This is a genomic window from Mesorhizobium sp. M0496 (genome assembly GCF_040321205.1).
In the GTDB taxonomy this organism is placed as follows: Bacteria; Pseudomonadota; Alphaproteobacteria; order Rhizobiales; family Rhizobiaceae; genus Mesorhizobium.
Genome location: NZ_JAMYRC010000022.1, coordinates 56,105 through 99,947, shown reverse-complemented (window position 1 = coordinate 99,947; position 43,843 = coordinate 56,105). Strand labels below are relative to the sequence as shown.

Annotated in this window: 42 protein-coding genes and 3 pseudogenes (1 of these 45 only partly in view); 26 read left to right on the top strand and 19 right to left on the bottom strand. The window is 62.8% G+C overall.

Annotation, left to right across the window (positions count from 1 at the left end; all coding sequences use genetic code 11):
* Window positions 1–235 precede the first annotated feature (235 nt).
* The 3 genes from NKI73_RS19340 to NKI73_RS19330 form a co-directional block, all read right to left on the bottom strand.
* A complete protein-coding gene (locus NKI73_RS19340; RefSeq protein WP_352632412.1) occupies window positions 236–886 on the bottom strand; it encodes a dihydrofolate reductase family protein in 651 nt (216 codons plus the stop codon).
* Between the two features lie 108 nt (window positions 887–994).
* The gene (locus tag NKI73_RS19335) at window positions 995–1,849 is read right to left on the bottom strand and encodes a protein-L-isoaspartate O-methyltransferase family protein (RefSeq protein ID WP_352632410.1); all 855 of its coding nucleotides are present in this window, start codon (window positions 1,847–1,849) and stop codon (window positions 995–997) included.
* 85 nt (window positions 1,850–1,934) lie between these two features.
* A complete protein-coding gene (locus NKI73_RS19330) occupies window positions 1,935–3,299 on the bottom strand; it encodes an Nramp family divalent metal transporter (RefSeq protein WP_352632407.1) in 1,365 nt (454 codons plus the stop codon).
* A gap of 223 nt (window positions 3,300–3,522) precedes the next feature.
* Between NKI73_RS19330 and mntR the strand changes: the two genes are divergently transcribed.
* Both mntR and NKI73_RS19320 read left to right on the top strand, forming a co-directional pair.
* Window positions 3,523–3,975 (top strand): manganese-binding transcriptional regulator MntR, encoded by a 453-nt coding sequence (mntR, locus tag NKI73_RS19325; RefSeq protein ID WP_352632405.1) that lies wholly within the window; start codon window positions 3,523–3,525, stop codon window positions 3,973–3,975.
* A 99-nt stretch (window positions 3,976–4,074) separates the two neighbouring features.
* Window positions 4,075–4,263 carry a hypothetical protein gene (locus NKI73_RS19320; RefSeq protein ID WP_352632403.1) on the top strand — a complete coding sequence of 63 codons (189 nt, stop codon included), beginning with the start codon at window positions 4,075–4,077 and terminating at the stop codon, window positions 4,261–4,263.
* Window positions 4,264–4,368: 105 nt separating this feature from the next.
* Here the strand turns inward: NKI73_RS19320 and NKI73_RS19315 are convergent, their stop codons facing one another.
* A complete protein-coding gene (locus NKI73_RS19315) occupies window positions 4,369–6,468 on the bottom strand; it encodes a hypothetical protein (protein WP_352632401.1) in 2,100 nt (699 codons plus the stop codon).
* Between the two features lie 188 nt (window positions 6,469–6,656).
* On the opposite strand from NKI73_RS19315, the gene ypfJ reads away from it, so the two are divergent.
* From ypfJ to NKI73_RS19290, 5 genes and pseudogenes are all read left to right on the top strand, one after another.
* Complete coding sequence (gene ypfJ / locus NKI73_RS19310) at window positions 6,657–7,589, top strand: KPN_02809 family neutral zinc metallopeptidase (RefSeq protein WP_352632399.1); 933 nt, start codon at window positions 6,657–6,659, stop codon at window positions 7,587–7,589.
* A 238-nt stretch (window positions 7,590–7,827) separates the two neighbouring features.
* Window positions 7,828–9,092, top strand: a pseudogene (locus NKI73_RS19305) (TCR/Tet family MFS transporter).
* Window positions 9,089–9,998: pseudogene (locus NKI73_RS19300) on the top strand (aldo/keto reductase). Before NKI73_RS19305 ends, NKI73_RS19300 begins: the two co-directional pseudogenes overlap by 4 nt.
* A gap of 193 nt (window positions 9,999–10,191) precedes the next feature.
* Window positions 10,192–11,133: an alpha/beta fold hydrolase gene (locus NKI73_RS19295; protein ID WP_352632397.1), complete on the top strand. Its 942-nt coding sequence runs from the start codon at window positions 10,192–10,194 to the stop codon at window positions 11,131–11,133.
* 33 nt (window positions 11,134–11,166) lie between these two features.
* Window positions 11,167–11,907, top strand: a complete 741-nt coding sequence (locus NKI73_RS19290; RefSeq protein WP_352632395.1) for a DUF899 family protein — start codon at window positions 11,167–11,169, stop codon at window positions 11,905–11,907.
* 19 nt (window positions 11,908–11,926) lie between these two features.
* Here the strand turns inward: NKI73_RS19290 and carA are convergent, their stop codons facing one another.
* Window positions 11,927–13,132, bottom strand: a complete 1,206-nt coding sequence (carA, locus tag NKI73_RS19285; RefSeq protein ID WP_352632393.1) for a glutamine-hydrolyzing carbamoyl-phosphate synthase small subunit — start codon at window positions 13,130–13,132, stop codon at window positions 11,927–11,929.
* 277 nt (window positions 13,133–13,409) lie between these two features.
* On the opposite strand from carA, the gene NKI73_RS19280 reads away from it, so the two are divergent.
* The 4 genes from NKI73_RS19280 (at window position 13,410) to NKI73_RS19265 (ending at window position 14,998) form a co-directional block, all read left to right on the top strand.
* Window positions 13,410–13,859, top strand: coding sequence for a GatB/YqeY domain-containing protein (locus tag NKI73_RS19280; protein WP_352632391.1), 450 nt, complete (start codon window positions 13,410–13,412; stop codon window positions 13,857–13,859).
* 172 nt (window positions 13,860–14,031) lie between these two features.
* Window positions 14,032–14,331 carry a hypothetical protein gene (locus NKI73_RS19275; RefSeq protein ID WP_352632389.1) on the top strand — a complete coding sequence of 100 codons (300 nt, stop codon included), beginning with the start codon at window positions 14,032–14,034 and terminating at the stop codon, window positions 14,329–14,331.
* 163 nt (window positions 14,332–14,494) lie between these two features.
* Window positions 14,495–14,740: a hypothetical protein gene (locus tag NKI73_RS19270; RefSeq protein ID WP_352632387.1), complete on the top strand. Its 246-nt coding sequence runs from the start codon at window positions 14,495–14,497 to the stop codon at window positions 14,738–14,740.
* Window positions 14,741–14,782: 42 nt separating this feature from the next.
* Window positions 14,783–14,998 carry a hypothetical protein gene (locus tag NKI73_RS19265; RefSeq protein ID WP_352632386.1) on the top strand — a complete coding sequence of 72 codons (216 nt, stop codon included), beginning with the start codon at window positions 14,783–14,785 and terminating at the stop codon, window positions 14,996–14,998.
* 31 nt (window positions 14,999–15,029) lie between these two features.
* Here the strand turns inward: NKI73_RS19265 and NKI73_RS19260 are convergent, their stop codons facing one another.
* The 5 genes from NKI73_RS19260 to NKI73_RS19240 form a co-directional block, all read right to left on the bottom strand.
* Entirely contained in the window at window positions 15,030–15,470 is a 441-nt protein-coding gene (locus tag NKI73_RS19260) for a DUF2267 domain-containing protein (RefSeq protein ID WP_352632424.1), read from the bottom strand.
* Between the two features lie 290 nt (window positions 15,471–15,760).
* Window positions 15,761–16,678: an NADP-dependent oxidoreductase gene (locus tag NKI73_RS19255; RefSeq protein ID WP_352632384.1), complete on the bottom strand. Its 918-nt coding sequence runs from the start codon at window positions 16,676–16,678 to the stop codon at window positions 15,761–15,763.
* Window positions 16,679–16,832: 154 nt separating this feature from the next.
* Entirely contained in the window at window positions 16,833–17,189 is a 357-nt protein-coding gene (locus NKI73_RS19250; protein WP_352632382.1) for an SPW repeat protein, read from the bottom strand.
* Between the two features lie 202 nt (window positions 17,190–17,391).
* Entirely contained in the window at window positions 17,392–18,351 is a 960-nt protein-coding gene (locus NKI73_RS19245) for a hypothetical protein (protein WP_352632381.1), read from the bottom strand.
* A 65-nt stretch (window positions 18,352–18,416) separates the two neighbouring features.
* Complete coding sequence (locus NKI73_RS19240; protein ID WP_352632379.1) at window positions 18,417–18,851, bottom strand: CBS domain-containing protein; 435 nt, start codon at window positions 18,849–18,851, stop codon at window positions 18,417–18,419.
* A 226-nt stretch (window positions 18,852–19,077) separates the two neighbouring features.
* On the opposite strand from NKI73_RS19240, the pseudogene NKI73_RS19235 reads away from it, so the two are divergent.
* A pseudogene (locus tag NKI73_RS19235) lies at window positions 19,078–19,194 on the top strand (alpha/beta fold hydrolase); the annotation flags it as partial.
* A 57-nt stretch (window positions 19,195–19,251) separates the two neighbouring features.
* Here NKI73_RS19235 and NKI73_RS19230 read toward each other — a convergent pair.
* Window positions 19,252–20,229: a hypothetical protein gene (locus NKI73_RS19230; RefSeq protein WP_352632377.1), complete on the bottom strand. Its 978-nt coding sequence runs from the start codon at window positions 20,227–20,229 to the stop codon at window positions 19,252–19,254.
* Window positions 20,230–20,865: 636 nt separating this feature from the next.
* Between NKI73_RS19230 and NKI73_RS19225 the strand changes: the two genes are divergently transcribed.
* Window positions 20,866–21,597 (top strand): DNA helicase, encoded by a 732-nt coding sequence (locus NKI73_RS19225; protein WP_352632375.1) that lies wholly within the window; start codon window positions 20,866–20,868, stop codon window positions 21,595–21,597.
* A 22-nt stretch (window positions 21,598–21,619) separates the two neighbouring features.
* On the opposite strand, the gene NKI73_RS19220 is transcribed toward NKI73_RS19225, so the two are convergent.
* A complete protein-coding gene (locus NKI73_RS19220) occupies window positions 21,620–22,567 on the bottom strand; it encodes a hydrogen peroxide-inducible genes activator (RefSeq protein WP_352632373.1) in 948 nt (315 codons plus the stop codon).
* A 260-nt stretch (window positions 22,568–22,827) separates the two neighbouring features.
* Here NKI73_RS19220 and katG point away from each other — a divergent pair, with 260 nt between their 5' ends.
* Both katG and NKI73_RS19210 read left to right on the top strand, forming a co-directional pair.
* Complete coding sequence (gene katG, locus NKI73_RS19215; protein ID WP_352632372.1) at window positions 22,828–25,035, top strand: catalase/peroxidase HPI; 2,208 nt, start codon at window positions 22,828–22,830, stop codon at window positions 25,033–25,035.
* Between the two features lie 283 nt (window positions 25,036–25,318).
* Window positions 25,319–25,876, top strand: a complete 558-nt coding sequence (locus tag NKI73_RS19210; RefSeq protein ID WP_352632370.1) for a GNAT family N-acetyltransferase — start codon at window positions 25,319–25,321, stop codon at window positions 25,874–25,876.
* A gap of 190 nt (window positions 25,877–26,066) precedes the next feature.
* Here NKI73_RS19210 and NKI73_RS19205 read toward each other — a convergent pair whose 3' ends face one another.
* Window positions 26,067–26,483 (bottom strand): MerR family transcriptional regulator, encoded by a 417-nt coding sequence (locus NKI73_RS19205; protein ID WP_352632368.1) that lies wholly within the window; start codon window positions 26,481–26,483, stop codon window positions 26,067–26,069.
* A 107-nt stretch (window positions 26,484–26,590) separates the two neighbouring features.
* Between NKI73_RS19205 and NKI73_RS19200 the strand changes: the two genes are divergently transcribed.
* Window positions 26,591–28,810, top strand: a complete 2,220-nt coding sequence (locus NKI73_RS19200; protein WP_352632422.1) for a heavy metal translocating P-type ATPase — start codon at window positions 26,591–26,593, stop codon at window positions 28,808–28,810.
* Window positions 28,811–28,826: 16 nt separating this feature from the next.
* Here NKI73_RS19200 and NKI73_RS19195 read toward each other — a convergent pair whose 3' ends face one another.
* The 3 genes from NKI73_RS19195 to NKI73_RS19185 all read right to left on the bottom strand — a co-directional run bounded on the left by NKI73_RS19195 (window position 28,827) and on the right by NKI73_RS19185 (window position 32,187).
* On the bottom strand, window positions 28,827–30,011 hold the full coding sequence (locus NKI73_RS19195; RefSeq protein WP_352632366.1) for an MFS transporter: 1,185 nt from the start codon (window positions 30,009–30,011) through the stop codon (window positions 28,827–28,829).
* A 305-nt stretch (window positions 30,012–30,316) separates the two neighbouring features.
* Complete coding sequence (locus tag NKI73_RS19190; protein ID WP_352632364.1) at window positions 30,317–31,981, bottom strand: Na/Pi cotransporter family protein; 1,665 nt, start codon at window positions 31,979–31,981, stop codon at window positions 30,317–30,319.
* A complete protein-coding gene (locus NKI73_RS19185) occupies window positions 31,978–32,187 on the bottom strand; it encodes a hypothetical protein (RefSeq protein ID WP_352632362.1) in 210 nt (69 codons plus the stop codon). Before NKI73_RS19185 ends, NKI73_RS19190 begins: the two co-directional genes overlap by 4 nt.
* Window positions 32,188–32,371: 184 nt before the next feature.
* Between NKI73_RS19185 and NKI73_RS19180 the strand changes: the two genes are divergently transcribed.
* The 4 genes from NKI73_RS19180 to rpoD all read left to right on the top strand — a co-directional run bounded on the left by NKI73_RS19180 (window position 32,372) and on the right by rpoD (window position 38,012).
* Entirely contained in the window at window positions 32,372–32,740 is a 369-nt protein-coding gene (locus NKI73_RS19180; RefSeq protein WP_352632360.1) for an RcnB family protein, read from the top strand.
* Window positions 32,741–32,826: 86 nt separating this feature from the next.
* The gene (locus NKI73_RS19175; protein WP_352632359.1) at window positions 32,827–33,495 is read left to right on the top strand and encodes a helix-turn-helix domain-containing protein; all 669 of its coding nucleotides are present in this window, start codon (window positions 32,827–32,829) and stop codon (window positions 33,493–33,495) included.
* Window positions 33,496–33,606: 111 nt separating this feature from the next.
* Complete coding sequence (dnaG, locus tag NKI73_RS19170; protein WP_352632357.1) at window positions 33,607–35,568, top strand: DNA primase; 1,962 nt, start codon at window positions 33,607–33,609, stop codon at window positions 35,566–35,568.
* A gap of 422 nt (window positions 35,569–35,990) precedes the next feature.
* Window positions 35,991–38,012 carry an RNA polymerase sigma factor RpoD gene (gene rpoD / locus NKI73_RS19165; RefSeq protein ID WP_352632355.1) on the top strand — a complete coding sequence of 674 codons (2,022 nt, stop codon included), beginning with the start codon at window positions 35,991–35,993 and terminating at the stop codon, window positions 38,010–38,012.
* Between the two features lie 136 nt (window positions 38,013–38,148).
* On the opposite strand, the gene NKI73_RS19160 is transcribed toward rpoD, so the two are convergent.
* On the bottom strand, window positions 38,149–39,297 hold the full coding sequence (locus tag NKI73_RS19160; RefSeq protein WP_352632353.1) for an ISNCY family transposase: 1,149 nt from the start codon (window positions 39,295–39,297) through the stop codon (window positions 38,149–38,151).
* Window positions 39,298–39,543: 246 nt separating this feature from the next.
* Between NKI73_RS19160 and NKI73_RS19155 the strand changes: the two genes are divergently transcribed.
* The 6 genes from NKI73_RS19155 to NKI73_RS19130 all read left to right on the top strand — a co-directional run bounded on the left by NKI73_RS19155 (window position 39,544) and on the right by NKI73_RS19130 (window position 42,801).
* Window positions 39,544–39,837 (top strand): GYD domain-containing protein, encoded by a 294-nt coding sequence (locus NKI73_RS19155; protein WP_128288901.1) that lies wholly within the window; start codon window positions 39,544–39,546, stop codon window positions 39,835–39,837.
* Window positions 39,838–39,969: 132 nt separating this feature from the next.
* Entirely contained in the window at window positions 39,970–40,338 is a 369-nt protein-coding gene (locus NKI73_RS19150) for a thiol-disulfide oxidoreductase DCC family protein (RefSeq protein ID WP_352632420.1), read from the top strand.
* A 207-nt stretch (window positions 40,339–40,545) separates the two neighbouring features.
* Window positions 40,546–41,226, top strand: coding sequence for a PadR family transcriptional regulator (locus NKI73_RS19145; protein ID WP_352632352.1), 681 nt, complete (start codon window positions 40,546–40,548; stop codon window positions 41,224–41,226).
* Between the two features lie 113 nt (window positions 41,227–41,339).
* Complete coding sequence (locus NKI73_RS19140) at window positions 41,340–41,636, top strand: HlyU family transcriptional regulator (RefSeq protein WP_352632350.1); 297 nt, start codon at window positions 41,340–41,342, stop codon at window positions 41,634–41,636.
* 106 nt (window positions 41,637–41,742) lie between these two features.
* Window positions 41,743–42,225 (top strand): transcription elongation factor GreA, encoded by a 483-nt coding sequence (gene greA / locus NKI73_RS19135; RefSeq protein WP_352632348.1) that lies wholly within the window; start codon window positions 41,743–41,745, stop codon window positions 42,223–42,225.
* 135 nt (window positions 42,226–42,360) lie between these two features.
* The gene (locus tag NKI73_RS19130; RefSeq protein WP_352632346.1) at window positions 42,361–42,801 is read left to right on the top strand and encodes a lipid-binding SYLF domain-containing protein; all 441 of its coding nucleotides are present in this window, start codon (window positions 42,361–42,363) and stop codon (window positions 42,799–42,801) included.
* A 57-nt stretch (window positions 42,802–42,858) separates the two neighbouring features.
* On the opposite strand, the gene NKI73_RS19125 is transcribed toward NKI73_RS19130, so the two are convergent.
* Both NKI73_RS19125 and NKI73_RS19120 read right to left on the bottom strand, forming a co-directional pair.
* Window positions 42,859–43,380, bottom strand: coding sequence for a hypothetical protein (locus NKI73_RS19125; protein WP_352632344.1), 522 nt, complete (start codon window positions 43,378–43,380; stop codon window positions 42,859–42,861).
* Window positions 43,381–43,576: 196 nt separating this feature from the next.
* On the bottom strand, window positions 43,577–43,843 hold the end of the coding sequence (locus NKI73_RS19120; protein WP_352632342.1) for an MFS transporter. 936 nt of this gene lie beyond the right edge of the window; the window shows 267 of its 1,203 coding nt (coding positions 937–1,203); the start codon falls outside the window, past its right edge; its stop codon occupies window positions 43,577–43,579.

Below are 43,843 nucleotides of genomic sequence, written 5' to 3'. Positions count from 1 at the left end.
TGTTAATAATTTTGGGTCCCCTCCCCCGGTTTTGCGGGGTAGTGGTGCGTCGCGACGTGCTAGGGAGTGGGGGTCGATCCTTTCCGCCTGATTACCGCTGACCTGAGTCTTCTTGCCCGCTTCGTTCTGTCTTACGGCGGTGCATTTGGTGAATGGCTTCCCCCACTCCGTCGCTGCTTCGCAGCGCCACCTCTCCCCCCTCCGGAGGGAGAGGAAAGGTGCCAAGGTCGTCCTGCTACTTCCAGTTCTTGCGCCGCTCGAGTTCGGCTTCTGATGGCTCTCCCGTGACAAAGGAGCCGACCTTGATTTCGCCCGCGCGCTCGTAGGTCGCCATGATGACGCCGGTGCTGGAGGTCTGCGACTTGACAAGCCTGAAGGCGGCCGGCATCGCGCTATCGCCGAACAGCCGCTTGCCCTTGCCCAGCAACAGCGGGAAGATCATCAGCCGGATCTCATCGATCAGCCCGTTGGCGAGCAAGGTCTGGATCAGATTGCCCGATCCCTGGATGAGCAGGTCAGGCCCATCCTCCTGCTTGAGGCGGCGCAACGTCGCGACGATATCGGGCCCAAGCGACTGCGTGTTCTGCCAGGTGAGGGTGTCAGGCCGATGCGTCGCCACATATTTGGTCGCAGGGTTGAAGGCGTCCGCGATCGGATCTTTCTGATACGGCCAGTACGCGGCGAAGATGTCGTAGGTTCTGCGGCCGAGCAGCAGGGCGAAGGGTTTGGAGAAGAGTTCATCCATTGCCGCGCCCGCCACCTCGTCAAAGTAATGGAAGGTCCAGCCGCCGAACTTGAAGCCGCCGACTGGATCCTCTTCCGGACCGCCGGGCGCCTGCATGACGCCATCGAGGCTGACGAATGTCGCTGCGATGATCTTTCTCATTGTCTGCTCCCTTTAACTCAATCCACGCCGTCGCGGCGGGATTTCAGCCCAAGGACGGGCGAGTGCTCATCGGTCCGACAGGACATGTGAAATTTTGGCAAATCACCGTCATTTGCGCGGCCTGGTGCGCGGCCTGGCGTCGAGATTTTTCGACGAGAACCAGACATCGCCGAAGATTGCCGTGGCGGTGCGGTCCGGCGCCTTGTCCTGCATCAGCCAGATCGAGCGGCTGCGCGCGGCTTGCTCGCGTGTCGGGATTATCGCCGCGGGGCCCGCAACCGAGGCGCCGACACAGGGAATGAACCACGACCGCATGAACGGATCGCAAGCGAAGCCCTTTTCGGTGCGGGTCACCATCACCGCCAGAGGGACACGCTCGGCCGGACGCCAGGGAAAGATCATGCGGCCGCCTGAGCGCAACGCCTTCAGCCATCCGGCCGGTGGTGCGGCGACGCCGGCATTGACATAGATGATGTCGGATGGCGGCAAGGGCACCGTTACCGCATTGCCATGGACGACGGTCACATTGCCATAGGTTTCGAGATTTTTCCGCGCGAGATCGGCCAGGTTTTCGTCGAGTTCGAAAGCGGTGACGGTGCCGCCTGATGAAACCAGCCTGGCCAGCACGGCGGTGTAGTAGCCGGTGCCTGCGCCGATATGAGTAACGGCTTCGCCAGGTTTCGGTGCAAGCTTACCGATCCACATGGCGTGCAGGAAGGGCTCGCCATTGTTGATGCCCTTGTCGTCGTCGAGTGCCACTAGCACGTTCTGGTAGATGTGCGCCGGATCGGCGCTGGGCGTCGTGATCTTGCCGTTGCCGGCGATGATCGTCCACGGCCCGGGACCGAGAAACGCTTCGCGCGGCACCTGGGCGAAAACCGCCTCCAGGCGCGGATCGGGCGAGCCGGCATTGGCCGCCATCAGCCGCGCGTAGAATTTCCTGATGTCTTCGATCCGGGTCATGATGCCGGAGAACATAACGCGGATTGCCGATTTGTCGCGAGGGCTAGCTCCGCGCAGAGTAGCCGGTTTCCCGGCGAGGCGGAGTTCAGCCGACGCTGAACATGGTATCGTAGAGCAGCTTGAAGTTGAGCACCAGGATGATCGCGGCGACCACCCAGGCAAGGGCCGCGACGCCGCGCGGAATGGCGAGGTTGCCCATCTTCTTCTTGTCGGAGACGAACTGCACCAGCGGGATGACCGCGAAGGGCAGCTGCATCGACAGGATCACCTGGCTGAAGACCAGCAACTGGCCGGTGCCCTTTTCGCCGTAGAGCGCGGTGACGACCACCACCGGGATGATGGCGAGGCCGCGCGTCAGAAGCCGGCGCGCCCAGTTGGGGATGCGCAGGCGCAGGAAGCCTTCCATGACGATCTGGCCGGCCAGCGTCGCCGTCACCGTCGAGTTCAGGCCGGAAGCCAGCAGCGCCACCGCGAACAGGATCGAGGCGATGCCGAGGCCAAGCAGCGGCGACAAAAGCTCGAAGGCCTGGCCGATCTCGGCGACGTCCTGATGGCCGGTGTTGTGGAAGGCGACCGCCGACACGATCAGGATCGAGGCGTTGACGAACAAGGCCAGCATCAGGGCGATGGTCGAGTCCGTCGTTGCCCATTTGATGGCGTCGCGCTTGCCCTTGTCTGTGCGTTCATAGGCGCGGGTCTGTACGATCGAGGAGTGCAGATAGAGATTGTGCGGCATGACGGTGGCGCCGATGATACCGATGGCGATGTAGAGCATCGCCGGATTGGTGACGATTTCCGACGACGGCACGAACATCGCGTGCAGGATCGAGCCGGCCGGCGGGGCGGCGACGAATATCTGGATGGCGAAGCAGCTGAAGATGATGATCAAAAGCGCGATGACGAAGGCTTCGAGATAGCGGAAGCCCTTGTTCATCAGGAGCAGCACGAGGAAGGCATCGAGCGCCGTCAGCATGGCGCCGCCGATCAGCGGAATGCCGAACAGAAGCTGCAGCGCGATCGCGGTGCCGATGACCTCGGCCAGATCGCAGGCGATGATGGCCAGTTCGCAGGCGATCCACAGCACGAAGTTGACCGGACGGGGATAATAGGCGCGGCAGGCCTGGGCAAGGTCGCGGCCGGTGGCGATGCCGAGCCGTGCCGCCAACGCCTGCAGCAGGATCGCCATCAGGTTGGACAGCATGATGATGAACAGCAGCGTGTAGCCGAACTGCGCGCCGCCGGCGAGGTCGGTCGCCCAGTTGCCGGGATCCATGTAGCCGACCGAGACCATGTAGCCGGGGCCCATGAAGGCGAACAGGCGACGGAACCAGACGCCCGAATTCGGCACGGCGATGGAGGAATTGACTTCGCTCAGGCTGGGCAGTTCGTCTTCCTCGGGCCTGGCGAAGCGCCATGAGGAGCGGGGAATTGTGGCTTCGACGTCGGACATGAGGGAGGGCTTTCCGCGAAACTGGTCCATATTCCGTTAAGCTATGCCATGGCTCAACATTATTCAATATGCTATATTTCATTGTTCGTGCTTTTATCTGGCAGCCGCTGGGGCAATCGAAGACGCCGGTTGCACCTGTGGTGGAATGCAAATAAACGGCCTGAAGAATCAAAGCCCGTGCTATGAATGCAGCAACGGCTAAAACTCCGAGGAGGAGCGCGTATTGGCGCTGAAGAACAGACCGGTCCCGCGCGAGCCATTGCCTGACGCCGATGTTCATTCGGAGGGATTCCGGCAGACGCGCGAAGCGCGCCGCAGCGCGCTGGTCGAGGATTATGTCGAGCTGATCGCCGACCTGATCGAGGACGGCAACGAGGCCCGCCAGGTCGACATCGCCGCACGGCTCGGCGTCGCCCAACCGACCGTGGCCAAGATGCTGACCAGGCTGTGCGCCGACGGGCTGGTGTCGAGAAAGCCCTATCGCGGCGTGTTCCTGACCGACGCCGGCCGCAAGGTCGCGGAGGAAAGCCGCATCCGCCACCAGACGGTGGAAGCTTTTTTGCGCTCGCTCGGTGTCAGTGCGGAGACGGCGCGCATCGATGCCGAGGGCATCGAGCACCATGTCAGCGCCGAGACGCTGGAAGCGTTTCGAAAAGCGATGACGGCGGCGCGCTGAGCCGCACTCGCCGCCGCATTTCCCGAGCCGCCGGAACCCCCGCACGCTAAGGACGTTGCTTGTGACACTCGCGCAAGTCGCGCGGCAAGGGAGGAAGCGATGGGCGTTGAACAGGCACCGACCGCAAAGGGCAAGCAGGCGGCCAAGGGACTGAAACAGGCGGCGGCAAGCGATGAGCGCAAGACCGAGGCCGAAACCGGCCATCCGCTGAAAAAGGGCGCGGCGCGTTTCGAGGAACGTTCGAAGAGTTCCGACGGCAAGAGCGCCGGCGCCAAGCAGAAAGATTAGACTCGCTGAGGGCAGCACCGCTTGGCCCTCCGCTATGGCTCCGGGCGTTCGGATCCTTTGAAAGGTCCACTGGACCTTTCAATTTGCCTGCGGCAAACCGGTCCCTCACTCCCTGACATCCTGCACCCAGCTGCGCGGGTGGCCGTCGACGCGGAACTGGAAGATGAAATAGGGCGGAATGCAGGTGCCCTTGCCGGCTTTCGCTTCCGCCAGATCGTCGTAGCCTGATGTGCAGATATAGTCCTCGCGGCAGGGATGCGCCTTGTCGCAGGCGCGCAGGCCGGCGGTCTTGGTGAATTCCCTGGTGCAGAATTTGTGGTCCTTGCCCGACGCGACGCAGTCGTTGAAGCCGGTCTTGGCGAGACGGCCGCACGTCGCCTCGTCGGGAAGCTTGTCGCAGCTCGCCTTGCGCAGCATGCCGCCGGGAAAGCCGCCTGTTTTCTGTTCGGGATTGTCATAGCGCTGGCGCGCCGCGCCGTAGCCGGCGAGCTTGACCAGCGGTTTCTTGTCCCGCGCCGGGTCGATGGCACAGGTCTTGGCGGTGGCTGGCGACAGGCGGCAATACCGGTCGTTGCCCCAGGTCGACATTTTGATCTCGCCGAACTCGACGGGATCACCGACCGCCGTGCCGGCCTCGCTGACGCAGGTGCCGAAGCCCGGATGGATGGCGCTTTCATGGACGCCGGCGCAGCGCAGGCCTGCGCCGCAGCTCCAGTCCTTGAAGCTTAGGTCCTCGCCGCGATAGCAGATCGAGCCCCACCCATTGGAGAGGTCGGTGCCCTTCAGCGCCTCGGCATATTTCGCGTCCGGACGGGCGGCGAAGCCGCGTGTAAAGTCCGGGTGGCCGCCGGCGGCGAATTGTTCGACGATGGCGCGGCGACGCGGGAGGTCGGCGAAGAAGACGGCCGAGCCAGGCACGAAGACTGCGTTGCGGCGCGGCTCGCTGGCCGGATCTGCGCCGGTGTAGTGGAAGCCGGCAATACCATGCGTCTGGTGGCAGCCGGTGCAGCTCATTTCGTTGAGCCGCAATTCGAAGCCGGCCACCGACTTGATGGTGGCGAGCATGTTGCCTTTGGCGACATAGTCCTTCAGCGCCTTGTCGATGTCGGCGTCGTCGACCAGCCCATGGGCGATGTTGTTCTGCGACCGGCTGAGGCCGCCGGGCGCGACGGAAACGGCGCTCTTGGCCAGGAATTTTTCGTCGATGACCAGCCGGCCATGGTCGAGGTCGTAGATGTTGCGGTCGGTGAGCAGCCATTTGGCGAAAGACGGCTTGTCGGCCAGCACGGTGGCGCGGTCGATCTGGTTTTCCATCTTCGCTTCATAGAAGCTGGACGTGGCCGGATCCCATTTGAAGATCTTCAGGAGATATTCGGCATGGCCGCCGAAATCGCGCCGTGTCGAGGCAGACAGCCTGAGCACCTGCATGTTGAGCTCGAGCCGCATGATCTGGGAGGCGTTCAGCATGGCGCCGGACAACGGCCCTTCGTCGGAACGCAGCCAGGCGGCAAGCTGGTCGGGGGGCAGGTCCTGTTTCCCGGCAGCCAGCCAGCGCTGGGCGATTTCGGCGCAGGACACATCGGCGGCGCGCGGCAGGTCCTTCGAGGCGCGGGCTTGCGCTTGGCGGGGGTTGGCGTTGAAGACCAGGCTCATGGTCAGCGGCAGCCGCGAGGAGATGCGCTGGCTTGCCTTGCCCCTGGCGGGCTTTTCCGCGACTGAATAGTGGAAGCGGTAGATCAGCCGGATCTCGCCGCATTCGGTGTGGCCGAGATAGCCGCGGTCCATGCGGTTGACGACGCCGGTCAGGTCGAGCGTCGAGCCGTCGTCGTCGATGTATTTCGGATTGAATTTCTGGCTGGTGTCCTTCGACCTGGCCATATCAGCGACATAGGGGTCTGGACTGGTCTTCGGTTCGTCGGCGATCTGCTGTTTAACCGTGTCGCGCACCGTGGCCAGCGCCGGCACCGAAAACAGGCCGCGATTGTCGACCTCGCGGGTGAGGCCGAGTGCGGGTCCGAGCAGGCGGCTGATCGACAGTCCGCCGCGCTCCAGCGCCTGCAAGGTGGCGGGATCGGTGACGGCGACGCTGGAATCGAGCGTGACGGCACGGGCGGACCCGATACCGAAACAAGTCAATGCCATCAGCAACAGCAGGAATTGGCCGATCGTCCGCAAGCGCCCCTCGCTTCCCAGAGAAACGGACATTAACGGTCTTCGATAGTCTCGGCCATGGGGACGATTGCAACGCCCAGCCACTTGCCGCAACGAACTTGGCCGCAAGGCGACCCGTGTGGCCAAAAAGGCCACCGAAAAATGCTGTGACTTGACGCAACCATTGGGATAATTGTTGTTGCCCCGGAGCAACGGGGAGGTTTGCAGCGCGAGGAGTTGCCATGCTCTGGAAGGGTCGTCGTCAGAGTGACAATATCGAGGACGCCCGCAGCGACAGCGGCGGTGGCGGGCTCGGTGGCGGCAGCCCTGGCCAGTTCCGCATTCCGATCGGCGGCCGCACCGGTGGCGGCGGCAGCATCTTCCTGGTTATCCTGGTGGTGCTGGCCGGATGGTATTTCGGCTTCGATCCGTCGACGATCCTGGGTGGCGGCGACGGCGGCCTGCTGCCGGGCGGCGGCGGCCAGATCACCGACAACAGCGGCGGTGGCCAGGATAGCGGCGCGGGTACGCCCGCCAGTGACGAGATGAAGCAGTTCGTGGCGACGGTGCTGGCCGAGACCGAGGATACCTGGACCGGCATCTTCAAATCGCAGGGGCTGACCTATGAGGACCCGAAGCTGGTGCTATTTTCCGGCCAGGTCCGCTCGGCTTGCGGCTTTGCCTCCGCCGCGGCCGGACCGTTCTATTGTCCCGGCGACCACAAGGTCTATCTCGACATGACCTTCTTCCAGCAGCTCGATCAGCAATTCGGCGCCTCGGGTGAATTCGCCCGGGCCTATGTGGTCGCGCATGAGATCGGCCACCACGTGCAGAACCTGACCGGCATCATGTCCAAGTTCAACCAGATGCGGCAAAGCATGGGCGAGGTCGAGGCCAACCAGATGTCGGTGCGCATCGAGCTTCAGGCCGACTGCTTCGCCGGCGTGTGGGCGCACTACACTGCGCAGAAAGGCATATTGGAGCAGGGCGACTTCGAAAGTGCGCTGAACGCGGCCAAGCAGATCGGCGACGACACGCTGCAGAAGAAGATGCAGGGCTATGTCGTGCCGGAAAGCTTCAACCACGGCACCTCGCAGCAGCGACAGACCTGGCTGACGCGCGGTTACAAGAGCGGCAAGCTTTCGGATTGCAACACGCTGAGCGGACCAATCTGACGAGACCGTTTGGAAATTCTACTCTGGCCGCCATCTGATGGCGTTTTCTCGCCTGAGCGGATTTCGAAAAAGCGGTCTCGGGCACGCGCCTTTCCTCCACTGATCTGCCGGCGAAGGCGCCGTCAGGTGATGTCAGGATGAAAGAATCCGGCCTGTTCCCTTATTGTTCCTTGTAGCGGGCTTGCCTATAAGGTGCGTCCGCCTGCGCCCCAGGGCGAGCAGAGGAGCTTGACCCATCATGATCGACCCCAAAACCGCCAGACGGGGCCTTGCGCTCGTCTTCACCACGCTGCTGCTCGACATTATCGGCTTCGGCATGATCATGCCGGTGCTGCCGGCCTATCTCAGGGAATTGACCGGGGTCAGCATCAGCGGAGCGGCGATCGAAGGCGGCTGGCTGTTCTTCGTCTATGCGGCGATGCAGTTCTTCTTCGCGCCCATCATGGGCGGCTTGAGCGATCGATTCGGACGGCGGCCGATCCTGCTCGCTTCCGTGCTGACGTTTTCCATCGACAACCTGATCTGCGCCGTCGCCTGGTCCTATCCCATGCTGTTCATCGGGCGTGTGCTGGCCGGCATTTCGGGCGCCAGCTATTCGACGACATCCGCCTTCATCGCCGACATCTCGAACGATGAGAACCGGGCGAAGAATTTCGGCCTGCTCGGCATCGCTTTCGGCGTCGGCTTCGTCATCGGACCGGTCCTGGGCGGGCTGCTCGGCACATTCGGGCCGCGCGTGCCGTTCTATTTCGCGCCGGGCTCGCCTTCGTGAATTTCCTGATCGCGCTGTTCCTGTTGCCGGAAACGCTTGACGACAAGCACCGCCGCCGCTTCGAGTGGAAACGCGCCAACCCGGTCGGCACGCTCCTCCAGATGCGCCAATATCAGGGCATCGGCTGGATCGGGCTTGTCTTCTTCCTGATGACGCTCGGACACATGATGTATCCGGCGGTCTGGTCGTTCGTTTCCAATTATCGCTATGGCTGGAGCGAGCAGCAGATCGGCTTCTCGCTCGGCGCCTTCGGCCTGTGCGGCGCGATCGTCATGGCGACGGTGCTGCCGCGCGTGATCCCCCGGCTTGGCGAGTGGAGGACGGCGGTCATCGGTCTTGCCTTTACGGGACTCAGCGCCTTCGGCTACGCGTTCGCGTCGCAAGGCTGGATGATCTATGCGGTGATCGTCTTCGGCTGTCTCGAAGCGCTGGCCGATCCGCCGCTGAGGAGCCTCGCCGCCGCCAAGGTGCCGCCTTCCGCGCAAGGCGAACTGCAGGGCGCGATGACCTCGATCTTCTCGATCACCTCGATCATCACGCCGCTGCTCTATACGGCGATCTTTTCCTGGTTCACCGGGCCGAGCGCGCCCGTGACCTTCGGCGGCGCGCCCTATCTGGTTGGCGCATGTTTCCTGATGCTGGCGCTCATCGTCTTCGTCACCAAAGTGGCCAGGCCGGTCGCGCGCACGAATGTCACCACCGGCGTTGCCGAAGATGGCGCGCAGGTATGAGTCACGACAGCCGCATAGCGCTCACCAGGGACGGACTGTCGCTATCGCGCCTCGTCTTTGGCGCCTCGCGTCTGCTCGACAGCGCTGCCCGCCCTGATGCCGAGGCAGTTGCGCGGCTGATCGGAACCGCCATCGATCTCGGCCTGACCAGTTTCGATCATGCCGACATTTATGGACACTACGAGGTGGAAGCGGCCTTCGGCGCCGGGCTGGCACGCTGGAAAGGCAAGCGCGACAGCATCGAGCTGATCTCGAAATGCGACATCATGCTGAAATCGCCGAACCGGCCAAACCACCGCCTGAAGCACTACGACACCAGTGCCGCCCATATCGCGGCCTCGGTCGACCGCTCGCTCGCCAATCTCGGCACCGACTATCTCGACCTGTTGCTGCTGCACCGGCCGAATCCACTGATGGATGCCGACGCGATGGCGGCCGCGCTGGCCGGGTTGGTCACATCAGGCAAGGTGAGGGCGGTCGGCGTCTCCAATTTCGCGTCGTCGCAGTTCGATCTCCTGGCCTCGCGGCTGCCGTTTCCACCAGATCGAAATGTCGGTGCTGAAAACGACCGCATTGACCGACGGCAGTCTCGACCATGCGCAGCGCCTTTCCTATGCGCCGATGATCTGGTCGCCGCTCGGTGGTGGCTCGCTGTTCACCGGCAAGGAGGGGTGCGAGGCACGGGTGCGCGCAGCGCTTGCCGCGGTGGCCGCCGAGATCGGTGCCGACGATCTTGCCGCAGTCACCATCGCCTGGCTGTTGCGCCATCCGGCCCGACTGGTTCCGGTGCTGGGCTCGATGAAGCCGGAGCGGCTGGCCGCCATGGCCAAGGCGCTGGAAATCAGCCTCGACCGCCAGCAATGGTTCGCCATATTGGAGGCCAGCGAAGGCCGGCCGGTGGCGTAGGACGAGGTACGACGATCCGGGAATTGGCTGCTTTCAGGAGCCCGGATGACCGGTTTTGAATGCCGTCGACCGGTGAGCGGCGCCCAGGCCAGCAATCGCGCTGCATTTGTAACTCTGATCAATCAGGTCTCCCACCCTAAGTTAGATCGGGAGGAACAGCGCCGGGGCTGGATCGAAACGAGAGGAGATCATCATGTTGAACCGGATGCTTCATCGAGTGGCGCTCGTGCTCGTCGCTATTGGCGCAACGTTGGCAGCAACTCTCGCCGCGCCTGCCGGGCGCCCAGGCGAGGCACCGCCCGGCTTCACCTCGGCCAAGGCCGCTGTGAACGGCAGCAATATGCATTATCTGCGTGGCGGGCATGGGCCGGCCCTCATCCTCGTGCACGGATTTCCGGAGGATTGGACCGAATACCAGGCCGTCATGCCGCGACTGGCGCAACGCTTCACCGTCGTTGCCGTCGACTTGCCCGGCATAGGCCGCTCGGCGCCGCCGCAAGGCGGCTACGAAGCCGCCAATCTTGCTGCGCAAATCCATGGCCTGGCGGATGCCTTGCATCTGGAAAAGCCCTATGTGGTCGGGCACGACCTCGGCGGCATCGTCACCTACGCCTATGTCAGGCGCTTCCCCGGCGCGCTGCGCGGCGCACTGATCCTCGATGTTCCGATGCCCGGGATCGACGGCTGGGACAAGGCGATTTCCGGCACCTGGCACATCGGCTTCATCCAGGCGCCCGGCGGCCTCGCCGAAAAAGTGGTTCCCGGCCGACAGGCCGCCATGCTTGGCTGGTTCCTCGACATCGGCAAGTTCACGAGGCTGGAGCGCAAATACTATTTCCGCATCTACCGCGCACCGCAGTTGCACGCCGCCTTCGAGATTTATCGCGCATTCCCCGGGGATGCCGAGTGGAACGCTAGCCAGATGGCGCCGAACAGCGTCCCGCTGGTCATTGCCTTCGGCCAGAAGTCTCCTTTCGGCGCGCTGCTGCCCACCTTCCTCGACGGCTATCGCGCCAAAGGCATGAGCCATATCGAAGGCGCCCAGATTCCCGGCGCCGACCACTATGTGCTGGCCGACAATCCCGACGCGGTTGCCGACCTGATCGAGAAGCACGCCGCCGCCGGCACACCATGATTGGGTCCAGCAAGGATGCAAGGGAGAAGCAAGATGAAAGACCTGACAAAAACCGACTTTCCAACACCCGAAATCGTCGATCGCACGACGTTCCAGGCCGGGATCGATACGCTCAGGCTGCGCGAGAAGGCGCATACCCGCGAAGGCGACGCCATCGCCGCCAGCCGCAGGCGGTTGCCGATGGTCAAGGTGGATGGCACGGCAGAGCTGATAGGCAAGAACGGCAAGACGACACTGCTCGATGCCTTTGAAGGCCGCCGCATGCTGATAGCGTATTACTTCATGTGGTACACCGGCAAGCCGGCCCCGGAACAGTGCGAGGGCTGCACCTGGGTGACATCGATGGTGCGCGAGCTGTCCTACATGCATGCCCGCGACATTACCTACGCCACCTTCTGCCAGGGACCGTATGAAGAGAGTGCCCGCTACCGCGACTTCATGGGCTGGGAGATGCCGTGGTACTCGGCGCAAAAGTCGCTCGACACGCTGCTCGCCGGACGCCCGGCCGGTATCATGTACCTGATCTGCTATCTCAGGCAGGGATCGGACGTCTACGAGACCTACTGGACGACGATGCGCGGCGTCGAGGCGATGGACAACAGCTATCGCCTGATCGACCTGACCGTCTATGGGCGGCAGGAAAAGTGGGAGGATTCGCCCGCCGGCTGGCCGCAATGGTGGGAAGGCAAGCAACGCATCCGCACCGACGGCCGCCCGACAGCGCAATGGGCTCGGCTCAAGGCCGGCTATTCCGACGATCTGGGAACCAGCTAAGGCTGAGGCTAAGGAAGGATCAGGCCCGCTCGGCCAGCAATTCCTCGCCGCGCTTTTCGCGGATCAGGTTGACGAAGCGGCGGAACAGATAGTGCGAATCCTGCGGGCCGGGCGAAGCCTCGGGGTGATGCTGGACCGAGAACACCGGCCGGCCGGTGAGTGTTATGCCGCAATTCGAGCCGTCGAACAGCGAGACGTGGGTCTCCTCGACGCCTGACGGCAGCGAGTCGGCATCGACGGCAAAGCCGTGGTTCATCGAGACGATCTCGACCTTGCCGGTGGTGTGATCCTTGACCGGATGGTTGGCGCCGTGATGGCCCTGATGCATCTTGGCGGTCTTGCCGCCCAGCGCCAGCGCCAGCATCTGGTGGCCAAGGCAGATGCCGAACACCGGGATGTCGGTCTTCAACAGGTCCTGGATGACCGGCACGGCATAGTCGCCGGTGGCTTCCGGATCGCCGGGGCCGTTGGAGAGGAAGATGCCGTCCGGCTGCATGGCGAGGATCTCCTCGGCGCCGGTCTTGGCCGGCACCACGGTGACCTTGGCGCCGAGACCGGCGAGCAGGCGCAGGATGTTGCGCTTGACGCCATAGTCGATGGCAACGACATGCATTGTCGGGTCGGCCTGTTCGCCAAAACCTTCGTTCCATACCCAGGGTGTCTCGCGCCAGACCGATGACTGGCCCGACGTGACCTCCTTGGCGAGGTCGAGCCCGATCAGGCCCGACCATGCGGCGGCGCGCCGCTTCAGGTCGTCGAGGTCGAACACGCCATCGGGCGCATGCGCGATGACGGCGTTGGGCATGCCCTTTTCGCGGATCAGCGCGGTCAGCGCGCGGGTGTCGATGCCCGACAGGGCGACGATGCCGCGCTTCTTCAGCCACTGGTCGAGACCGGTGCCGGCACGGTAGTTGGACGGGTTAGTGACATCGGCCTTGAACACGGCGCCGACAGCGCCGGCACGGGCGACCGGGTTGAGGTCCTCGATGTCCTCGTCATTGGTGCCGATGTTGCCGATATGCGGGAAGGTGAAGGTGACGATCTGGCCGGCATAGGACGGGTCGGTGAGGATTTCCTGGTAGCCGGTAAGTGCCGTGTTGAAGCAGACTTCGGCGACGGCGGAGCCGGTGGCGCCCAAGCCGCGACCTTCGATGACGGTGCCGTCGGCCAGCACCAGAAGGGCGGTCGGCTTTTCAGTGGCCCAGGCGGGCGTCATCTCGGCCATGGCGGCACTCCTATCAGGCTACACGCTTCCATAGGCCCGGCGGGCCATCCGCGCAGCAAACGGCGCGAAGCGGCGAATTCGCGGCCTCCACGCACACAAGCTTCAGTTCATGCAAGGCCCAGTACATAGGGGAAGGGGGCAGGGCGGTCAATGATCATGCGAAATGCGGCTTCGATTTATTTCATCAAGCAATATCAGAGGCTTGCCTTGGCACATCAGGGTTTGCGTTGACTCTCACCCGGCGCTATTGTCCGCGCCGATCGAAGGAGAATGCACCATGCGCGGCAAAATCGCCGAATCCCTGAAGAGCGCGATGAAGGCGCAAGACAAGCACCGGCTGCCGACATTGCGGCTGATCCAGGCCGCCATCCACGACCGCGACATCGCCAATCGCGGTTCGGGCAAGGAGCCGGCCAGCGACGAGGAGATCCTGCAGATCCTGGCCAAGATGGTGAAGCAGCGCGAGGAATCGGCAAAGGCGTTCGAAGACGGCAAACGGCCGGAACTGGCCGCGCAAGAGCGCGGCGAGATGGAGATCATCCGAGATTTCCTGCCGGCGCAGCTTGACGATGCCGCCATCACCACGGCGGCGCGCGAGGCGATTGCGGCGACTGGCGCGGCCAGCCAGAAGGACATGGGCAAGGTGATCGCCGCGCTGAAGCAGAAATATTCCGGCCAGATGGATTTCGGCAAGGCGAGCGGCATCGTCAAGGGGTTGCTGCAGTAAGGGTTGCCGCCCCCATCTCGTCGCTGGGGTGGAAAAATCGGCTGTCCTGCGCCTGTCCGTCATACCGAAGGTGAAGAGCCTCATTCGGCCGGGCGCTTCCCGAATCCAAGTCCGGGAAGTGGAACTCGGATACCGCCGAGATGTTTATCCGTCATGCAACCGGAGAGATGTCATGGCTGAGAACGAAACCCACTACGAAACCGGTGCGACGAAGTATCCGGCAAAGACCGATGCCGACGCATCCGATAAATTCTCGCAGGATGCGGCCGGCAACAAGAAGCCTGCCGGCGGAGTGGGGCTCACCCGTCGGATGGGCGAAGTGGAAGACCGAACCCACCAGTCGGACGGGCAGAACCCGCCGAGGCAAGCCACGCCGGGTACCGCAACGGAAAAGGCGTCCGGCGCCAGTCCGGCGGTCGCCGGGCGTTTGAAGGGCACCAAGGCTCCGAAGATCAGGCGGCAGCAGCGCTAAGCCGAACCAAGCCACTTGGCGAGAAGACTATTCGACGCCTTTCGGAACGATCCCGTCGCTTTGCCATTATCAGCACGAGGGCAGGCCCGGACAGGCAACGCCGTGAGACAGCGACGCGCCACTTCCTCATCCGGGCGACAACACGAACATTCCGGAGGAAGCGATGACTGGACGCAGAACCCACGATCAACAAATTCGCATCATTGAAGAGGCGGAAAACAAAAAGAACGCCGGCAAGGATTTCGATGCGAAGGCGGATCTGAAACGGTCGGCGGCGGAACGCGAAGCGCTGCGCAAGGGATCGGACATAAGAACCGACGCACCTGATCTCGTCGATCCCGACGACCGCAACATCCTCCGGGGCAAGAACCAGGAGAGCGTCCATCACAAGAACCGTGCTGACGACTAGGCACCCATCGTGAGACGTTTTGGCATAGATTGGAGGCAGGCCATGGCACGCGGCAGCAAGAAACACATCGGAGCAGGTTCGCAGGGAAAGGGTTCTGGCGCAGGCGCCATGACCGTAACGCCAAAGGATAAGCTCGAAGAAAACAAGGTTCTATCCAATCGCGACAAGGCACAGCATTCCCGAGAACGCGGCTTGGATTCCAGACAGGTCGCGACTGAGCAGCGCCAGGATCACGCCGCCAACCGGTTGCGGGATTGACGGCTGGGAGTCGCCAGAATCGTTGCCCTCGCTATTTGACGCCGATGCTTTCGGGCCAGAGAGCCTGGATTTCCTTCGGCAGCGCATCGCGAACCTTTGCCGATTGGCCAAGATCAATATGCCGTGCAAGAACGCGGAAGACCGTGCGGGCTGCATCCTTGGGATCGACGGGGCGGATCGATTTTAATTCCTCGTCGATCTGCTGCGAGAAGTCTTCCAGCGAGCGCGTTTTGTCTGGCTCAGCTGCGGGCCGGGAGTGATCGTAGTAAGCGCCGCGCACAAGCAGCGGCAGTTCTGCCCCAAGCTTCGCCGCAAGTCCGATCTGCAGCCTGTCCCTTAAGGTCCGCAAGACCGCGCCCAATATGTGCCATGCAACCCGCCGATCCGGGCCGTGATCGTCCATGATCTCATCGAGCCAGATGTTCGTTGTCTGCAGCGTCCTGTCGAAAACCTCCAAACCGGTAGCGCTCATTATCGCCTCCTCGTTCATTCATGCATAGTCTCGAAACGATGCTCGGGGGCAATCGTTTCGCTATCCGTTGAGAAAATTTCTCCGGCAGTCGAGATCTGCTTGTCGGCGGAATCCGGGAACGCTCTCGATTGCGCCTGGACCCGCCCGACAGAATTCGTTCCTCAACTGGCGCCCAATGGTCGCGCAGCTGGGCAAGCGCGGAACACAACTGAAGCTGCTGTTTCCAAATGCGCGGAATGGCGGCGACCGCTATCCCGTCGGAGAGATCCGCAATCGCTGCCATCAGGTCGTTAGGCTGAGACCTCAAGTACGATCTTGCCGCGCACATGCTCGTTTTCCAGCCGTTCCTCCGCCCTGGCGACCTCTCCAAGAGGATAGATAGCTTGCACGAAGGGGATGACCTTGCCGGCGTCGATGAGATGGCCGATCTCCGCGAGATGTGCCGCATTCGGCTCGGCCAAATAGGAGACGCCACGCGCGCGACGCAAGTTTGCCTTTTCCTGTGAAGGTTGGGAAAGCGTGGAAACGAGCGTCCCGCCTGGCTTGAGCACATCCCAGGAGCGGTCCTGCGTGTCGCCCGCGATAAGGTCGAACACCAGATCGACCTTATCGACGACCTCTTCGAAACGCTGATCCTTGTAGTCGATCGTCTGATCCGCGCCAAGCTCGCGGACGAAAACGATGTCCTCGGCGGAAACCGTTGTCGCGACGAACGCGCCCGCGGCCTTGGCCAACTGGATCGCCAGATGACCGACGCCGCCGGCGCCGCCATGGATGAGAACCCTTTGCCCGGATTTGAGGCCGCCATGATCGAACAGGCCCTGCCAAGCAGTGATGCCCGCAAGCGGCACCGCTGCGGCTTCGATATGGCTTAGACGCTCCGGTTTCGCAGCCGCCTCCGTCGCCTTGACCACGACATATTCGGCATTGCCGCCGCGGTCATGACCAAGCATGGCAAATAGCGGGTCGCCCTTCTTCAGCGTATGCGCTCGCGTGCCGCATATTTCCACCGTGCCGGACACGTCACGCCCGAGCGTGACCGGCAGGGGCTGGCTCGTCGAACCTTCGCGGGTCTTGTAGTCGATCGGATTGACGCTCGCCGCGCGGACCCTGAGCACAACCTCGTCGTCAAGGGGCTGAGGAAAGGGGACTTGATCGATCGAAAGAACCTCCGGTCCGCCAAAAGCATGGATGCGGACTGCTTTCATGTCGACATACCTCCTCCTCGTTCGGCTGTCGGCGACGCTGTCTACGGGTCGACGTTAGCGGTTGTGCGGCCCGTCGCTGCGGCGCCTGCATGTTCATTTGCTCGTGCAGGCCACACCCGCTAGATCAATCGGCGCCGCAGCGACGCCAGTCCTGCTAGGCCGCAGACTGCGTTGGAGGGTTCTGGTACATCATCCACAGCTCGATCGCAGCAAGGACCGCGACCAGAACGCCGATTACCACATGCACGCTCATGGCCGTGGTTGCCTGGAATCCAAGGACCCAGGGAGACACGAGTACCCAAAGACCCACAACGAGGTTCAACCATTCCTCCCAAATAGCAAAGGCGGAGAGGGCGGCAACCGAAAGCAAGAAAATCACGATGCCGCTGCCCATGGCATTCTGGGACTGTGTCCCTGCCGCGAAGGCGAATATCCAGGGAGAGAAGAAGAGAGCTGCTCCGAGGATTAGATTTGCCACGTCACAAAGCTTGGCGTTTGACCACTGGTTCATGATTTTTCTCCATCAAGCGTGCTTTCCACGCTTCCGAAGCTTAGTCGGCTGGCCTTGAAACCGCCGGTCCACATGGCGGCAAGGCTACAACCGGACTTGCTGGCTCTCTAACTGTGTTGCAGGCCATTGGTTCCAATCAACAAATCTGGAGCACCGTCGGCTGTGCATGTTGCCGGGCATTTTTTCCTCGGCTGGGAGCATTTCAGCCACTCTTGATCGGTCCGCGAGCTACAAACGCAGCGGGAAGATGCGAGGTGCAGGCCATCACCCATGTTATCGCCTCTCGATCATATTCGTCACCGGAGCGCCAGTCCTCGAAGAAGGCGTTCAACGTGCCGACACGCTCGGGCCAGACGTCGCTGGCCTGCAGCCCGAGTGACACGCCGAAATTGGTGAAAGCGAACTTCGTGTCGCGCAGCCACGGCGCGCGGCTGAAATAACCTGGCGGGTCGACCCACATCGTTTCCAGGGTTCTAAGCGATCGTTTCGTCTGGGCCTCGGCCCATGGCTCCGCGGGGAAGAAGTGGGCGAGCCACAGCATCATGCCGAGACCGAGATCCTGTTCGATATCGAGCGTTTGCCAATCGCGCTCGATCAGGTCACGCATCTGCGCGATTTCGGGCGCCAGCTCGTCTTCATCGAGCATCCGGTAGGAGACATAGCCATCGTAGGCGTCCATGCTGCCGAGGCCATAGCCGGGATAAGGACTGTTCAAGTCCTCCTGCATCTTCCAGATCACACCGCGCCCGGGGATCACAAAAGCCGGGTGAATGTCACGCGCCAGCGCGATACCGCGCGCGCGGTATCGCGGCTTCAGATCGCCGAGACGCGCCAAGGCAAACAGCCACATCGCCAGGTAGTGGAAATACTGACCGTCACGATCGGCCGCTTCCCCGATCCTCAGTCCGCGCTGACGGCCGAGCACACGCTCTACATCGGCCACAAGCCGCTCAGCCTCGTCCAGCCAGCGGGCCTCGCCAGTTTCCGTATAGAGTGAGATGTAGAGCACGACCCCGAATGCATCGGTCCACAGATAACGCAGGCCGTTAGGCCAGATGCCTTCGGCCCGCATCCAATCGAGTTTTCGCAGCACATAGTCGACGTCACGCAACATTGGCACCAAACCCGAACGATAGACCATGCGGTTGCTACCAAGCGACATGCGCCTCTGTCTGGGCCGGCTATCGCAATCTGGTCGGCAGCGACGCCGCACTTGTTAAGCTGACCTCAATGCATCTGCGAATGCTGTCCGCCATGCTGCGAGATGCCGCTCAATGCCTCACCCGCTTCTGCCGATTCGCCATTCATGGCGAGGTCGCCCAGCGAAACAATGCCGATTAGTCGCTTGTCGTGGTTCAACACCGGCAGGCGCCTTACTTGAAGCTCACCCATTTTGCGAAGGACATCATCGGCGTCTTCGTCATCGAAACAATATTCGACGTCAGGGCTCATCACCTCGCGAATTTTGGCGTCGGGTCCTTTGCCCTGGGCGATGCCGCGGATCGCGATATCTCGGTCCGTTATCATGCCGACAAGCCGGTCGTTCTCGCCCACCGGCATGACGCCGGCGTCGAGACGGCCCATGGTTCGGGCGGCATCGCGTATGGTTTGCTCCGGACTGGCGATCTGAACGTCTCTCGTCATACAATCGGCAATCCTCATTGTAACCTCCTCTCGTTCCACGGCCCCGCGCCGCCTGATACTTGAATGAGCGCCCTTGGAAAACGTTCCATGGTTTCGGTCTGCACGAGCGCTATGAAGGCGCAGGACAGAGCGAGGAATCCGTCGAGGCTTTCAGCATCATGCTAATGCCGTAGCGACGGGTCGCTTGCTACCGGCCAGATTTCGGCGGTTCGAGCGCACGGCGCAATGCCGGCGCCTCATGCTGGATATGATCGCTGCGACGGTGCCCGGCGCGAAGCTTGTCGTCCTGCCCGCGGTTCACTTGTCGAATGTCGAGTATCCTGCCGAGTTCATGCAGGCCGTGCTCGACTTTCTGCGCTGAGCTGGAGCGCGACATGGATCGTGCTTGAAGTCCGCAGGCATTTAGGGGAAGCGGACCTCATGGCTCCTTGCAAATCGGCACCGGCTGCGGCGGCCGCGCCGGGTGATCCTTCCTGTATTGAGCGATGATCGGCTCGAGGGTCTTTCGCGGCCAGAATTTCGGAGCGCCGATTTCCTTCAGGCAGGATGCGTTCCAATAGGCGCCCGCCTGCGAACGGCCGGCTGCTACCGCGGCGACATCGCGTGATTCAGGATAGATGTAGAGCGTCGTCGGATTGTCCTTGACCATCGTGATGATCTGCCGCGCGTCTGACGGCGACCAACTGGTGCAGCCATTGCTGCGGCCGCCGGCATAGTCCACCAGCTTGCCGAAAGGCACGTAACCGTCATGGTCGGCGTGCGAGCTGTTCGGATTTTTGCGCAGGCACATGCCGTGCAGCACCTGGGCTGCGTGGCCGCCGATCACCCGCTGCCTGGCGTTCGCGGCTTCGCCCTCGCCGTCGAACTGTATGAAGGTGCGCTGGAAAACCGCATCCTGTTTCGCGCCAGTGCGGTAGAAGCCCTTGAACGAGGTCTTCGCCTCGCTAGTCATATAGGCGCCGCCGGCCGTCAAGGACGAATCCATCGCATTGCCGAAGTTCTTCGCGCAGCGTCTGCCGTTGGCGAAATCGACGACGCCTTTCAAATTCCGGCCGCTGCCGTGGCCCGACGAAATCGCGCGAAACGACTGGCTGCTTTCGCAAATGACATAATAGCGGTGTCCGGGCTTGCCATTGCCCAGATCGCTGGGGCGCGTCGCGTCCATGGCAAAGTAGCAGCGGTTCTTGACGGCGCCTTGGGCCACTTTTTTCAGGTAAAGCGCGCGGGCTCGCTTCAGCACCACTCGCGAGATCTGACCGTCGCTGTCGCCGACATGGGCCTGCAGCCAGGCGGGAACATCGGAAGGTGCGGCAAATGATCGGACCGACGCCGCCGCTGCGATGACCATGACAAGAAGGCTGGCGACGACACCCAGATAGACAGATCTTAGCCGCACCGGATCAATTCTCCTGTCGGAGCGCCTTGCGATTCTTTGCGCCGCCGAGAATCGATCATAAATGGTCCCGCATCAATCGGCGAAACACATCTTGTTTAGCGCATCGACTAGGAGGGCAGCATATTATGGGGCTGGCTGCTTCGACCCGACGCCGAACTTGGCGTGCCAACAGAGCGCGAATTTATGTCGCAACAAAAGAAACTGCGCCCACGAAGACGACGGCCGCCGCCGCAGCAAACCAATAAGATGAGCGTAGAATGCCGTGGTCTGTTTTCTCCCCTCGGCCCCTTATGAGCATAACCAATCCGACCGAGCCTAAAATAATGCCCGCAAGGGCCGAAAGAACAAATAGATACATACCGGCCTCCACGCCAAGTCGGGTACCCTAGCAAATGGTGGACATCTGTCGATAGTTATGGAGCGCACTGATCCATCGCCAATGTGCTTTTCACCATGCCAGGCATATGCGATTTTCGACCCGCACGGATTGAGCTATCATCTGATTCTGGCGCGCCCATGCCTCCTCCCTCCGACGGGAAAGCATCATTCATGCAGGGCTTTCCGATCACCGAACCGACTGTTCGAGCGCCAGGCATAAGGAGGGGTTGCGAAACGGCTCGCACCAGGAGGTTTGTCATGAAGCTGTCCGCACCCGTCTACCATTTGAAGCGTCAAGCCAGGCTGTTGTCCCGCGAGGGCAAGATTGCGCTCCACGAAGCGCTCGATCGTGTTGCGGCACGGGAAGGTTTCACCAGTTGGAGCCTGCTTGCAGCCAAGGCAGCCAAGGCAGCCGAGGCAGCCGAGGTGGCACCTGCCGGTATACTGTTTGCGCAACTTTCGCCCGGCGACCTGGTCCTGGTCGGCGCACGACCAGGCCACGGCAAGACGCTGATGAGCCTCGAACTCGCGATCGAAGCCATGAAATCAGGCCATCGCGGCGTGTTCTTCACGCTGGAGTATACGCAACGAGATGTGCTCGACCGGTTTCGCGCCATCGGGGCGGATCCGGCGCGGTTCAACGACCAGTTCGTGTTCGACAATTCCGATGCCATCAGCGCCAACTACATCGTCAGAACGCTGGCGGCGGCGGCGCGCGGTACGCTGGTGGTCATAGACTATCTGCAACTGCTCGATCAGAAGCGGGAAAACCCGGACCTGATGGCGCAAGTCCGCACGCTGAAGGCCTTTGCCCGCGACAGGGGGTTGATCCTCGTCTTCATCTCGCAGATCGACCGGTCATACGATCCGGCGAAGAAGCCGGTTCCCGATATCAGCGACGTGCGGTTGCCGAATCCGCTGGATCTGTCGCTGTTCGACAAGACCTGTTTTCTGAACAAGGGTGAAATCCGGTTCCAGGTGGCAAGCTGAGATCCGGTCACTTGAGCAGCCTTCATTGGGCGGCTGCCGCCAGGTTCAACTCGACCGATGCCGGATTGTGCTGCGCGCGCAGCACATCGGCCGCTTGGCGAACCACTTCGGAGATACGCAGCAGCTGTTTGGCGATCGGGCTTGTCTTGCGCCAGATCATGCCGATGGTTCGCGACGGCTGCGGGCTGGCGAAGTGGGCGATGGAGACCGACGCCGAGCGTGTCTCCACCGGCACGGCCATTTCCGGGATCAAGGTGACGCCGACGCCGGCGCCGACCATCTGCACCAGGGTCGACAGCGAGCTGCCGTCCAGCAACTCCCTTGGGCGTGCCGAATGCATGTTGCAAAACGACAGCGCCTGGTCGCGGAAACAATGGCCTTCCTCCAGCAGGAGCAGCCGCATCTCGCGCAGCATTTCGCGATTGGGCACCGGCTTTCCCGCGTCCTCGCCCGGCCGGACCAGCACGAAGTTCTCGGCAAACAGCACGATTTCGGTCAGTGACGGTTCCGACACCGGCAGCGCGACGATGGCCGCGTCGAGCCGGCCGTCGGCCAGTTCCTGGATCAGTTTCTGCGTCTGCGTCTCGCGCACGTGGATATCGAGGCCGTCATGCATGCGGGCGAGGTTGCCGATGATTGCAGGCAGAAGGTAGGGCGCAATCGTCGGGATCACGCCGATGCGCAGCCGCCCCACCAGCCGGTCGCGCGAGGCGCGGGCCAGATCCGGCAGCTCATCCACCGAGCGCAGGATGTCGCGGACGCGCATGGCAAACTCCTCGCCGAAATTGGTCAGCCGGACCTGTCGCGGACCTCTTTCGAAAAGCTCCGTGCCAAGCGTTTCCTCCAATTCCTTGATCTGCACCGAGATGGCGGGCTGGGAGATCGCGCACGCATCCGCAGCACGTCCGAAATGGTTGTGTCTGGCCAGCGCTTCGAAATAACGTAGCTGCTTCAGCGTCAGGTTTGTCATAATGTCATCTTATCGCTGTAATCAGGAAATCCAACTTAAATTAATCACGTGGCTCTGCTATAGGAGTTGCAAGGAAGATGAGGAGCAGCCCGCCTCGTTCGGGGCGCGCGTGCAGCGATAGGACATCCAACATATTCGGTCGCGTATCGGGCATGGGGTTATCGCGCCTGCCATGAAACGGACCGCCTCCAGGGACATCCAGTGTCCCTATTCACGCAGCAGTTGAAAACAGCTCAACACAGCCACGATCGGAGAAAGACATGGACGCCAACACAGACGACAACAGCAAGGGCAAATGCCCGGTTGCGCATGGGGCCTCCAGCAGGAGCAACCGTGACTGGTGGCCAAACCAACTTGACCTCGGCGTTCTGCATCAGCAATCGAACCTCTCCGACCCGATGGGCGAGGCGTTCGACTATGCCAGGGAATTCAAGTCGCTCGATCTCGATGCGGTGATCAAGGATCTGCAACATGTGATGACGGATTCGCAGGATTGGTGGCCGGCCGATTTCGGCCATTACGGACCGCTGTTCATCCGCATGGCCTGGCACAGTGCCGGCACGTATCGCATCGGCGACGGCCGTGGCGGCGCCGGCGCCGGCCAGCAGCGTTTCGCTCCGCTAAACAGCTGGCCGGACAATGCCAATCTCGACAAGGCGCGCCGGCTGCTGTGGCCGGTCAAGCAGAAATATGGCAGGAAGATCTCCTGGGCCGACCTGCTGATCCTCACCGGCAACGTCGCGCTGGAATCGATGGGCTTCAAGACCTTCGGCTTCGCCGGCGGCCGCGCCGACGTCTGGGAGCCCGAGCAGGACGTGGATTGGGGTTCGGAAACCAAGTGGCTCGACGACAATCGCTACTCCGGCGATCGTGAACTCCAAGGCCATCTCGGCGCCGTGCAGATGGGTCTGATCTACGTCAATCCGGAAGGGCCGAACGGCAAGCCGGATCCGCTGGCTTCGGCACGCGACATCCGTGAAACCTTCGGCCGCATGGCGATGAACGACGAGGAGACCGTGGCGCTGATCGCCGGCGGTCACACCTTCGGCAAGACGCACGGCGCCGGCGATGCCGCGCTTGTAGGCGCCGAGCCGGAAGGCGCCGGCATCGAGGCGCAGGGCCTCGGCTGGTCGAGCAAGCATGCCACCGGCATCGCAGGCGACGCGATCACCTCGGGCCTCGAGGTGACCTGGACCACGACGCCGACGAAGTGGAGCAACAACTTCTTCGACAATCTGTTCAACTACGAATGGGAGCTGACGAAGAGCCCAGCGGGCGCCCATCAATGGACGCCGAAGGGCGGCGCTGGCGCTGGCACCGTACCGGATGCCCACGACCCGTCAAAGCGCCGCGCGCCGTCCATGCTGACCACCGATCTCGCGCTGAGGGTCGATCCGGCCTACGAAAAGATATCGCGGCGTTTCCACGAACATCCGGACCAGTTCGCCGAGGCATTTGCCCGTGCCTGGTACAAGCTGACCCACCGCGACATGGGCCCGGTCGTTCGCTATCTCGGCCCGCTCGTGCCGAAGGAAGAACTGATCTGGCAAGATCCGATCCCGGCGGTCGACCACGAATTGGTCAGCGAGCAGGACATTGCGTCGTTGAAGTCGAAGATCCTGGCATCGGGCCTGTCGGTCTCCGAGCTGGTCTCGACCGCCTGGGCGTCGGCCTCGACGTTCCGCAATTCCGACAAGCGGGGCGGCGCCAACGGTGCCCGCATCCGGCTCGCGCCGCAGAAGGACTGGGAGGTCAACCAGCCGGCTGAACTGTCGAAGGTGCTGGCGAAGCTGGAAGGCATCCAGAACGAGTTCAACGCGGCACAGACCGGCGGCAAGAAGGTCTCGCTTGCAGATCTCATCGTGCTCGGCGGCGTCGTCGCGGTCGAAAAAGCCGCGAAGGACGGTGGCCATGAGGTGAAGGTGCCATTCACGCCAGGCCGCATGGACGCCTCTCAGGAACAGACGGATGTTCATTCCTTCGCGCCGCTCGAGCCGAAAGTCGACGGCTTCCGCAACTATGTCAGGGGCAGGCAGCCAATGTCGGTCGAAGCCATGCTGGTCGACCGGGCGCAATTGCTGTCGCTGACGGCGCCGGAGATGACGGTGCTGGTCGGCGGCTTGCGGGTGCTTGGCGCCAACACGGCCAAGTCGAAACATGGCGTGTTCACCGACCGGCCGGGGACGCTGACCAATGACTTCTTCGTCAACCTGCTCAGCATGAACACGGTCTGGGATCCTGCCGCCGGCTCTGTTCCGGGTTCGGAAGAGGTGTACGAGGCGCGCGACCGTAAGACCAAGGCGGTCAAGTGGACCGGCACGCGCGCAGATCTGATCTTCGGTTCGCACGCACAATTGCGAGCACTCGCCGAGGTCTATGGCTCCTCGGACGCCGGGCAGAAATTCGCCAGGGATTTCGTGGCGGCATGGACCAAGGTGATGAACGCCGACCGCTTCGACATCGCCTGAGATCGCTAGAGCGGGATGCATTTGAATTGAACCTGGCATCCCGCTCTAACTGTTTGTTTTAGCCGCATTTCTGCGACGCCAAGCGATTCCGCTTGGCTGCAAAATGCTCTAGTGGCGATCCGGCGCGACCATGCCGGATTGCCGTCCTCCCAAGGACTTGGATCAGGACCGCGTTTCCAGCGATGGGAACGCGGCCCTTGTCGTAAGAGGCTGCGCTTTGGTGGATCGTGCCTTGCCGGGCAATGCTGCTATCTTATCGGTGTAGCGTCTCCGCCGGTGCACCATGGTCGAAATCGTCAAACCCGCGCTTGAACATTTGCCGTCCTACAAGGCGGCGCTCGAGCGCGGTTGGTCGCCGGACAATGTGCGATTGCTGGAAGCGACGCGCGAGCAGCTTGCGGCGATCGAAAAAGATCCGGTGGCCTTTCTCGCCGACCTCGACGATCCCCAAGCCAAAGGCGGCCCGGTCACCTTGCCCGACGGCAAGCAAGTGCCGCGCCTGCCCGGCTTCCGCCGTTGGATCTGGGACGGCGAGGCGTCGGGCTCGATCGGCTTCCGCTGGCAACCAGGAACGGCGGAACTGCCGCCGCATGTGCTCGGCCATATCGGCTATGCGGTGGTGCCGTGGAAGCGGCGGCGCGGCTACGCCACCGAGGCGCTGCGGCTGATGCTGGACGAGACGAGGGCGGTCGGCCTGCCCTATGTCGAGATCACCGCCAAACCGGGCAATCCGGCATCGCACAAGGTGATCCTGGCCAACGGTGGCAAGCTCGTCGAGCGCTTCTTCGAGGACGCCGCCTATGGCGGGGCGGAGAGTTTGCGGTTTCGGATCGAGTTGTAGGAGTGGGCGCAATCTTATCCGAGGCAGGCTGGGGGAAATCCCCTTATATCCGCTGGCGCAGGCCCCTCTCCGACCGCTTCGCGGCCACCTCTCCCCACTTTCGTGGGGCGAGGAACCTGAGCCTTGCAGCGGCGGTGCGAGGTCTGCTTTGTGTCCTCACAGCTCCTAGATCGCTGCCAGCACCAGCCTCTCACCCATGCTCGTCAGTGCACAGCGCGTGGTCGGATAGCGCGCGGATAACGTAGCAGTCGCCGACCGTCTTGCCATTGCAGCAGGTGGCGATGCGTTCGAGTTCGGCCTCCAGCCGCTTCAACTGGACGATCTTGTCCCGCACCGAGATCAGTTGTTCCTGGGCGATCTTGTCGGCGTGGCCGCAGGGCTGCTCGGGGTGGTCGCTCAATTCGATCAGCGAGCGGATATCCTCGACGGCGAAGCCGAGGTCGCGGGCGTGGCGGATGAAGGCCAGCCGCTCCAGCTCCTGCCTGGAATAGCGGCGCTGGTTGCCTTCCGAACGCTCGGGTGCCGCGACCAGGCCCATCTGCTCGTAGTAGCGGATTGTCGGCACCTTGACCCCGGTGCGGCGGGAGAGATCACCGATCGAAAACATGAATTTTGCCTCTTGAAGCTCTAGTGACTAGAGCAATTACAGTGCCTCACATCAGCATTCAAGACCAATGCGGCGACGCCGCGCGGGCAAGACAGACAGGTGATATGATGACGGCTCCCCTCAAGCAGACGCGGTTCAGGATCGGCGGCATGGATTGCGCCTCCTGCGCGGCCAAGATCGACACGGCGGTTCGCCGTCTCGACGGCGTCGCGGATGTCTCGGTTTCAGTGACCGGCGCCAGCATGACGGTCAGTCACGGTGGCGCACTGCCGGAAGACAAGGTGCTGCGGCAGGTTGCGCGGCTTGGGTATGGCATCATAAAGGCCGAAGCTAGGATCGATGGGCACGCTTCAGCAGTCAAAGCGTATGACCATGCTGGTCATGGCCACGAAGGCCACGATCGTGGCGAGCCGGCCAGCAAGCAGGCCATCGCTTCAACCCGTCTCCACATGGGTGGCGAGCCGGGGCAGGCGTGGTGGCGTTCCCACCGGGCAGTGCTGACGCTGGCTTATGCGGCAGCGCTTCTTGCTGCCTATTGCATCGGCTATCTGTTTCCGGCGGCCGAGCGCTGGGTGTTCCTGGCCGCTTTGCTCGTCGGCCTGGTGCCGATCGCGCGGCGCGCGCTGATGGCGGCACTGGCCGGCACGCCGTTCTCGATCGAGATGCTGATGACCATCGCGGCGATCGGCGCCGTGATGATTGGCGCCACGGAAGAAGCCGCCGCCGTGCTGATGCTGTTCCTGATCGGCGAACTTCTGGAAGGTGTCGCCGCCGGCCGCGCACGGGCGAGCATACAGGGACTTGCCGATCTGGTGCCGAAGACAGCACGGGTCGAGCGTGCAGGCGGTACATCGGAGGTTCCCGCTGAAGATCTTGCGGTCAGCGACGTCATCGTGGTGCGGCCGGGCGACCGCATCCCTGCCGATGGCGAGATCGTCGAGGGGGCGAGCGATATCGACGAGGCGCCGGTGACCGGCGAGAGCACGCCGAAGCGCAAGGGTGTTGCCGAAACCGTCTTCGCCGGCACGATCAGCACCGACGGCGTGCTCAAGATACGGGTGACGGCGGCCACATCGGACAACACCATCGCCCGGGTGGTGCGGCTGGTCGAGGAGGCGCAGGAGGCCAAGGCGCCGACCGAGCGCTTCATCGATCGCTTCTCGCGCACCTACACTCCGGCCGTGCTGGCGGTCGGAGCGCTGGTGGCGCTGCTGCCGCCGCTTATCGGCGGCGGCGGCTGGAACGAATGGATCTACAAGGGCCTGGCGATTCTTTTGATCGGCTGCCCTTGTGCGTTGGTAATCTCGACGCCGGCGGCGATCGCCGCGGGTCTTGCGACCGGCGCGCGGCGTGGCCTGCTGATGAAGGGCGGCGCGGTGCTGGAAGGGTTTCGTCGGATCACCGCGGTCGCGTTCGACAAGACCGGCACGCTGACGGCGGGCAGGCCCGTGGTGACCGACATCGTGGCGTATGGCTGCGATGAACGCACCGTGCTGGCTCTGGCGGCAGCTCTCGAGCAGGGTTCCAGCCATCCGCTGGCGACGGCAGTTCTGGACAGGGCCAGGGCCGACAAAGCGCCGGTGCCGCCGGCGCTGGCGGCGAAGGCGATTTCCGGCAAGGGCGTCGAGGGCAGTGTCGGTGGCGTCGCCGTCTTTCTCGGCTCTGGCCAGGCGGCGGGAGAACGTGCTGATATGACCGAAGCGCAGCGCCTGACCGTCGACAGCTTCAACGGCCAGGGCAAGACCGTCTCGGTGCTGATGGCGGACGGCGTGGTGGCCGGGCTGATCGCCATGCGTGACGAGCCGCGGCCGGATGCGGCGGCCGGGATCGCGGCGCTCAAAGCTGAGGGCATCCGGGCTGTGATGCTAACCGGCGACAACCGCCGCACGGCCGAAGCCATTGCCGCTTCGCTCGGCATCGAGGCGCGGGCGGAGCTGCTGCCGCAGGACAAGCAGCGCATCGTCGGTGAATTGCAGCGCGAGGGGCTGAAAGTGGCCAAGGTCGGCGATGGCATCAACGACGCGCCGGCGCTCGCCGCCGCCGATATCGGCATCGCCATGGGTGGCGGCACCGATGTGGCGCTGGAGACCGCGGACGCGGCGATCCTGCATGGCCGGGTCATGGACGTCGTGCGCATGGTAAAACTGTCGCGGGCGGTGATGGCCAATATCGGCCAGAACATCACCGTGGCGCTCGGGCTGAAGGCGGTGTTCCTGGTCACCACCATTGCCGGCATCACCGGCCTTTGGCCGGCAATCCTGGCCGACACCGGCGCCACCGTGCTGGTCACCGCCAACGCCATGCGCCTGCTGCGCTGGCGCGGGTGAGGGCTTTGTTCGAGCTCTACTCCGCTGGGGCCGTCAGCGGCGGCGTGGCATTGCTGCGCCCTTCCCAGGCATAAGAGGCGAGTGCCACCGCGACGGCGACCAGCATCGCGATGACGCCGAGCAGCGGCAGGCTGCGGTAGCCGTAGCCGCCATTGAGCATGGCGGCCCCCAGCGATGCGGCTAGCGCGATGCCGACATTGAAGCCGGACGGAATGAGCGACGAAGCGAGGTTCGAGGCGTCTGCCGTCCAGGCCAGGATGCGGGTCTGGATCGGTGTGCCGATGGCGAAGTTGAGACCACCCCAGACGACGATGGCGACAACCATCGGCAGGGGATAGGGGCTGACGGCATAGATGACGGCCAGCGTCACCGCCTGCAAGCCCAGCATGGTGATCAATGACGGCATCAGCTTCCAGTCGGACAGCTTGCCGCCGAGGAAGACGCCGAGCGTGGCGCCGACGCCGTTGAGCAGCAGCACCCACGGCACCAGGCTCTCGTCGAGCCCGGTGATCTCCAGCAATGTCGGGGTGATGTAGGTGAACAGACCGAACTGGCCGATCATCAGCATCAACATCAGGATCAGCGAGGTCCAGACCTGCTGGCGAGCCAGCACGCGAACCTCGCGGGCGAAACCGGCGGGCCTGGCCGATGATCCGGTGGTGCGCGGCAACAGCGCTGCCATGGCGAGGGTTGCCGCCACACCGAGCGCGCACATCACCCAGAAGGTGGCGCGCCAGCCCCAGATGTTGCCGATCGCAGTACCCGCCGGCACGCCGATGACGTTGGAGACTGTGAGGCCGGACAGGATGACGGCAACCGCCATGCCGCGCTGGTCCTCGCGCACAAGACCGACGGCGACGACCATGGCGACGCCGAAATAGGCGCCGTGCGCGACCGCGACGGCAATGCGCAAGAGCAGCATCGAGTTGAAGTCGGGCGCCAGCGCGCAGGCCGCCTGGCCAATGGTGAAGGCGATGGCGAGGCCGAGCAGCAAGGTCTTGCGCGGCAGCGACTTTGTGGCGAGCGCCAGCAGTGGACCGCCGATTGCGATGCCGCAGGCATAGCCGGAAACGAGATAACCGGCCGAGGGAACCGAAACACCCAGCCCTTCCGCCACCTGCGGCAGCACGCCGGCAATGACGAATTCGGTGGTGCCGAAAGCAAAGGCGGCGATAAACAGGGCGATGAGCGGAAGCGACATGGGAAAGGCCTTGGTTGGAACGGCCTCAAACCACGGATAAGGCCTGCGAGCAATCCAGAAATGTTTGTCGCCGGTTTAGGTTTTCTTCAATGGGGCGCGGCGATGAAGCGCCAATCTCCCTCCTTGTGGGGGAGATGGCCGGCAGGCCAGAGGGGGGCGCTGTCCTGCCAGCCTTTCAAACTTCCCGCTCGACTGAAGCCGGGTGACAAACCAAGAAAATCAAAAGGCGGTATCGGCCGCGTTCTACGGCGCCCCCCCTCTGTCCTGCCGGACATCTCCCCCACGAGGGGGAGATCGGCTGCTTCTCAGCTCGCCTTCAGCCGCGACCCGGTGAGTAGGCCGCGCTCTTCGAGCACCGGATAGGCCATCGAGGCCAGCAGGGAGTTGATCTGCTTCAGGTCGCGGATGGTGTCGAGATGGATCGAGCTGGTCTCGACGCTCTTGGCGGTGCCGTCGCGCAGACGCTCGAAATGGCTGGCACTGGTTTCCTTCTCGCGGTCGCGCAGCTGGTCCTTTTCCAGCACCAGCTGGCGGGCGGTTTCGGGATCGCGCGACACCAGCACGTTGAAGGCAAGCCGCGCGTTGGCGAGCACCGAGCTGTGGAAGGCGAACAACTCACTCCAGCCCTCGTCGGTGAATTCCAGTCCGCGCTCGAACTTCTTCTTCACATGCACCAGCATGTTGCGCACGATGATGTCGCCGACCTGCTCGAGCTTGACGCAGGCGCCGATCAGCTCCTGGCAGCGCAGCGCCTCGTCCTCGGTCAGCGGGTTCCTGGTAAGCTTGGCCAGATAGAGCTTGATCGCGGCATGCTTCCTGTCGACGCGGTCGTCGAGTTCAGCCAGCGCCATGATCTTGTCGGCGTCGGCACTTTCATAGAGTTCGATGATGCGCTTGAGCATGATCTCGACCGTCTCGCAGACCCGCACCACTTCGCGCGTGGCATTGGCCAGCGCCTGGCTTGGGACATCGAGCGCGCTTTCATTGAGGGCGGACAGCTCGACGACGTCGAGCGAGGCAGCCGGAACGGGCTTGGTGCCAAGTGCGACGATCTTTTCGGAAGCGCGATAGACGAACCCGGCCAGCGGCAGCCCGGCGAGCAGGATCAGCACATTGAACAGGATATGGGCGTTGACGATCTGGTCCGCGGCCGTCGAACCGAGAAAGGCGAAGTGCGGCCTGAAGATCATGATCAGGATCAGCATGACCAGCGAGCCGAGCCCGCGCATCAGGAGGTTGCCGACCGGCACGACGCGCACTTCGGGGCTCGACGAGCGGGTCAGCATCGGCGCAATGATCGAGGAGCCGAGATTGACGCCGAGGATGAGGACGACGCCGAGTTCGGGCGTGATCAGGCCACGGCCGGCCAGCGTCGCCATCAACAGAACCGCCGCGATGCTCGACTGGAACAGCCAGGTGATCAGCGCCGCCAGCAGATAGGCGGTGATGGAATCTGTGGAGAAGTAGTTGATGATGACCGGCATGAGCTGGCTGTTGCGCAGCGGCTCCGATGCCTGGCCGATCATTTCCAGCGACAGGATCAAAAGGCCGATGCCGATCAGGATGCGGCCGGACTGGCGCCAGTCGCGCCGCTCGGTGGCCATGAACATCACCGTGCCGGTGATCAGGCAAAGCGGCACCAGCAAGGTGAGATCGAAGGTCAGCAGCTTGACCACCAGCGCCGAGCCGATCTCGGCGCCGCGCACGGCAAGCTGGCCCGCGGCGCCCGAGACGATGCCGGAGCCGGCGAAGGAGCCGACCAGCAGCGTGACCGCAGTGGAGCTTTGCAGGGCGATGGCGAGGCCGGTGCCGGCCAGCACCGCCATGATCGGATTGCGCATGGTGGAGCGCAGACGATGGCGCAGCACGTCGCCATAGGCACGCTCGACGCCGGTCTTCACCATGCGGGTGGCAAACAGCATCAGCGCCACGGCGCCGGCCAGATGCAGAAGGACGACGGAGCCGCTCATTTCTTTTTCGCCTGCATGCCAACGGGCCGCGCGACGCGGCCAGCGTGGCGAGCGGGATGAAAAGCGGGGTTACGAATCATGTTCATGGCGATGGTCGATAATAACTCGAATATTTTAGCCGGATAATAAAATCTTGTCGATTTCAAGGGGCCGTTGCCGCGCGACAGGCAGTGTCGGAAAATGGATTGAGGCGCAAATGGTTGCATTGCCGGGCTGCCGTGGCACGGCGGATGGCGCGGATTGCCGCGCGCTTGGCTCCTACCTTTGCGAGGATGTTCAATTCCCTCAATTAAATGAAGGAATTCATTACATAATTGTAATGCTGACGTTCAGTTTCGGTTCATCGGTGCGCGGCTATTCCCTTGGGCATCGACAACCAAGGAGACTTCCATGAAACGCATTGTCCTTTCCGCCCTCGCTTTCTCGATGCTGGCCGCCACGTCGCTCACCGGCCAGGCCGCGCCGCTGAATGCACCGGTCGCGCCGCAGTCGAACTATAGCCAGGTCGACTGGCAGAAGCCCGGCCACCATACCGATGTGAAGAAGCGCGTCTTCAAGAAGAAGGTCGTCGTGAAGCGCAGCCATTGGCGCAATGGCCAGAAATATTCCAGCTGGAAGCGTGACCAACCGATCCGCGATTATGGCCGCTATGGCCTGCATCGTCCCGGCCGCGGCCAGGAGTGGATCCGCGTCGGCAACGACTATGTGCTGGTCGGTATTGTCTCCGGTGTCATCTTCGGCGCGCTTGCCGCGCAGTAACCGGCACCTTGCCGGGCATTGAAAGGGAGGCGGCCCGCAACGGCCGCCTTTCTGCGTCCGCGAGCAACTCGTCGCAAATGTGAAGTTTGAAACTGCTTGCCGAAAATATCACGATATGCGATATTTTCGAGGTGAAGCGGGTCATTCTTCTCCCTCTGGCTGCCAAGGCGCTGCGGAGGCATCGGGCGGATGCCGAGAGAATCCTGTCGAAGATAGAAGCATACGCCAATGACCCGAGCAGCCTTGCAAACATGGTCAAGGCCTTGCAAGGCTCGACCGCTCTGCGTTTGAGGGTGGGTGACTATCGCGTGGTGTTCGAGGAAACGGATCAGGAGATCATCGTCACCAAGATCGGACCGCGCGGGTCGGTTTATGATTGGAATGCCAAGGTGAACAATGTTGCCTATGTCACGACGCCAGGTGGCGAGGAACTGGCCATCCTGCCACGCAGCGAACTGGATGCATTGCGGGAATCGCTGGACCACGCACAGGCGCTGGGCAGCTTTCGCGCAGGCCAGATTCCAGGACTTACTCCGGACGAGGCGCGGGCTCTTGTCGCGGCGGTCTCTCCGCTTGCTTTCTGGCGCCGGTATCGCAAGCTTACCCAGGCTGTGCTTTCCGCGTCCGTCGGAGTGACGCAGAACTATCTTTCTGAAATCGAGAACGGAAAGCGTGGAGGGGATGTCGCGCTTTGGCTGCGGCTGGCTCGCGCGCTCGAACTGCCGGTTGAGAGTCTGGTCGACGCAGGCGACTGATCGACAGAATATCGGCAAGGCCGCTTTTACCCTGTGGAAACCGGGTATGGTCCGCATTAGGGGTCGTCGGATTTCGCGGGCATGATTATATGATGGGAAACGAGTTCCCTGATGCGCTTTCCGCCCGCCTTCCTCGACGAGATACGCGACCGCGTGCCGATTTCCCAGGTTATCGGCCTGCGCGTCGCGTGGGACAGGAAGAAGACCAATGCGCCGCGCGGCGATTATTGGGCCTGCTGCCCATTCCATGGCGAGAAGAGCCCGTCCTTCCACTGCGAGGACAAGAAGGGCCGCTACCACTGTTTCGGCTGCTCGGTCTCGGGCGATCATTTCAAGTTCCTCACCGAACTCGACGGGATGAGCTTCCCCGAAGCGGTCGAAAAGATCGCCGACATGGCTGGCGTGCCGATGCCGGTTCGCGACGCCCAGGAGGAGCGGCGCGAAAAGGAACGCGCCAGCCTGACCGACGTCATGGAGATGGCGACCGCTTTCTTCCAGGAACGGTTACAAGGGCCGGAAGGCGCCAAAGCCCGCGCCTATCTGCGCGATCGCGGGCTGACACCGGCGACGCAGCAGTCGTTCCGGCTCGGCTTTGCACCTGACAGCCGCAATGCGCTTAAGGAGCATCTTGCCGCTAAAGGCATCCCGAAAGCCGATATCGAGGCCTGCGGGCTGGTGCGCCACGGCGACGACATCCCGGTTTCCTATGACTGGTTCCGCGACCGCATCATGTTCCCGATACCGGATTCCAGAGGCAAGATCATTGCCTTTGGCGGCCGCGCGCTGCAGGCGGATGCGCTGGCCAAATACATGAACTCGCCCGATACCGAACTCTTCCACAAGGGCAATGTGCTCTACAATTTCGCCCGCGCCCGCCAAGCGATGGGAAAAGGGGCATTGGCCAAGGGCGGCACGGTCATCGCCGTCGAAGGCTACATGGACGTCATCGCGCTTGCGCAGGCCGGCTTCGAGAATGTCGTGGCGCCGCTCGGCACCGCGCTCACCGAGAACCAGCTCGAGCTGCTCTGGCGCATGGCGCCGGAGCCGATGTTGTGTTTCGATGGCGACAAGGCCGGGCTGAAGGCGGCCTGGCGCGCCGCCGACATGGCGCTGCCCTCGGTACAGGCCGGGCGCTCGGCGCGCTTCGCGCTGCTGCCGGAAGGCAAGGATCCCGATGACCTCGTCAAGGCCGAGGGGCCGGACGCTTTCCGCGCCGTGCTGGCCGATGCGCGGCCGCTGGTCGACCTGTTGTGGATGCGTGAGACGGCGGGCGGTGTCTTCGACACGCCGGAGCGGCGGGCCGAACTCGAGAAGACGCTGCGCGAGCTGACCAGTCGCATCCGCGACGAAAGCCTGCGCTACCATTATCAGCAGGAGATGCGCGAGCGCGTGCTGAGCTTCTTCGGCTCGCAGCGCAATGCGCGCCAAGGGCGTCAAAATGGCGGCCGGCCAGGCGAGCGCGGCCAGGGCAAGGCCGCCGCGCCCGGTGGGCAGTTCGCCAAAAGCGGTGGCGGCCGCATCGCGATCACTGAAAGCCTCGGCCAGTCGGCGCTGGTCAAACGCGGCAGCGAGGGGATGTCGGTGCGCGAGGCGACGATCATCGTCGCACTGGTCAACCATCCGGCGCTGATCGACGAGAATTTCGCTCATATAGAGTTTCTCGATCTCGCCAACTCCGATCTGAGACGGCTGCATGCGGCGATCCTCGATGCGATGGCGCATGACATGGCTAATGATCGTCAGGCCGTTATCGCCACGATCGAACGCGCCGGCTGTGCCGAGATCTGGGAGCGGGCCGTCGGCCTGATCCGGCGAATGCGGCAATGGCCGGCGCTGGAGACCGCTGCCCTTGACGATGCCCGCGACGCTTTCAGCCAGGCACTGCACTTGCAGCGCAGCGCGCGCACCTTACATAAGGAGCTGAAACAGGCGGAAGCGGCGCTCGCCACCGACCCCACAGACGAAAACTACCGGCACCTGATCGAAATTCAGGCGCAATTTCAGGATGTACAGGCAACGGAAGCGCTGATCGAAGGATTCGGCGTGTCTTCGGGCAGGGCCGGGCGGGCTTAGTTTGAAGCGAGTGAATTGAAAGCGTTGTTGCGCGTCCAAATGGCGCGTGACGGGCTAAGTCGGGTAATTGATTCGCTTTTTTAAGGCGAATCATGCGAGAGGCGCTTGACCTTCTGGCAGAATGACGGAATCAGGACGATTCGAAACGTTAACCCGAACCCGCGTCGACGGGAAATAAGCGATGTGGGGGTACTACTGGTCACTGGACAGGCAGCCTGCCTGCCACAGATATCAGGGTTAATCTGGACTTAATGCATGTTGCCCAAAAGGAAACCGGTTTTGGGGACAACGACATGCACCAAACGACGAGTTGATGCAGTTACTGGCCCGGTGAAGCGCGTTCATAAGCGAGCGCATCCGATTTGACTGGTCCGACAGCTTACGCGGCTTCGATGTTCGGCCGCTAGGAGAAGATAAAGACTATGGCGACAAAGGAAAAGGAAGAGGTCGAGACCGAACGCGAAGGCGCCACCGATGGCCCGCTGCTCGACCTTTCCGATGATGCTGTCAAGAAGATGATCAAGGCCGCCAAGAAGCGCGGCTATGTCACCATGGACGAGCTGAATTCGGTGCTGCCCTCCGAGGAAGTGACCTCCGAGCAGATCGAGGACACGATGGCGATGCTGTCCGACATGGGCATCAACGTGGTCGAGGACGACGAGCAGGGCGAGGAGCCCGAGGCCGCCGACACGGCGGCCGATGCCGAGGAAGACGCCAACGAGCTGGCCGAGCAGACCGGCACCGCGGTCGCTGCCACCACCACCAAGAAAGAACCGACCGACCGCACCGACGATCCGGTGCGCATGTATCTGCGCGAGATGGGCTCGGTCGAGTTGCTGTCGCGCGAGGGCGAAATCGCCATCGCCAAGCGTATCGAGGCCGGCCGCGAGACGATGATCGCCGGCCTGTGCGAAAGCCCACTGACCTTCCAGGCCATCATCATCTGGCGTGACGAGCTCAACGAATCGAAGATCTTGCTGCGCGAGATCATCGATCTCGAAGCCACCTATGCCGGACCCGAAGCCAAGCAGGCGCCGGTGGTCGAGCGCATCGAGGAAGCCAAGGTCGAGGACAAGCCGCGCCGTTCGCGCGACGAGGAAGACGACGTCACCAATGTCGCCGCCGACACGCGCGGGCTGGTCGATGACGACGAAGAAGACGAGGACGAAGCGAGCCTTTCGCTGGCGGCCATGGAAGCGGAACTGCGCCCGCAGGTGATGGAGACGCTCGACGTCATCGCCGACACCTACAAGAAGCTGCGCAAGCTGCAGGACCAGCAGGTCGAGAACCGTCTGGCCGCCGCCGGCACGCTGTCGCCCAGCCAGGACCGTCGGCTGAAGGAGCTGAAGGACCAGCTGATCAAGGCGGTGAAGTCGCTGTCGCTCAACACGGCTCGCATCGAGGCGCTGGTCGAGCAGCTCTACGACATCAACAAGCGCCTGGTGCAGAACGAAGGCAAGCTACTCAGGCTCGCCGAAAGCTATGGCGTGCGCCGCGAGGAGTTCCTGAAGGAATATCAGGGTTCCGAGCTCGACCCGAACTGGACGCGCGCGATCGGCAACCTGACCTCGCGCGGCTGGAAGGAATTCACCAAGAACGAGAAGGACGCGATCAAGGACCTGCGCGCCGAGATCCAGAACCTCGCTACCGAAACGGCGATCTCGATCCTGGAATTCCGCAAGATCGTCAACCAAGTGCAGAAGGGCGAGCGCGAAGCGGCGATCGCCAAGAAGGAAATGGTCGAGGCCAATCTGCGCCTCGTCATCTCCATCGCCAAGAAATACACCAATCGCGGCCTGCAGTTCCTCGACCTGATCCAGGAAGGCAATATCGGCCTGATGAAGGCGGTGGACAAATTCGAATACCGCCGCGGCTACAAGTTCTCGACCTACGCGACATGGTGGATCAGGCAGGCAATCACCCGTTCGATCGCCGATCAGGCGCGCACCATCCGCATTCCGGTGCACATGATCGAGACGATCAACAAGATCGTGCGCACCTCGCGCCAGATGCTGCACGAGATCGGTCGCGAGCCGACGCCGGAGGAACTGGCTGAAAAGCTCGCCATGCCGCTCGAAAAAGTGCGCAAGGTGCTGAAGATCGCCAAGGAGCCGATCTCGCTCGAAACGCCAGTCGGCGACGAGGAGGATTCGCATCTGGGCGATTTCATCGAGGACAAGATGGCGATCCTGCCGATCGACGCGGCGATCCAGGCCAATCTGCGCGAGACCACCACGCGCGTGCTGGCCTCATTGACGCCACGTGAGGAGCGCGTTCTCAGAATGCGCTTCGGCATCGGCATGAACACCGACCACACTCTGGAAGAGGTCGGCCAGCAGTTCTCGGTCACCCGCGAGCGTATCCGCCAGATCGAAGCCAAGGCGCTACGCAAGCTCAAGCACCCGAGCAGGTCGCGGAAGCTGCGGAGCTTCCTGGACAGCTAAGTCCTGCCGACAAGAGTTCAAGGGCGCCACTGGCGCCCTTTTTCGTTCCGGGGCGCGTGCTCTGTCGGTAGCTTTTCAAGTTGTCCGGTTTTGGTAGCACATCATCTGTCCGCTTCTGTTGTTGCGTCGAAGCGGTTCACGCGGCGCTTTTGAGGCTCAACTCGACCAGCGCGCCATGTGGACTGTATCGGGCGATGCGGCGGGGGCCGTGGAACACGGCCATTGTGCCGTCCGGGTAGCGCCGCACCTTGACGTTGGCCTTGACGAAATGGTGTCGGATCGGACTTGGCGGCAGCTGCAGCCTCAGGCGCCCGAAGACGATGGTGTTGTCGCGGCCGACGATGCGTTCCTCCTCGATGCACAGGATCTCGGCGAGTTGGTTCGGATCGGCGGCGACGAAGGCGCTGTCGGCGATCTCGGGTGGCCTGGCAAAGCGGGCATTGTGGAGCGGCAGGTAGACCTCGGCGATGAAGCGGTTGGCTGCTTCGATGCCGGCGATGCCAGCCAGCGCAAGTTCCTTCGGCAGCCGTTCCTGCAACGTCGAGAAGGTACGCTCCGAGCGTCCGCGCGCCTCGGGCGAATACGCAGGAATGTGCTCGACGCCGAGCCTTTGCAGCGCCCGCCCGACCTGAGTGAGCCGTTGCTTGTCCACCTTGTCCCCGGCCTTGGGCGTGTAAAAATAGTGGCTGCCGCGATCGGTGTAGAGGCTCGACGGCAGGCCTTTGGCCGCAAACGTCTCCAGCAGGCCCTGGAAGCTCGAGGCCGTGCCCTCCTCTTCGACCAGGAAGGCCGAATAGAGCGTGCTCGTGGCATCGTCCATCGTCACGATCAGGTCCAGCTTCGGCTCGCCGGCCAGCCATGCATGCCGGCTGCCGTCCTGATGCAGCATCATGCCCTCGCAGGGCTTCCTGGGGCGCTTCCTGCGGTGCGCCCCGCGCCGCTTGGCTCGCTCCACCAGCCCGGCCGCGTGCAGTTGCGTCTTGGCGAAGGTGTAGCCCCAGCAGAAATTGTGGTCGCGAACCAGGTGCTCGTGAAAGTGCTTCACGTTCCAGCCAAAATACCGCTCCTGGTAAAGCCACAGCATCTCCTCCACCATCTCCCGCGGCGCGCGATGCCCCGAAACCCTGCCAAGGCGACGATCCAAAAGCCCGGCGTCCCCAGCCTCCTCGTAGCGGTCGCGGTAGCGCCGGAACTGCCGTTCCGACATGCCCAGCAACTCACCAGCCTCCAGCATCGACAAATCGCCGCGGTCCCAGCGGCTCAACACATCCCGAAACTTCTGCATTCTCCGGTCCTGTAGCCATGCCGTCCGTCTCATCCCCAGCCTCCATTCGCTGGGCGATAAAACCGGACAACTCAGGTGCTACCTAACCCGGACAACTCATGTGCTTACGACACACCGGGGCGTGTGCTCTTGCGGCTCGCACCTTTCGGGAGGATAATTCGGCGTCGGATGCATTTTCTGGGCGACAACCCGGATGCCCGCCCCGGCGAAGCCGCCGTGCTCCGTGGCCCCGGAGGGAGGTGTGCCATGACAAGTTACATCGTGCTGATGAACTGGACCGAGCAGGGCGCCAGAAACGTTCGCGAGTCGCCGAAGCGGCTCGACGCCGCCAGGAAGCAGCTGGGAGACATGGGCGGATCGTTCAAGGCGTTCTACCTGACCATGGGCGAATACGACATGGTGGCGGTAGTCGAAGCCCCCGACGACGCGGTCCTGGCGCGCTTCTCGTTGATGCTGGCGGCGGCCGGCAACGTCAGGACGCGGACGCTGAAGGCCTTCCCCGAATTCGCCTACCGCGAGATCATCACCTCGCTCGGATAGGCACAGTCGTGGAGGACCCGGACCGGCTGGTCCGAGACAGCCTCGTTCGTGCGCAACCGCTCGAGCGACGTCTTGACCGCGCCCGATTGTTCGTGGTCCTTCAGGTTGCTTTGCCAACCCAATGTCGAGACCATGCTGACCGTCTGGTACAACACGCGCTGCCCGGTTTGCGATGCCGGCATCAGCAGGCAGAAGCGGCGGTTGATCGAAGCGGTCAAGGCCGGACGGATCGAATTTCGCGACATCAATTTTGAACCGGCAGCGCTTGCCGGACATGGCGCGTCACTCGAGGATATCCGACGCCGGCTGCACGCCACCGACGCGGCGGGCAGGCTGCTGGTCGGCGCCGATGTGGCGATCGCCGTGTGGAAGGTCACGCCGGGCGAGGGCTGGCTGGCGACTTTGTTCGGCAATCCGGCTGCCTTGCCGCTGACACGCTTTGCCTATGATCGTTTCGCCGACCTGCTCTATGCCTGGAACCGGCGCAAGGGCCGCTGGTAGCGGTCCGTCATCAATGACCAGAAGTGCAAAAAAAGGTCCGGAGGACATCTCCGGACCTTTTTCGTGCGAGCTATCGGCTGGCCGGCTCGCAGAGCGAAAAGCAAGCCTCTGGCGCCGCATTCAGATACATCGTAAGATATATCTTGACTCCATCGATTGGCCTGCCTAAGTAAGATATATCGTAAGATACAACTCAAGGAGCAATCAATGCACAAACATTTTGGGAACAATCATTTCGGCGAGCGCATGTTCATGCACATGGCCGGCAAATTCGGCGGCAGAGGGGGCGGAGGGTTCGGCCCGTTCGGGCACGGCGGTCGTGGCGGTGGACGCGGCGGCCCCGGCGATATGTTCCGCGCCGGCCGCATGCTGGCCGACGGCGACCTCAAGCTGATCACGCTGTCGCTGCTGGCCGAGGCACCGCGCCACGGCTACGACATCATCAAGGCGCTGGAGGAGCGCACCAGCGGCATCTACAGCCCGAGCCCGGGCGTGGTCTACCCGACGCTGACCTTCCTGGAAGAGGCCGGCTACGCCGCCTCCGCCGCCGACGGCAACAAGAAGGTATTCTCGATCACGGAGGCGGGCCAAGCGCATCTCGCCGACAACCGCGAGATGATCGACGGCGTGCTCGAGCACCTCGAGCGTTTCGGCCGCAAGATGGCCAAGGCGCGCGACTGGTTCGGCTGGAACGACGAGAGCGAAGAGGGCGGTCGTCGCGGCGGTCGTGGTAGCCGTTCGGAAGCACGCGACGAGTTCCGTGCCGTGCGCCATCGGCTGCGTGCGGCTCTCGGCGACTTCGTCGATGCCCCGGCCGACAAGCAGGCCGAGGCGATCGCCATCCTCGAAGCTGCAGCCGAGGCGCTGGAAGCGCTGTCGCACAAGTAAGGTCTTCCGGCACGGCCGGACGCAGCCCTTGCCCGATGGGCCAAGGACCGATAGTGAAATTCATCCCGCGCCACGCTACATGGTGTGGGATGAATGCTGTTGGAGGAAGCTCGATGTCTTTTCTGAAGCGTCTTTTCGGCGGTGGCGGCGGCAGTGAAGCGGCCGAACCAAAAAACGCGGCGCCAGCCAAGCAGGTCGAGCACAAGGGTTTCCTGATCAGCGCCACCCCCTACAAGGCGGATGGCCAGTACCAGACCTGCGGCGTCGTCTCCAAAGAGGTCGATGGTGTGCTGAAGGAGCACAAATTCATCCGCGCCGACCGCTTCGCCGGACTGGATGACGCCGTCGACATCTCGATAAAGAAGGGCATCCAGCTGGTCGACGAGCAGGGCGAGCGGATTTTCGGATAGGGACGGGATTGGTCGAGGCGACGAATTTCGGCCTTCCGCCGAAGCGGTTATTCGCCGCCAGTTTCTCGAATGACGGCCGTGGGCCGCAAGCAGAGAGTCTCGACAATTGAGCGTAGCATTTGCCAAGGAGGAAAGTGCCGAGGCAGCATCGGAAACCATCCTGCCGGCTCACCCTATCTCCGATCGGATCAACCTCGTCACGGAGGCGGGTCTCAAGATGCTGCAGGATGAATTGGCTGGCGCTCAGCAGGCTCTCGAGGCCGCTAGCGTGCTTGAAGATGTCAACGACAGGCGCCGGCAGTCAGCGGTTCCGGTTCGAGATATGCGCTATTATGCCGAGCGCGTCCGTACGGCTCAGCTTATGTCGGTGCCCACGTCTAATGACGTTATCGCCTTCGGGCACACCGTTACCTTCAAGCGTGATGATGGCCGCACTCAGACCTTCCGCATCGTCGGTGAGGATGAGGCCAACCCGTCTCAAGCTTCCATATCGCATGGTTCGCCGGTTGCCATCGCGCTGACTGGCAAAACCGTTGGCGACTTTGTCCAGCTAGGGCAGCGCGAGCTTGAGATCCTGTCCATTTCTTAGTTGGACATCGGTATGGCGCACCACCGGGGCGAGTGCTTGGAACTAATGACGGGCGAGACTGTTCAGTTGTAACCTTGATATCACGCTGGCGAGCCCAGCCGTTGGGCAAGCGGCCCACCTTGAGGAGTTCTCATCATGATGATTTCGTCCAGAATTCGTTCACTCGCGGTTGCCGTCATTGCCGCCGGGGCCGTCAGCGTTGCCAGCGCCGCGCATGCCGACAGCGGCACGATCCGCTTTGCCATCTACAAGGCTGCCTTCTTCGTGGGCGGATCCGGAGGCGAGGGCACGCTGACCTTCCATGGTCGTCGCTATCCCATCTCGGTCGGCGGCGTCTCGGGCGGTCTCGCCTTCGGGGTTTCGAAGACCTATTTCCACGGGACCGTGCGCCACATCAGGCGCGCCCGGGATGTGACGGGGGTCTACGGTGCGGTGGGCGGTGGCGGCACGCTCGGCAAAGGGGCTCAGGTGATCGTCATGACCAATGACAAGGGCGCCCAGCTCGAACTGTCAGGCAAGCAGGTAGGCCTGCAAGTCAACGCCGATCTCAGTGGTATGTCCATCACGGTGAAGTAGGAGGTTCGTCAATCCTTGAAATGGACCTGGCTGTGGCGGCGCCGTGTGCCCTCTGGCTCAAATGCCCGCGATCGCCAAAAGCCAGGCCAGGATATCGAGCAGCAGTAAGAGCAGCGCAATCTGCAACGCCACCCGGAGCCGCTGGATAATTCGCCAGTTGCCGGCCATGTCCGCCTTGATGCGGAGGGCAAGCGCGCGGCGCATGGCCGACATCGTCGTCGGCTTGTCGCCGTCGACATATTGATGGAGCAGTTCTTCCGGATCGAAGCGGAACGCATATTGGTGGTAGGGCCAAAGCATGAAGACGATCAGCCCGCCGATGCCGAACAGCAGAGCCACCGCCGTCCAGTCCCAAGGCCCAAGACCGTTGGCAAGGGCCGCGCCGCCGAGCAACGAGTTTGCGAATGCAGTGGCAAAGATAAGGCTGCCGGCGCGGGTGCTCATGTTCTCCACAAGGGTCTGCTGTTGCGTGAGACCTCTCACCGCCTCCTGATAAATGAACGCAAGACGCGGATCGTCGTCGGCAACGCCGCTTGCGACAATTCTGTTGCTTTCTCCTCCACTCGGACGTTCGGCCATAACGGTGCCTCTCTGGTGCGGTAGGGATGCGCGAGTTTAGCTCAAATCCCTCGGTGCAAAAACACGTTGGCCGTGGACCACCGCACTGCGGCAAGGTCCCGAACGACTGGAAAGCGAACAGAACCATCGTCTGCCGAACGGGTCAGGCTCATGGTTTGCCTGGCCCGCGCAGTCCGGAACTCGATCCGGCCGAAGACTAAGCCGGCTGCAACTCCCGACGTGGCAGCGGCGGGAACGCGATGGCGATGCCGACCGCGCCAAGCCCGATGAGGGCCGAGCCGATGAACAGCCAGGAATAGTTGGCGTAGGCATCGAACACCATGCCGCCGGCAAGCGGTCCCAGTGCCATGCCGAGGCTGGACAGCATGGTGGCGGCGCCGAATACGGTGCCGAGGATGCGCTGGCCGAAATATTCGCGCGCCAGCACCGCATACAGCGGCATGACGCCGCCATAGGTGGCGCC

Bases quoted from the DNA above. Each gene is read 5' to 3' on its own strand.
- NKI73_RS19155 (WP_128288901.1), top strand. From the start codon at position 39,544: ATGACAAGTTACATCGTGCTGATGAACTGGACCGAGCAGGGCGCCAGA.
- NKI73_RS19275 (WP_352632389.1), top strand. From the start codon at position 14,032: ATGGCTGAGAACGAAACCCACTACGAAACCGGTGCGACGAAGTATCCG.
- NKI73_RS19220 (WP_352632373.1), bottom strand. From the start codon at position 22,567: ATGACAAACCTGACGCTGAAGCAGCTACGTTATTTCGAAGCGCTGGCC.
- NKI73_RS19140 (WP_352632350.1), top strand. From the start codon at position 41,340: ATGTCTTTTCTGAAGCGTCTTTTCGGCGGTGGCGGCGGCAGTGAAGCG.
- NKI73_RS19340 (WP_352632412.1), bottom strand. From the start codon at position 886: ATGAGAAAGATCATCGCAGCGACATTCGTCAGCCTCGATGGCGTCATG.
- NKI73_RS19320 (WP_352632403.1), top strand. From the start codon at position 4,075: ATGGGCGTTGAACAGGCACCGACCGCAAAGGGCAAGCAGGCGGCCAAG.
- NKI73_RS19255 (WP_352632384.1), bottom strand. From the start codon at position 16,678: ATGAAAGCAGTCCGCATCCATGCTTTTGGCGGACCGGAGGTTCTTTCG.
- NKI73_RS19335 (WP_352632410.1), bottom strand. From the start codon at position 1,849: ATGACCCGGATCGAAGACATCAGGAAATTCTACGCGCGGCTGATGGCG.
- NKI73_RS19200 (WP_352632422.1), top strand. From the start codon at position 26,591: ATGACGGCTCCCCTCAAGCAGACGCGGTTCAGGATCGGCGGCATGGAT.
- NKI73_RS19265 (WP_352632386.1), top strand. From the start codon at position 14,783: ATGGCACGCGGCAGCAAGAAACACATCGGAGCAGGTTCGCAGGGAAAG.
- NKI73_RS19295 (WP_352632397.1), top strand. From the start codon at position 10,192: ATGTTGAACCGGATGCTTCATCGAGTGGCGCTCGTGCTCGTCGCTATT.
- carA (WP_352632393.1), bottom strand. From the start codon at position 13,132: ATGGCCGAGATGACGCCCGCCTGGGCCACTGAAAAGCCGACCGCCCTT.
- NKI73_RS19130 (WP_352632346.1), top strand. From the start codon at position 42,361: ATGATGATTTCGTCCAGAATTCGTTCACTCGCGGTTGCCGTCATTGCC.
- NKI73_RS19330 (WP_352632407.1), bottom strand. From the start codon at position 3,299: ATGTCCGACGTCGAAGCCACAATTCCCCGCTCCTCATGGCGCTTCGCC.
- NKI73_RS19180 (WP_352632360.1), top strand. From the start codon at position 32,372: ATGAAACGCATTGTCCTTTCCGCCCTCGCTTTCTCGATGCTGGCCGCC.
- NKI73_RS19145 (WP_352632352.1), top strand. From the start codon at position 40,546: ATGCACAAACATTTTGGGAACAATCATTTCGGCGAGCGCATGTTCATG.
- NKI73_RS19290 (WP_352632395.1), top strand. From the start codon at position 11,167: ATGAAAGACCTGACAAAAACCGACTTTCCAACACCCGAAATCGTCGAT.
- NKI73_RS19185 (WP_352632362.1), bottom strand. From the start codon at position 32,187: ATGCAACCATTTGCGCCTCAATCCATTTTCCGACACTGCCTGTCGCGC.
- NKI73_RS19195 (WP_352632366.1), bottom strand. From the start codon at position 30,011: ATGTCGCTTCCGCTCATCGCCCTGTTTATCGCCGCCTTTGCTTTCGGC.
- NKI73_RS19210 (WP_352632370.1), top strand. From the start codon at position 25,319: ATGGTCGAAATCGTCAAACCCGCGCTTGAACATTTGCCGTCCTACAAG.
- NKI73_RS19260 (WP_352632424.1), bottom strand. From the start codon at position 15,470: ATGAGCGCTACCGGTTTGGAGGTTTTCGACAGGACGCTGCAGACAACG.
- NKI73_RS19125 (WP_352632344.1), bottom strand. From the start codon at position 43,380: ATGGCCGAACGTCCGAGTGGAGGAGAAAGCAACAGAATTGTCGCAAGC.
- NKI73_RS19150 (WP_352632420.1), top strand. From the start codon at position 39,970: ATGCTGACCGTCTGGTACAACACGCGCTGCCCGGTTTGCGATGCCGGC.
- NKI73_RS19225 (WP_352632375.1), top strand. From the start codon at position 20,866: ATGAAGCTGTCCGCACCCGTCTACCATTTGAAGCGTCAAGCCAGGCTG.
- NKI73_RS19280 (WP_352632391.1), top strand. From the start codon at position 13,410: ATGCGCGGCAAAATCGCCGAATCCCTGAAGAGCGCGATGAAGGCGCAA.
- NKI73_RS19315 (WP_352632401.1), bottom strand. From the start codon at position 6,468: ATGTCCGTTTCTCTGGGAAGCGAGGGGCGCTTGCGGACGATCGGCCAA.
- katG (WP_352632372.1), top strand. From the start codon at position 22,828: ATGGACGCCAACACAGACGACAACAGCAAGGGCAAATGCCCGGTTGCG.
- NKI73_RS19190 (WP_352632364.1), bottom strand. From the start codon at position 31,981: ATGAGCGGCTCCGTCGTCCTTCTGCATCTGGCCGGCGCCGTGGCGCTG.
- rpoD (WP_352632355.1), top strand. From the start codon at position 35,991: ATGGCGACAAAGGAAAAGGAAGAGGTCGAGACCGAACGCGAAGGCGCC.
- dnaG (WP_352632357.1), top strand. From the start codon at position 33,607: ATGCGCTTTCCGCCCGCCTTCCTCGACGAGATACGCGACCGCGTGCCG.
- NKI73_RS19245 (WP_352632381.1), bottom strand. From the start codon at position 18,351: ATGTCGCTTGGTAGCAACCGCATGGTCTATCGTTCGGGTTTGGTGCCA.
- NKI73_RS19270 (WP_352632387.1), top strand. From the start codon at position 14,495: ATGACTGGACGCAGAACCCACGATCAACAAATTCGCATCATTGAAGAG.
- NKI73_RS19205 (WP_352632368.1), bottom strand. From the start codon at position 26,483: ATGTTTTCGATCGGTGATCTCTCCCGCCGCACCGGGGTCAAGGTGCCG.
- NKI73_RS19250 (WP_352632382.1), bottom strand. From the start codon at position 17,189: ATGAACCAGTGGTCAAACGCCAAGCTTTGTGACGTGGCAAATCTAATC.
- NKI73_RS19160 (WP_352632353.1), bottom strand. From the start codon at position 39,297: ATGCAGAAGTTTCGGGATGTGTTGAGCCGCTGGGACCGCGGCGATTTG.
- ypfJ (WP_352632399.1), top strand. From the start codon at position 6,657: ATGCTCTGGAAGGGTCGTCGTCAGAGTGACAATATCGAGGACGCCCGC.
- NKI73_RS19240 (WP_352632379.1), bottom strand. From the start codon at position 18,851: ATGAGGATTGCCGATTGTATGACGAGAGACGTTCAGATCGCCAGTCCG.